At 31.3% G+C, this 42,405-nt stretch carries 52 protein-coding genes and 1 tRNA gene; 44 read left to right on the top strand and 9 right to left on the bottom strand.

The features are described 5' to 3' along the window. Positions 1-582: PEFG-CTERM domain-containing protein (locus OEM44_09840; GenBank protein MDH3517092.1), on the bottom strand; the 582-nt coding region annotated here is incomplete at its 3' end. 59 nt (positions 583-641) lie between these two features. Then, entirely contained in the window at positions 642-1,457 is an 816-nt protein-coding gene (locus OEM44_09845; GenBank protein ID MDH3517093.1) for a copper-binding protein, read from the bottom strand. A 111-nt stretch (positions 1,458-1,568) separates the two neighbouring features. Here OEM44_09845 and OEM44_09850 point away from each other — a divergent pair, with 111 nt between their 5' ends. The 9 genes from OEM44_09850 (at position 1,569) to OEM44_09890 (ending at position 10,057) form a co-directional block, all read left to right on the top strand. Then, positions 1,569-3,269, top strand: a complete 1,701-nt coding sequence (locus OEM44_09850; GenBank protein MDH3517094.1) for a peptidase — start codon at positions 1,569-1,571, stop codon at positions 3,267-3,269. Positions 3,270-3,302: 33 nt separating this feature from the next. After that, entirely contained in the window at positions 3,303-3,509 is a 207-nt protein-coding gene (locus OEM44_09855) for a hypothetical protein (protein MDH3517095.1), read from the top strand. Further along, positions 3,466-5,064, top strand: a complete 1,599-nt coding sequence (locus OEM44_09860) for a peptidase (protein ID MDH3517096.1) — start codon at positions 3,466-3,468, stop codon at positions 5,062-5,064. The genes OEM44_09855 and OEM44_09860 overlap by 44 nt, the downstream gene beginning before the upstream one ends. A gap of 62 nt (positions 5,065-5,126) precedes the next feature. Continuing rightward, on the top strand, positions 5,127-5,519 hold the full coding sequence (locus OEM44_09865) for a hypothetical protein (protein ID MDH3517097.1): 393 nt from the start codon (positions 5,127-5,129) through the stop codon (positions 5,517-5,519). After that, complete coding sequence (locus OEM44_09870) at positions 5,512-6,012, top strand: winged helix-turn-helix transcriptional regulator (protein ID MDH3517098.1); 501 nt, start codon at positions 5,512-5,514, stop codon at positions 6,010-6,012. The genes OEM44_09865 and OEM44_09870 overlap by 8 nt, the downstream gene beginning before the upstream one ends. A gap of 49 nt (positions 6,013-6,061) precedes the next feature. Continuing rightward, positions 6,062-7,228: a peptidase gene (locus tag OEM44_09875; protein ID MDH3517099.1), complete on the top strand. Its 1,167-nt coding sequence runs from the start codon at positions 6,062-6,064 to the stop codon at positions 7,226-7,228. A 274-nt stretch (positions 7,229-7,502) separates the two neighbouring features. After that, positions 7,503-8,279, top strand: coding sequence for a rhomboid family intramembrane serine protease (locus OEM44_09880; GenBank protein ID MDH3517100.1), 777 nt, complete (start codon positions 7,503-7,505; stop codon positions 8,277-8,279). Positions 8,280-8,312: 33 nt separating this feature from the next. Further along, positions 8,313-8,489 carry a tautomerase family protein gene (locus OEM44_09885; GenBank protein MDH3517101.1) on the top strand — a complete coding sequence of 59 codons (177 nt, stop codon included), beginning with the start codon at positions 8,313-8,315 and terminating at the stop codon, positions 8,487-8,489. Between the two features lie 761 nt (positions 8,490-9,250). After that, a complete protein-coding gene (locus OEM44_09890) occupies positions 9,251-10,057 on the top strand; it encodes a carbon-nitrogen hydrolase family protein (protein MDH3517102.1) in 807 nt (268 codons plus the stop codon). Here the strand turns inward: OEM44_09890 and OEM44_09895 are convergent. Then, positions 10,041-10,508 carry a DNA topoisomerase gene (locus tag OEM44_09895; protein ID MDH3517103.1) on the bottom strand — a complete coding sequence of 156 codons (468 nt, stop codon included), beginning with the start codon at positions 10,506-10,508 and terminating at the stop codon, positions 10,041-10,043. The genes OEM44_09890 and OEM44_09895 overlap by 17 nt on opposite strands. A 56-nt stretch (positions 10,509-10,564) precedes the next feature. On the opposite strand from OEM44_09895, the gene OEM44_09900 reads away from it, so the two are divergent. The 25 genes from OEM44_09900 (at position 10,565) to OEM44_10020 (ending at position 30,986) form a co-directional block, all read left to right on the top strand. Beyond that, positions 10,565-11,719 carry a thiolase domain-containing protein gene (locus OEM44_09900; protein ID MDH3517104.1) on the top strand — a complete coding sequence of 385 codons (1,155 nt, stop codon included), beginning with the start codon at positions 10,565-10,567 and terminating at the stop codon, positions 11,717-11,719. 1 nt (position 11,720) lies between these two features. Next, positions 11,721-12,086 carry an OB-fold domain-containing protein gene (locus OEM44_09905; protein MDH3517105.1) on the top strand — a complete coding sequence of 122 codons (366 nt, stop codon included), beginning with the start codon at positions 11,721-11,723 and terminating at the stop codon, positions 12,084-12,086. A gap of 70 nt (positions 12,087-12,156) precedes the next feature. After that, positions 12,157-12,318, top strand: a complete 162-nt coding sequence (locus OEM44_09910; GenBank protein MDH3517106.1) for a hypothetical protein — start codon at positions 12,157-12,159, stop codon at positions 12,316-12,318. Positions 12,319-12,431: 113 nt separating this feature from the next. Further along, a complete protein-coding gene (locus tag OEM44_09915) occupies positions 12,432-14,555 on the top strand; it encodes a helix-turn-helix domain-containing protein (GenBank protein ID MDH3517107.1) in 2,124 nt (707 codons plus the stop codon). 214 nt (positions 14,556-14,769) lie between these two features. Next, positions 14,770-17,418 (top strand): adenosylcobalamin-dependent ribonucleoside-diphosphate reductase, encoded by a 2,649-nt coding sequence (locus tag OEM44_09920; GenBank protein ID MDH3517108.1) that lies wholly within the window; start codon positions 14,770-14,772, stop codon positions 17,416-17,418. Between the two features lie 223 nt (positions 17,419-17,641). Continuing rightward, the gene (locus OEM44_09925) at positions 17,642-18,757 is read left to right on the top strand and encodes a hypothetical protein (GenBank protein MDH3517109.1); all 1,116 of its coding nucleotides are present in this window, start codon (positions 17,642-17,644) and stop codon (positions 18,755-18,757) included. 1 nt (position 18,758) lies between these two features. Further along, on the top strand, positions 18,759-19,427 hold the full coding sequence (locus OEM44_09930; protein MDH3517110.1) for a ribosome biogenesis protein: 669 nt from the start codon (positions 18,759-18,761) through the stop codon (positions 19,425-19,427). Positions 19,428-19,449: 22 nt separating this feature from the next. Continuing rightward, positions 19,450-19,523 (top strand) — tRNA-Gly (locus tag OEM44_09935). A gap of 51 nt (positions 19,524-19,574) precedes the next feature. Then, a complete protein-coding gene (locus OEM44_09940) occupies positions 19,575-19,877 on the top strand; it encodes an RNase P subunit (GenBank protein ID MDH3517111.1) in 303 nt (100 codons plus the stop codon). A 537-nt stretch (positions 19,878-20,414) separates the two neighbouring features. Then, positions 20,415-20,981, top strand: a complete 567-nt coding sequence (locus OEM44_09945; protein ID MDH3517112.1) for a hypothetical protein — start codon at positions 20,415-20,417, stop codon at positions 20,979-20,981. A gap of 120 nt (positions 20,982-21,101) precedes the next feature. Continuing rightward, entirely contained in the window at positions 21,102-21,554 is a 453-nt protein-coding gene (locus OEM44_09950) for a 30S ribosomal protein S19e (GenBank protein MDH3517113.1), read from the top strand. A gap of 7 nt (positions 21,555-21,561) precedes the next feature. Continuing rightward, a complete protein-coding gene (locus OEM44_09955) occupies positions 21,562-21,843 on the top strand; it encodes a DNA-binding protein (protein ID MDH3517114.1) in 282 nt (93 codons plus the stop codon). 41 nt (positions 21,844-21,884) lie between these two features. Next, a complete protein-coding gene (locus OEM44_09960) occupies positions 21,885-22,964 on the top strand; it encodes a zinc-binding dehydrogenase (GenBank protein MDH3517115.1) in 1,080 nt (359 codons plus the stop codon). Positions 22,965-22,973: 9 nt separating this feature from the next. Then, entirely contained in the window at positions 22,974-23,828 is an 855-nt protein-coding gene (locus tag OEM44_09965; GenBank protein MDH3517116.1) for a CoA ester lyase, read from the top strand. Between the two features lie 620 nt (positions 23,829-24,448). Then, a complete protein-coding gene (locus OEM44_09970; GenBank protein ID MDH3517117.1) occupies positions 24,449-24,592 on the top strand; it encodes a hypothetical protein in 144 nt (47 codons plus the stop codon). Positions 24,593-24,664: 72 nt separating this feature from the next. Beyond that, positions 24,665-25,369, top strand: coding sequence for a tetratricopeptide repeat protein (locus OEM44_09975; protein MDH3517118.1), 705 nt, complete (start codon positions 24,665-24,667; stop codon positions 25,367-25,369). A 49-nt stretch (positions 25,370-25,418) separates the two neighbouring features. Beyond that, entirely contained in the window at positions 25,419-26,003 is a 585-nt protein-coding gene (locus tag OEM44_09980; GenBank protein MDH3517119.1) for a riboflavin synthase, read from the top strand. A gap of 79 nt (positions 26,004-26,082) precedes the next feature. Further along, positions 26,083-26,748: a 3,4-dihydroxy-2-butanone-4-phosphate synthase gene (gene ribB / locus OEM44_09985; protein MDH3517120.1), complete on the top strand. Its 666-nt coding sequence runs from the start codon at positions 26,083-26,085 to the stop codon at positions 26,746-26,748. Positions 26,749-26,750: 2 nt separating this feature from the next. After that, a complete protein-coding gene (ribH, locus tag OEM44_09990) occupies positions 26,751-27,167 on the top strand; it encodes a 6,7-dimethyl-8-ribityllumazine synthase (GenBank protein MDH3517121.1) in 417 nt (138 codons plus the stop codon). Next, positions 27,164-27,916, top strand: a complete 753-nt coding sequence (locus OEM44_09995; protein ID MDH3517122.1) for a GTP cyclohydrolase IIa — start codon at positions 27,164-27,166, stop codon at positions 27,914-27,916. Before ribH ends, OEM44_09995 begins: the two co-directional genes overlap by 4 nt. Beyond that, positions 27,910-29,100 (top strand): amidohydrolase family protein, encoded by a 1,191-nt coding sequence (locus OEM44_10000; protein ID MDH3517123.1) that lies wholly within the window; start codon positions 27,910-27,912, stop codon positions 29,098-29,100. Before OEM44_09995 ends, OEM44_10000 begins: the two co-directional genes overlap by 7 nt. Beyond that, positions 29,087-29,743: a 2,5-diamino-6-(ribosylamino)-4(3H)-pyrimidinone 5'-phosphate reductase gene (locus OEM44_10005; GenBank protein MDH3517124.1), complete on the top strand. Its 657-nt coding sequence runs from the start codon at positions 29,087-29,089 to the stop codon at positions 29,741-29,743. The genes OEM44_10000 and OEM44_10005 overlap by 14 nt, the downstream gene beginning before the upstream one ends. 36 nt (positions 29,744-29,779) lie before the next feature. Then, complete coding sequence (locus tag OEM44_10010; GenBank protein MDH3517125.1) at positions 29,780-30,037, top strand: hypothetical protein; 258 nt, start codon at positions 29,780-29,782, stop codon at positions 30,035-30,037. A 98-nt stretch (positions 30,038-30,135) separates the two neighbouring features. Beyond that, positions 30,136-30,693 (top strand): hemerythrin domain-containing protein, encoded by a 558-nt coding sequence (locus tag OEM44_10015; protein ID MDH3517126.1) that lies wholly within the window; start codon positions 30,136-30,138, stop codon positions 30,691-30,693. Positions 30,694-30,695: 2 nt separating this feature from the next. After that, positions 30,696-30,986 carry a hypothetical protein gene (locus tag OEM44_10020; GenBank protein MDH3517127.1) on the top strand — a complete coding sequence of 97 codons (291 nt, stop codon included), beginning with the start codon at positions 30,696-30,698 and terminating at the stop codon, positions 30,984-30,986. Between the two features lie 132 nt (positions 30,987-31,118). Here the strand turns inward: OEM44_10020 and OEM44_10025 are convergent, their stop codons facing one another. From OEM44_10025 to OEM44_10045, 5 genes are all read right to left on the bottom strand, one after another. Next, positions 31,119-32,510: an NAD-dependent succinate-semialdehyde dehydrogenase gene (locus tag OEM44_10025; protein ID MDH3517128.1), complete on the bottom strand. Its 1,392-nt coding sequence runs from the start codon at positions 32,508-32,510 to the stop codon at positions 31,119-31,121. A 166-nt stretch (positions 32,511-32,676) separates the two neighbouring features. Then, positions 32,677-33,192: a transcription factor gene (locus tag OEM44_10030; GenBank protein ID MDH3517129.1), complete on the bottom strand. Its 516-nt coding sequence runs from the start codon at positions 33,190-33,192 to the stop codon at positions 32,677-32,679. Positions 33,193-33,218: 26 nt separating this feature from the next. After that, on the bottom strand, positions 33,219-33,752 hold the full coding sequence (locus OEM44_10035; GenBank protein ID MDH3517130.1) for a tRNA (cytidine(56)-2'-O)-methyltransferase: 534 nt from the start codon (positions 33,750-33,752) through the stop codon (positions 33,219-33,221). After that, positions 33,742-34,863 carry a GTPase HflX gene (gene hflX / locus OEM44_10040; protein MDH3517131.1) on the bottom strand — a complete coding sequence of 374 codons (1,122 nt, stop codon included), beginning with the start codon at positions 34,861-34,863 and terminating at the stop codon, positions 33,742-33,744. Before hflX ends, OEM44_10035 begins: the two co-directional genes overlap by 11 nt. Before the next feature lie 87 nt (positions 34,864-34,950). Then, positions 34,951-35,997, bottom strand: a complete 1,047-nt coding sequence (locus tag OEM44_10045; GenBank protein ID MDH3517132.1) for a phosphate uptake regulator PhoU — start codon at positions 35,995-35,997, stop codon at positions 34,951-34,953. 91 nt (positions 35,998-36,088) lie between these two features. Here OEM44_10045 and OEM44_10050 point away from each other — a divergent pair, with 91 nt between their 5' ends. The 9 genes from OEM44_10050 (at position 36,089) to OEM44_10090 (ending at position 41,416) form a co-directional block, all read left to right on the top strand. Continuing rightward, a complete protein-coding gene (locus OEM44_10050) occupies positions 36,089-36,562 on the top strand; it encodes a queuine tRNA-ribosyltransferase (protein MDH3517133.1) in 474 nt (157 codons plus the stop codon). Beyond that, positions 36,559-36,900, top strand: a complete 342-nt coding sequence (locus OEM44_10055) for a nascent polypeptide-associated complex protein (protein MDH3517134.1) — start codon at positions 36,559-36,561, stop codon at positions 36,898-36,900. Before OEM44_10050 ends, OEM44_10055 begins: the two co-directional genes overlap by 4 nt. An 80-nt stretch (positions 36,901-36,980) precedes the next feature. Then, entirely contained in the window at positions 36,981-37,307 is a 327-nt protein-coding gene (locus OEM44_10060; GenBank protein MDH3517135.1) for a hypothetical protein, read from the top strand. 105 nt (positions 37,308-37,412) lie between these two features. Next, the gene (locus tag OEM44_10065; protein ID MDH3517136.1) at positions 37,413-37,991 is read left to right on the top strand and encodes a hypothetical protein; all 579 of its coding nucleotides are present in this window, start codon (positions 37,413-37,415) and stop codon (positions 37,989-37,991) included. A gap of 281 nt (positions 37,992-38,272) precedes the next feature. After that, on the top strand, positions 38,273-38,716 hold the full coding sequence (locus OEM44_10070) for a hypothetical protein (GenBank protein ID MDH3517137.1): 444 nt from the start codon (positions 38,273-38,275) through the stop codon (positions 38,714-38,716). A gap of 17 nt (positions 38,717-38,733) precedes the next feature. Beyond that, on the top strand, positions 38,734-39,075 hold the full coding sequence (locus OEM44_10075) for a hypothetical protein (GenBank protein MDH3517138.1): 342 nt from the start codon (positions 38,734-38,736) through the stop codon (positions 39,073-39,075). Next, the gene (locus tag OEM44_10080) at positions 39,068-40,402 is read left to right on the top strand and encodes a UbiD family decarboxylase (GenBank protein ID MDH3517139.1); all 1,335 of its coding nucleotides are present in this window, start codon (positions 39,068-39,070) and stop codon (positions 40,400-40,402) included. The genes OEM44_10075 and OEM44_10080 overlap by 8 nt, the downstream gene beginning before the upstream one ends. 58 nt (positions 40,403-40,460) lie before the next feature. Beyond that, positions 40,461-40,949 (top strand): acyl-CoA thioesterase, encoded by a 489-nt coding sequence (locus OEM44_10085; protein MDH3517140.1) that lies wholly within the window; start codon positions 40,461-40,463, stop codon positions 40,947-40,949. Positions 40,950-41,002: 53 nt separating this feature from the next. After that, positions 41,003-41,416 carry a hypothetical protein gene (locus OEM44_10090; GenBank protein MDH3517141.1) on the top strand — a complete coding sequence of 138 codons (414 nt, stop codon included), beginning with the start codon at positions 41,003-41,005 and terminating at the stop codon, positions 41,414-41,416. A 104-nt stretch (positions 41,417-41,520) separates the two neighbouring features. Here the strand turns inward: OEM44_10090 and OEM44_10095 are convergent, their stop codons facing one another. Continuing rightward, positions 41,521-41,910 (bottom strand): hypothetical protein, encoded by a 390-nt coding sequence (locus tag OEM44_10095; protein ID MDH3517142.1) that lies wholly within the window; start codon positions 41,908-41,910, stop codon positions 41,521-41,523. Between the two features lie 83 nt (positions 41,911-41,993). Between OEM44_10095 and OEM44_10100 the strand changes: the two genes are divergently transcribed. Next, a partial coding sequence (locus tag OEM44_10100; protein ID MDH3517143.1) for a hypothetical protein occupies positions 41,994-42,405 on the top strand: 412 nt, incomplete at its 3' end.

A 42,405-nucleotide genomic window follows, 5' to 3' on the forward strand; every position in this document is an offset into this window, starting at 1 on the left:
CATTATATCGTGGTTAACATGTTCTGCATCCTCAAATTCAATAGAAATCTCCATTGCTTCTCCTGCAGTTGGCATTGAAGTCCAAACTGAAACTTTTGTGCCATCTGATAACATTCCGGTAGCAGATGCAGCACCTTCCATGTGCATCATTTCACCGTTGTCATCATGATCTTCTTTTTCAGCTTCTACTTCTTGTACTATGATCAAACCTTTCATCCAAGGATGTACCATACAGAAATAAGGAACTTCACCTACTACTGTTGGAGTCCATTCAAATGAATTGGCTGCCATCAATAAACCAGTATCGAATTCGCCACTTGGTCCACCATCTGGTGTTCCTGCTGTATACGTGTGTGCTGCAGTATCAGTATTTGACATGATTACTTTACCACCAACATCTACTGTTGCAGTACTTGGAATGTAACATCCATCTGGACTAGTTTCACAACCTGGTGCGCCAGAACCTAATGCTGGAACGATTGTGACTTCTGAGTGATCTGCAAAAGCAGCTGGTGTCATTGCGACAATACCTGCTGCAATAGCAAATAGTACGAAGAATGAGCTAATTGCTTTAGTCTTCATTAGATTGAATACTTGTTCGGATACATAAAAACCTCACTGGAATTTTCAGTTATGAAATATTAATTTTTTCTAGATTGGTACAACTTTAGAATTCCAAAAATAGGAATTCCAATATACATTCCAATGTTTAGAAGAATTATAGATATGCCGTACCCTAACATCTTTTCCTCTGAATCAATGTTAACGTGGTTCAATAATGATAATGATGATAGCATTGGAGTTAATGTCACTTTTGTAAATTCTTTGAAAATTGGATGCTCTCTTTCAAAGTCTGCAACTGTTGGTGAAAATGAATAATAAAATTGATTAAAAGATGTCATAAATGCCATACCTGAACTTGTTTTTAGAATTGTATTGTCTCTAAGTTCTCTTAATTGTTGAACTTGAGGTGCAAACTCAGAACCATATGTAGCAGTTGCAATTAGGCATCCCCCATTTTCTCCATCTACTTTGTTATTATCAATTGTTGGTTGAGCATAAACATCACCTACTAAAATATCAAAAGAGACTGTTTCTGGCGGAATTGGTTGAAACAAAATTCCCTCTATTGTAAAATCCATGGTATAAATTCCCTCACCTAAATTGAATTCAATTGGAATTTTCACAGATCCAACTGATGTATGCGTAAGTGGAATTGGTCCAAAAACAGTCTCCCCATCTTTTGAAACTGAAATCGTATAATCAATATGTTCTTGAATTTTTTTTGTTTGAGGATTGATAAAATCTATATTTATTTTAGTTTGAGTATTTGGATCAATCTTATCATACGTTAATTTGACATCAAGTGTTCCTTTCTCAGTTACCATAGTTTGCTCTTCTGCAAATGCTGGAATAATTAATAATGGAATTAACAATAACATTAGTAAAAATTTCATAGATTATCTTTTAATTTGACAAATAAAAGTTGTACTCTAATTTTCATAAAAAATTACTGCGCATAGAAATTCTATACCATCTTTAAATATGGAATAAACATAAATTCTATATTGAATAACAAGTTTGCAATATTACTAATCATCATAGGCATTTTCACCATTCCAATAATTCTTCCAAACGCATTTGCTCATGGACTTGGTGGTGATCAAGCTGAACCTATCAGCTTTGGTGGAATGGAAGTAACTGTTCGAACCCAATTAAGTCCATCTGATATTACTGTTGGTGAAATTAATTCTGCAAATATGCAAGTACGTTTCTTTGATACACTAACTGATGAAAATCTTGATAAAGTTACATATCGAATAGAAGTCTGGCAAAGTGGAGAACTTTTAGCTAGAAATTTGTTTTATGATTTAGATGGAAGATTAGATGTTAAAATTAAACCTCAACCCACATGTAATAAAACCCATCTTGAAGAATGTTCAATTTATGGTGGCTCTGAACATGTAAGTGCACCAGGTGCTCTATTTGTTCAAGGTGCAGCATGTACTGATGATAATTTAGACATTTGCGCAAGACCATCAATCACAGGCCCAATATTTGTAAAAGGTGGTTTATACAAAATTAGAGTTGATATTGAGGCTGCTACTAGTCCAAGAACTATATTAGCTAATTTGCTTAGCTATGAAACTTTTGTTAGTGTTGCACAGGAACAAAACTTTTTTCTAAAGACTGCAAATGCTGAAGAAATCCCAGTCATTATAAAAACATACTATGATGATGTTGATAACTTCAAATTTGATCAATCAGACAATTCTATCTCATTTGATATGCCATTTGATTGGAGTCCATCATATGTTGATTTAGTACAAGTTGTTCATGAAGAAGTCAGAGTTCCAAAGACTTTTACACCTTATGCAGAAGGAAAACAATTCAAAGGATATGTTAATGGAGTGGAAATTGATCAGAGGGCATTACTTAATGATCCGTATTCACATGATGATACCAATATCATTCATTTTCTAATTACCAAAAATGAATTACAAAAAATCAATGAAAAACTGGGATCAGACAACTACGACAATCCAAAAATGGATTTAAAACTAGTACCTTTATCTGAAGCTTCAAAAAGTTCAACAGAATTTTATCTTGTTGATACTGTTAATCATAAACAAATTCCAACAACTGTGAATATCTCATGGGATGGAAAGTATGGAGCTAATCAAGAAATTCCATTTGAGTTTACATTCTTTAATGAAAACAGGGAGCTAATCAAAGATATTCATTATGCATACTTTGTTTTTGATGAATCTGACAAAGAAATAGCAAGTAATGTGGGTGATGATCCCTCAATGCTTGGAATTCTTTCTACTGAAGGAATTGACATTCAAAGAATTTTTGTTCCTTCTCAAGGTCAAATTAGAGTTGATGTCAAAGTTTTAGGAACTGGATTAGACTATAATCCAAAGTATGCTGGGATTGGTTCCGCAATTATTGAGATTGGACCTGGTTTGTCAACTTCAGTACCTGAGAAAGTACCAATTCCTAGTTGGATTAAAAATAATGCTGAATGGTGGGCAGCTGATCAAATTGATGACAACTCGTTTGTTCAAGGTATTCAATATTTAATTAAAGAAAATATTTTAAAGATTCCATCAACCTCACAGGGATCTAGCTCTGGCTCAAACGAAATTCCTATGTGGATTAAAAACAACGCAGGTTGGTGGGCTGATGGATCAATTGATGATGGTTCTTTTATTCAAGGCATTCAATTTTTGATTAAAGAAGGAATAATGAAGATTCAATCATAGGTTTTTAAATAAATTAAGTAAAGTGATATTGTTATGAAAGACATCAATGACATTATGCCCAAAATCCCAAACATGAGATGGGGAGCTTTGATGAACAAAGCGCCAACCAATGATAAAGTTGAAGAAATGAACAAAATTTTCCCAGATAATGGCAAATGGCATACTGTATTTGAAGAAAAAGATCTGGTCACCATTGATGGAAAAGAAATACGCAAAAAAGATCCTAGCAAGTGGACATAGTTTGCAAAATCTATCACTAATCACAATTTTAATTATTTCTGCTGCATTTGTATTGGGATTTCATAATGCATACGGTCATGGTGTAGGAAATGAAACTTTTCCACCTGTAGAATTAGATGGAAAACTTGTTACTTTGGAAGTGTCCTCTTCAAAAAATGATCCAAATACAAAAGATGATCAACAAATATCTATTTCATTGATTAATTTTGATTCAAAAGTTACTTTACGTGATACCACTTTTCTGATAAAATCTGAACGTGGAGAGCAATTTCTCTTTGAACAAGAATTTAAGGCAGACAATGGTTTCATAGTTTTTAATTTTGTATCTGAAGACAATGATTCAATTATAGTAGAAACTGAGAACGGTGGTAATTTTTTCAGTTCTTTATTGGGACTTGAAAGTAAACTAGTGAATGTAAAAGGACCAAGACTTAGTGAAGGCGGTCTGTACAAATTTGATATTAAGGTACTTACTGCTAATGACTATTCTAAAAAATTAGAAAAACCATTGACATTCAATGCAGGAATTTCTATTGCTCAGACAATTAGATATGATTTTATTGATCCAAATTTCGGAGAACAAAATATTCATGTTGTAACATACTATGATGAAATTTCCAATTTTAATTATGATTTTATTTCAAAGAAAATCTCTTATTTCATGCCATTTGATTGGACTGAATCTAACATTAATCAAACATCTGTTGTTCATCAAGAACTTGTAATTCCAAAAAAATTTGGTGATTTACTATCTTCTGGATTTTCTATATATGTAAATGAAGTAAAACTGTCTGATGATGTTATAAATATTGATGATTTTTTTTCTGATGAACGCGTTGTCCATTTTATTATTTATCAAAGAGAATTGATGAATGTTTTTCATAGTAAGGAAAATCACAATGGAATGAATTTTGTAATCCAACCAGATCCTGATTATATTCATTTGAGTTCAGTTACTGATAATGGTCAATTTAGAATTATGACTACTTGGGAGCCTGAGATTCTAAAATCTAATTCAAATGCAAAAATAATTTTTGATGTCACAGATGTTTTCTTAAAAAATAAACCAGTTTCTACACAATATTATTTCTCAATCACTCAAAATGATCGTATTATATTTGAGCAAAGCGGAATAAGTACTGATTCTAAAGATGAGCAAAATGTTGTAGAATTTTTTATTCCCGCTGATGTTACAGGAATTGTACATCTTAATTTTAAAAATTTAAACAACAACAATCTTGCAAAGGCAACTATTCCAATTGTTATTGATAGAATTAATACTCTAGAAATTATTATTCCTGATTGGATTCGAAATAGTGCATTATGGTGGTCTGAGGATCAAATTGATGATGATACTTTCATTCAAGGAATTGAATATCTTATCAAAAATCAAATAATAGTAATCCCTTCAACACAACAGGAAACTTCAAACTCTCAAGAAATTCCTGATTGGATTAAAAATAATGCTAAATGGTGGATATCTAATCAAATTGATGACAAAACATTTGCTCAAGGGTTAGAATTTTTAATTAAAAATGGAATAATTCATGTATGATTATACTAGTTCGAAAAATGAACCAGTCCTTTTAAATCTGAAAAAATGTCAACTCTATTACTTTGTTTAAACCTGAAAGTATAGTTGAAAGAAAATCAGTCTTATTCTCAATTGTTGTAACTGGAGTTATAGCAATATTGTCTTTACCAATTATTGTTCCTCATCTATTACATGGCTATCACTTGGCGCATATTTTTTTGCATATTGGTGGACTAAGTCTTGCTGTGTTCATTTCAGTAATTGCAGGATTTGCATATTATAGGTTGAGGACAAAACGACTTTTATTTAGCACTACAGCATTTACTAACTTTATTGGTGCTGAAATTTTTTTATTAGTAGATGCAACATGGCCTACCATCTATGATTTTGATATGATGTCTATTTCTGAAATAGGACATTTATTGACGTTTATAACATTAGGGTTACTAGCGTTAGGAGTATTTAGAAATGACTGACAGAGATTCACAAATTCAACAAATCATTGAAAAAAATCCAGGAATCCAATTTCGTGAAATTATGCGTTCATCTGGATTAAAAAATGGTGTATTGAGCCATTATTTAGGAAAATTAGAAAAAAATGGAATTATTAAAGCAAAACGAGGTCCAAGGCAAATAAGATTCTACCCTCCTCGAATTACTGAAGACGAAACCATAATCATCAAAGCCCTAAGAAAACAAACTCCTCGTGATCTTATACTTGCATTAGTAAAAGAAGATGGATTAGAATTTTCACAACTAGTAAACGAGGTTAAAAAATCACCATCAACTGTTTCACTTTATCTATCCCAACTTGTTGAAGATGAACTAGTAGAAGTAAAATTAGTTCAACTCAAAAAGAGATATTATATTAAAGCAAGAGATCTGATAGATAAATTAGTTGAAGACCATAGGCCTGGATTACTTGAGAAACCAACTTCTGGATTTGAAGATATTTTCAACTCTTTTTAGATCTTCAGAATCAAAAATTCTATTTCTGTTTGTATTATTATTTTTAATCTTGGTTGTTCCTCAAGTAGCATATGCTAATGTTTATGTCCCATTACATGAATATCTAGGATATTTTGATTCGACTGGAATCTATACAGTAGTTGGAAATGTTAAAAATGAAAATCATTTTGCAATAATTCCAACAATCACTGTATCTGTAATTGATGATTATAAAACTATGTCAAAAACAATCAAGCATGTTCCTTTAGGTGCTGGTAAGGAAATACCATTTAAAATAAAGTTTCCAGAATTAATATCCAACACTCCAATTCTTATGAATCCTGAGATAATTTTTGATAAAACCATAAAAAATGAAATTCCAATTCAAGTACTTTATGATAAAACCTTAATCAAACACAGTGATGGACACATTTCAGGAAGAATTCAAAATACCGGTGAAAAAACTATCTATTATCCTAAAATTTATGCAGTAGTTCATGGTTATGAACTGGTATTAGATATTACACAAAATATTGAATTTATTGAAAAAATTGAGCCAGAAGAAATTGTTGAATTTTCAATGTATCCTGACCCATCAATTACTGCCGATGTTTTTTATTATAGCTGTTTTGCACCAGTAGACACTACCGTAATTCCAGTAACTGCGAAGAAGAATGGAGGGGAATTTGATTTTCGATATGATTCAGGTGCATGGTATTCAGCCGCTGAATTCAGTAATGATGGAACAACCCTTACTATGCGTGGATACAATAGTTATCCGCTTCAAACATACGCTAATTTTGAATTTCCACCAATTACAGGCAAAGAAAAGTTTGATGTTACAATAAATGACAAGCCTATAGAATTCATTCAGAGTGTTGATGAGATGGATCAATGGCATGTTGCATTTATTGTAGAACCACACTCACAAGGAATTCTAAAAATTACTGGCTTTGAAAAAGGATTACCTCCTGAAATTCCTCAATGGATTAAAATAAACGCTAAATGGTGGATATCTGATCAAATCTCTGATTCTGAATTCATGAAGGGAATAGATTTTTTATTCAAAAAAGGAACAATATTTGTTGCAGATAAACAGTTCATTGTAGAATCTGACTGGTATATTCCATCTTGGTTCAAGACCACTGCATTATGGTGGTCTGAAGAAAAAATTTCTGATGATGATCTTCTAAATGCAATTGAAAATCTTGTGAAACAAAAAATAATTGTAATTTAATCTGATGGATTCAACTAACAGTTAATTTTATTTTATTAAATATTGGTGGAAATTCATTTTCTAAAGGAAATTTTATTTTAGTAATACAATCTTTTAATATACTTCAAAATAATCTGTATGTATTCCTATGTGGATTAAAAACAACGCAGGTTGGTGGGCTGATGGATCAATTGATGATGGTTCTTTTATTCAAGGCATTCAATTTTTGATTAAAGAAGGAATAATTAAAATTGAATAATCTTATTATACGAATTTTAATCAAGCTAAATAACTAATGTTTCCACTAAGAGATGAGAACCCACATCCTCCAGGATTCAAACCAACTATAACTTATGCACTAATCATAATTAATGTAATTGTTTTTTTTATTGAAGTAGCATATACTGGTCAAATTTTTGAATTTACAAATCAAAATACAATTAGTTTATTTTACAATTGGGGAGCTGTTCCAAATTGTGTTACTGGTGGAAGTGTGTTAAACATAGATTTTGGTTCAGGCCCTCAAAGTATTTCTTGTCCTCAAGAACCGTATTTCTCTCTATTAAGTTCAGTTTTTTTGCATGGTGGTATAATGCATCTAGGAGGAAACATGCTGTTCTTATGGATATTTGGTGATAACATCGAACAAAAATTCGGTAAGTTGAAGTATCTTGGAATTTATCTAATATGGGGAATTCTTGCTGGATTGATCCATATTGCCGGTGATGTTAACAGTGTGATTCCTGCAGTGGGTGCATCTGGTGCAATTTCTGGAGTATTAGGAGCTTATCTAGTAATTTTCCCAACAGCAAGAATACAAACTTTTCTTATATTGGGATTTATCTGGAAAATGATGCATATCAAGGCAAAATGGTTCTTGCCTTTCTGGCTAATTTTTCAAAATTTACTTCCATATTTTATTGGAGGATTTGGTCTTGCAGGAGATGGTGTAGCATATCTTGCTCACATTGGAGGATTTGTTGTAGGTCTAGCAACAGGTTACTTGTACAAAAAAACACACAATTCTGAGTTTATGTATGGTACAAGATATGGTTACAGATCAGATTATTGAACGCATAAATCACTGAATCTATTTGTAATTCTTATGCCGTTGATTACAGTATCAATGTACCCTGGAAGAACACAGGAACAAAAAGACGAATATGCAAAAGCAATAACAAAATCTGCAGTAGAGATTCTAAAAACAAAAGAAAATCATGTAATTGTTGTTTTTGAAGACAATCCTAAAGAAAATTGGTTTTTGGCAGGAAACCAACTGTAAAAACTAGATTTATTATCATTTTTTCTTTTTTTGTAAAAAATAAAATACATCTTTTTTAATTTTCTGAATATGGTCACAAATATTGATTCTAAATAGATTCAAATTGGAAAAAAGAATTTGTTGAATTAGATCCAATCTTTTAATGGATTTCATAGTGTTTTTGATTATAATTGATCCAATTGGATTCAAAGAAATAAAATGGAATCTAATGGAAAAATTACTTAACATTGACAGTGCTGATATAATTTTTACATTTATGATATCTCATAAGGGTTAAGTTTATGTTTAATACTATGACAATTTAATTTTCTAATTTTTCAATATCTTGTTCAAGATAAGGAACATTGTTATGCTATGATTCATTTTTAGATACTTCTTTCTAAAATTTTGATGAGTTTATAGATCTAACTACAAATATTGTTATTCCTATATGCTGAATATTGTATCAGACCTTAAGACCAAAAACGTTAGATTTTGGTGACAGTTCTAATACCTTTATGATTTAACAAATTTGGTATTTAGATTCTACTAAGAATTCATTCTCTTGTTTTATAGACCTAGAATTTGATTTTATTAATTCTTGCTGGATTACTATCTAGCTGGAAGAAACTTGTAGACTAGAAAATCCCCCTAGTCAAGGTTTGATATATACACTATGATCGGTTTAATTTCTATTTACAAAATATACATAATAATAAATAGTTCATTTTATGATGTATCAAGAGTTTATCCTTTTATTGTAATTTAATTAATCATATTATATGAAAACTGCAATTGTTCAATTCAAAGCATCAACTAGGAAAGAAGATAATCTTAAAAAAATTCTTTCATACATTTCAAAGGCAGCATCAAAGAATGCAACATTATGTGCATTTCCAGAATTTATGATGTTTTACACAAATTCCACTCAAACTCCCAAACAACTTGCAAATTTAGCTGAAACAATTAACGGGGATTTTATTACAACAATTGCAAATGCTGCAAAAGAAAAACAAATTCAAATTATAGGTTCATTTTATGAAAAAAGCAGAAAAAAAGATCGTGTATATGATACATCATTTATTATTGATGTATCAGGTAAAGTAATCTCCACCTACAGAAAAATTCATCTCTACGATGCATTAGGATTCAAAGAGTCAGATAAAATGACTTCAGGTTCTAAAATTGTAAAGCCAGTTGATACATCTATTGGTAAAATTGGAATGATGATATGCTATGACTTGAGATTTCCAGAAATGTCAAGATCACTTGCTGTTGCTGGTGCTGAAGTTTTAGTTGCACCATCTGCTTGGGTTAAAGGCAAAATGAAGGAAGAACACTGGATTACGATTAACAAGACAAGAGCAATTGAAAATGGATGCTACATGATTGCACCTGATCAAGTTGGAAATATCTATTGCGGCAGAAGTTTGGTAGTTGATCCATATGGAAAAATTCTACTTGATATGAAAAAGAAACAAGGAATAAGTTTTGTAAATATTGATTTGAATAATGTAAAACAAACACGTAAAGTTTTACCATTGCTCAAAAATAGGAGAACAGATATCTATCCTATTTTGAAGGCTTAGTCTCTCTACTTTCACAATTAAAGTTAGAACACTGTTTTATCCATTTTTGTTTTCGTGAATAACGAAAAATTATTGTTGGCCATTTACATACATTACATGGTATTTTGGTTGCTCTCAATCGTGCTTTTTGTAATAATGGTGACGATGCTTTACACCCCCCATAGAAATTTGAACATCCCATGAAACGTTTTCGAGTAGTGCGTGATCTAATTACCATCATTTCACCTAATTTACATTCAGGACATTGCACTAACCCCTTTTTAGGAGAATTCGTTCCAAGAATGATGTATTTTTTTTCTTTTGATGACCAAGATAGAAACCCATTATTGTCAAAATATTGAATTATCTCTTTTTTGAAGATGTTAGTTCTTGACTTTGTAGTTTTTACTACATGTCTAATGATGGGTTTTTTGATTTGAATTGTTCTTGACGTCGTTCTCTTTGATGGCATTTTATATGATAAATTTATTATAACAATTTTTATAGGGAAATGGGTCAGCAACATTTATGGAAAAGGTTTGTGTTCTTGGCGCTGGAAGCACAAAATATGGAAAATTAGCTGACAGCATAGCCGATATTACTACTCAGGCATCTATTTCAGCCATAGAAAGTGCAGGAATAGATCCTAAAGAAATCAAAGCAGGGTACATCTCAAACGTATTTGGGGTTGCAGATAAACAAGTCCATCTTGGTCCTGTCTTAATGAGTAATTTAGGAATTTCAGATAAACCATCATTATCAATTGAATCTGCATGTGGAAGTGGTTCTGTAGCTTTTAGAGAAGCATTTGCAAATGTTGCAGCTGGCTTTTATGATTGTCTTGTTGTAACAGGTGTTGAAAAAGTAACTCATACAGGAACTGAGTGGACAACAACTTATTTTGCATATTGCTCAGACTTTTTCTATGAAGGTCAGGCAGGTGCATCATTTCCAGGGTTGTTTGCATCTATGGCAAGAGCATATTTGACAGAATTTAATACAACTGAAGAAGATTTTGCAAGAGTTGCAGTAAAGAATCATAATAATGGTTTACTTAATCCAAAAGCTCACTTACAAAAGAAAATTACAATTGATGATGTAATGAATTCTGCAGTAGTTGCTAGTCCACTAAAACTTTATGATTGTTGCCCATTTTCTGATGGTGCAAGTTCTGTAGTTCTTTGTTCTGAAAAATTTGCAAAAGAACATGGTAATGACTACATTGAAGTTATAGGTTCTGGAAGAGGTGGTTCACCTGCTGCATTACAAGGACGTGAACATATGACAACAATTCCAAGTACAAAGATTGCATCTGAAGCTGCATACAAAATGGCAGGTATTACTGCAAAAGATGTAAATTTTGCAGAAGTACATGATTGCTTTACAATTGCAGAAATAGTTGATACTGAAGATTTGGGATTCTTTGAAAAAGGAAAGGGTGTTCAAGCTGTACGTGAGGGTAGAACAAATCTGAATTCTGACATTTCTATAAATCCATCAGGCGGTCTTAAATCAAAAGGACATCCAATTGGGGCTACTGGTATTGGACAAGTAGTAGAAGTATTTGATCAATTAACTGGAAAAGCTGGTGCACGAACTGTTAAAGATGCAAAAATTGGTTTAACTCATAATTTTGGCGCAACTGGTGCAAGTTGTGCTGTTCACGTATTTCAAAGTGTATAAAATGACAATAAAAGAGCAACTTATTGAAAACGCAAAACAAGGCAAAGTTTTAGCTCATAAATGCACTAGTTGTGGCCTTCTTCATCTTTCAACCGTATATTTTTGCCAAAAATGTGGAAGTAAAGGATTTGAGGATGCCATTTTGGATGGTACAGGCTCGGTTGCTACATATACAATAATAACTGTAGCTCCTGCAGGCTTTGAAAAATACACTCCATATGCCTTTGTTGTACTTCAATTAGATAACACAGATTTACGAATCTCTGGATTTATGGCAGGAATTGCTACTCCGGCAGATTTACCTGTTGGAACTAGAGCTAAAATTACTGGTTTTGATGAACGCGGAATAATTATTGAAAAGCAGTAAATTAATTTGCTTGAATTATTAAAAAAAATCAAAATCGATTCTTAATTATTTTGTATATGTGATTATTTTCATGTCAGTAGAAATCATATGTGGTAAATGTGGAGAAAAGATCACAAATATGAAAATGTTGAAATCTCTAAAAGATGTCATGAATCCCACCAACGGCAAATGTCCATCATGTGGACAAAAACTTTCCACATCAGAATTTTCACTTGATGTTCAAGAAAACTGATCTAAAAAGATCTTCGAATTATATTATTTTTAGTTTTCTAAAAAACTGATCTAAAAACTGGAATAGATTTTTCAGTCATAAGTCTTATTTACTCCTTAATTTTACGAAGATTGATGAAACTTAATGATGAAGAATTAGAATTAGACTTGGACTCAGATTCTGACTCAGATCCAAAAAGAGGTGGCATCTTACAATCTACATCAAAACGTGTTAGAATGATCTTTTCTGTTATGGCAAGTCCCAACAGAATTGATATCCTTAGAATTTTAAATTCTAAAGGGCCTTTGACTTATTCTGAATTAAAATCTTTGGCTGGATTTAAATCAAAAAAAGAAAGTGGCAAATTTGCATATCATTTGAGAAAATTACTTAGGCAATCACTTGTCGCATTAAATAAATCTGAAAGACGCTATACAATCACAAATCTTGGAAAACTTGTTTTAAGCTTAGCAAGACAGATTGAAGAAAGATCAATTATTGAAAGTGGTAAAATGTATGTTAGAACATCACATGAATCCATTGAGGAGTTTAATTCTCATAAAATTATTCAATCGCTAGTTCGTGAAGGAAGCCTTCCACTAGAACTGGCACAAAAAATCACCGAAGAAGTTGAAAACAGAATTTACAAATATCAGACTACCTACCTAACAGGGGCATTAATACGAGAAATGGTAAACTCTGTTCTTTTAGAACATGGTCATGAGGAATATCGCAATAAACTTGCACGCCTAGGCCTATCTGTTTTTGATGTTCAAGAGATGCTTTCCAATCTAGATAATATTGATAACGGCGCTGAAGGCTTATTGTTTAATACTGGCCAAAGAGTATTTGCTGAACACTTACTTACAAACATTTTACCAAAAGATGTTGCAGACTCTCATCTTTCTGGTGATCTACACATTACTCATCCTGGTGTTTGGTCCATGATTCCTGATACAATATTTGTGAATATTAAAGAGTTGATTGAAAATGGAATTGATCTTGGTGGAAAATATCTTGATGTATCAAGAATACCTGCATCAAAACAACTTGATGATGTTACAAGTTCTTTATCTATTGTAATTGCTCTTCTTTCAAAAGAGGCTTCAAAAGAAATTGTACTTGATGGATTAGTTTCTTTATTTACAAAATATTCAAAATCTCTTCCAGATCTTGAACAAAAACTGACAGATGCATTTGCAACAGCATCTACAACTTCAAAATATAATAAAACAAGTACCAATATTTCAATTAGGTTACAATTAGGAACTGATGCAAAAATAATTAACTCAATTATTAATGCGTACAAGAATTATACAAAGATAACACCAATTCCAAAAATTGGTTTGATCATAGATGTAGATAAAGGAAAGATAACAGATGTATCAGAATTAGTATCTGAAATACTTCTACTTGGTGGAAAAATAATGTTTGCTAAAGGACAAACATCTAGTTATGGTGTTACAAACGGATCTACAAAGACTACCGGTCCACTATCAATCACTTTAGAATCTGTTTCTATTAATCTTCCAAGACTTGCATTTGAATCAAATAAAGATGAGACTTACTTTAGAGCAAGACTTGCATTACTTATGAAACCTGCATTAGCTTCAATGGCATTAAGAAAGAAAGAGATCTCAGATCTTACTAGAAGAGGACTAAATCCAATTCTTGCAAAGAACACCCAATACATGCAAAGGAGTTCTGTATCTCTAGTTGTAAATTTGGTTGGACTAAAAGAATCAGTGTTTAACATACTTGGCTTCAAAGACAACAAAGAAGGGCGTGACATTCTTCACAAAGTAATTGAAACTGCAGTTGATGTTGGTACAAAAAAAGGCAAAGAATTAGGTGATATCGTAGCCATTTCTATGACTGAAACTGAAGCCTCTACTCGCTTTGCAAACTTGGATGGCGAAAAATACGGTAAGAATTCTACCCTTAATTCAATGGACGACGACTATTATTCACAAGGAATAGTAATCAAAACATCTGAAATTTCTACTTATAACAACAAAAGTGAGCCTATTCTTGAATGTAACAAACTTTCAAAATTACTAAATGGTGGTTTACTTGTAACATTGGAAATTGGTAAAGATGCAAAAATTGATGAAATTAAAGAAGCAATTGAAAAGGCATCAGAACTTACGCCTTCTTTTAAGCCTGTTAGGAATACTCCAATATGCGGTGAATGTGGTTTTAAGGATGAACCATTTGAAGATAAATGTCCAAAATGTAAGTCTCCGTACATTGTCTGAAATTCGTAAGTGAAAAACTAGTTACGATCATTTTTGCAAACTTTTTGATCAGTTTCAGATATCACGATCATTACAATTATGATGGAAGTTATGCTAGTATGAACTTCATAGTAGCGGTGTTAAAAATATTGACACATTAACGTGTCAAGATCAAAACTTTTGGAGCACATAAGTTATATCCACATTATTCTTTATCGTGTACGAGGAGATTATAATGGATAATTCACAAATAGAAAATACTATCACTGAGATCCGTAAGCGCAGTGGCGCAATCACGGCTTTCAATAAAGATAAAATTTCAAATGCCATATACAGGGCATTGGCTGCCACCTCTAAAGCCGACCGTGGTGTAGCCGATCAATTAGCAACAAATGTAGTTAACAAACTAGTGGAGCAAGGATTTACAATCACTAGGACACCTACAGTTGAAGATATTCAAGATATTGTAGAATCAACATTAATTGACAGTGGTAATAGCGATATTGCAAAAGCATATATCGTTTACAGACATGAGAGAAGAAAATTAAGAGATCAAAAAATGAATGTCCTGAATCTAAAAGTATTAGATCCAGTCTCCAAAAAATTTGATTTGAATTGTCTAAGGGTTTTAGCCTCAAGATATCTTTTCAGAAATTCAAAAAATGAGATCATTGAATCTCCAACTCAAATGTTTGAGAGAGTTGCAATTCTAGTAGGAATTGGCGATATTCTGTATGATACTCAAGTATTTGACAAATCAGGAAGTACTAAACAAAATATAGATGAAGCAGAATCTTATCTTGAAAAACTAGATGCATTTGATTATAAGTTCAAAGTAGGAAATTATTTTTTCAACAAATGGCATTTTAGATCTTTGATCAATCATTATGTGACATTAGCAAACAAAGGTCAAATGAAGGTAAGCTTCAAAGATCTTCTGACTTTGTTAGCAGCAAAGAAACTTGATAGTTATGCAGACAAAATTACTGAATATTTTGAAATGATGACCACACAAGACTTTCTGCCAAATTCACCAACAATGATGAATGCAGGTGGAAGATTGGGGCAGCTATCAGCATGCTTTGTGCTTGGAATGGAGGACGGAATGGAGCAAATCATGAAATCCACTTCGGATGCAGCATTAATTTTCAAGTCTGGAGGAGGTGTTGGAATCAACTATTCTGATCTTCGTGAGGAAGGTGATATTGTGGCATCCACTTCTGGTGTTGCCTCTGGTCCAGTATCATTCATGAATATTATCAATACCGTAACAGAAGTTGTAAAACAAGGTGGGAAAAGACGTGGAGCAAACATGGGGATCATTGAAGCATGGCATCCTGATGTTGAGAAATTCATTACAAACAAGACAGAACCAGGAGTTTTGGAAAACTTTAACGTAAGTGTTGGTATCTGGGAAGACTTTTGGAATGCACTAGTTAACACTGAAGATGGTAACTATGTTTTACGTAGCCCACGCAACAAAAAACCAGTTAAAGAAATTAATGCACATCAACTAATTGATCTAATTGCATTATCTGCATGGAAGAGCGCAGAACCTGGGTTGATCTTCTTTGATCAAATTAATAAATACAATGTATTTGCCAAAGCCAGACAAGCACCACTAAGAGCAACAAACCCATGTGGTGAACAAAGTCTCTATCCATACGAATCATGTAATCTAGGATCCATCAACTTGGTAAATCTTGTTAAAAGACAAGCAGATGGCACTTATGAATTTGATTGGCAAAGATATGAAGAAACAATTAGAAAGACAACAAGATTTTTAGATAATATTATTGATGTAAACACCTATCCTGTTCCAGAAATCAATATAGCATCTAAAGAGTCTAGAAGAATTGGACTTGGAGTAATGGGAGTAGCTGATCTCTTATACAGACTAAGAATCCCATACAATTCCAAAGAAGGATATGAATTACAATCCAAACTCTCTGAAGCTTTAACATATTATTCAACGGAAGAAAGTGTTGCTCTTGCCAAATCACGTGGTGAGTTCCCACTTTGTTCAAAGACAGAATATCCTGAAGGAAAGATTCCAATAGCCGGATATTATGAGAAACAAAAAGAATCTCATTCATATGAATGGGATCCACTAATTGAGAAAATCCAAAAACATGGTATTAGAAATGTCTTAACTACTACAGTAGCACCAACTGGAACACTCTCTATGATTGCAGATTGTTCAAACGGAATGGAACCTGCATTTGCTCTTGTATTTGAGAAAAGAGTTACTGTTGGTAGATTCTTCTACTCCAATAAGATCTTTGAAGAAGCCCTCAAAGAAAATGGTCTTTATACAGATGAAATTCTTGCAAAAATCGCAGATAACTATGGTTCATTGAAAGGAATTGAAGAAATTCCACAATGGATGCAAGATGTCTTTGTCACAGCAATGGATATTCACTGGGCTGATCACCTTATGGCTCAAGCTGTATGGCAAGATTGGATTGGAAATGCAATTGCAAAAACAATCAATATGCCTTATGATGTAACAGCAGAAGATGTAAAATCTGCCTATTTACTTGCACATGAATTAGGACTAAAAGGAATGACCGTTTATCGTGATGGTTCTAGACACAAACAAGTTCTTCACATGACTAGTGAAAACGCCAAAAAGATCTTTGATGTATCTCCAAGTGAATACGTGACTACGTTTGTTCTTTCCAAAATAACAAACCCATACATCAAATCCCAAGTAAATGCATCACTTGCATTAAAAGTTCATGACGCAGAAATCACTACGGAAACTCAACATCAAGAAGTTTCTGAAGATCGTCTATGCCCAACATGCAAAAACAATCTAGTCTTTGTAGAAGGCTGTAGTATCTGCATAGAGTGTGGATATAGTGGATGCACATCGGGATAGAAATAGCATAAGGAAACATTTCAGTTATCGGAATATTACGATGATCGATGAGGGTCAAGGTCAACATGTTAAAGGCTTCAGAAGCCTGTTGTGGATTAATCAACTAAAGAACCACTTATTGTTATCTTAAGTTACAAACTAAATTGTAACATAGTAAAAGTTCCCACGATCCAAGATGATCTTTTTGTAAACTTTTTTACTCTCATTTTATGATGCCTATCTTATGAACAAGAAAATCCTAGGAATGGTCATAGGAATAACAATAATTATTGCAATTACTGCCACAGCTATAATTTTACAAAATTTAGGAGTCTTTACTCAAAAAACTAATGAAAAAATTGGCCTTGTAATTAATTCACCAAATCAAACTACTACTTTACAGGATTTAGATAAAATTTATTCTCAAGCATCAGATGTTGGAATTGGAAGAAGTAATGTCTATCTTTTTTGGAATTTAATTGAACCCATACATGGAGAATATGATTGGAAACAATCAGACACATTGATGAGTTTTAACAAAAAAAATAATCTCAAAGTTACACTTTACTTTTCTATTATTAATGGAGAATCACTAGGGCCGTTCCCCAATTGGATTGGAAAACCATCTCTTAATGCTATAGGGGAAGATAGAATAATCAGTGTACTTGATGCAATATTATCACGATATGACATTGTAGATACAGTAATTCTTGCTGGTCAAACCGAATCTCAATTTAGATTCTATGAACAAAACATTCCTGTGTATAAAGAATTATTCAATGGAATCTATGACAAAATCAAAGAAAAGCATCCTGATGTCAAACTTGGAAATGCATTTACACTAGATCAAGTTTTGAATAAAAACTTGCAAAATATCGTAACCGATTTGGCTATTGGTGATTTTGTTGCCTTTTCTTATTCACCAGTTGACAGTCTAAATGATATTATAAAAACTCCACAACAAGCAGTAGAAGACCTAGAAGAAATATTTGACTTAGCAGGAGATAAAAAAGTTGGAATCTTTGAAATTAGTTGGAGTACCTCTAATTTTATTGGAGGAAGTGATTCCACTCAAGCAGAATTTTTGGAAAAAACCTTTGAATTTTATACTAAAAATGAATCTAAAATAGAATTTTTTACTTGGTATAGGCAGTATGATAAACCCGAAGGGACATGTGTATTTGAAGAACAAGAAGTTGGTAATAATACATTGATTGTAGGTGGATCTGGTTTTGGGAGCAGTGAGCATGTAATTGAAAGATTGAATCAGTATGTTTGTAATGCTGGATTGATAAATAATGATGGTGTTGCAAAACCAAGTTGGAATGAATTTAAGAAGCAAGTTCAAATGATAAACTGAAATGATTTCTGTGATTTTATCTGAATCTGCATTGGAACTCGTACCATATGATCTAGAAGATCATCCATCAGTAATATCACATGCAAGAAAGCTTGGAAAACATTCGTCAGAAATTTTATTGGATAATTCATGGCATTTTGCAGCTATGAAAGGAATCAAAAATGAATTGAAAAGAGGACGGCCAGATTTGGTACATTTTTTAATACTTGAGGCCACTACCATTCCATTATATCTTAAAAATAAAATGAAACTTTATGTTCACACAATAGATGATAAAGTAATTTCCTTTGGTACAAATGTTCACATTCCGAAATCATATCATAGATTTGAAGGTGTTATTGAAAAATTATATAAAGAAAAAAAAATTAAAGTAAATGATAAGCTGTTACTAGAGATTCATGATGAAACTTTTTCAGAACTCTTAGTTGAAATCAATCCATCCAAAGTAATTGGATTTTCTACAAAAGGTACTTTGAATTCATATGAAAAAATTGCTGCACAAATTTCAGAAAATACCTGTATTGTACTCGGAGGATTTCAAAAAGGACATTTTTCTGATTCAATTCAAAACAAAATAACTGATCTGTATTCTGTTGGAGATGAATCCTTTGAAGGTCATGTTGTTGTTTCAAGAATTCTCTATGAATATGAAAAAACCATTTTTATGTAGGAAATGAAGTTTGCATTTTATTGCAGTCATAGTATAGCCTGGTTAGTATTCGGGGTTTCCAACCCTGTGACGCGGGTTCGAATCCCGCTGACTGCATTATTTCATTATAATAAGAATCAATTTTTAGGTGTAGTTTAAGAGATTATTGTGAAACCTGCAATCAGAAAAATTGCACTAGAGAGAATGCAGATTCTCATTGATAATGCAGTTTCTAATGCAAGGACTAATCCAGAGCTTTCTCAGCAACAAGCATTACTTGCTCGTAGAATAAGTACTAGATATAAAATTAAAATGTCTTTTAATCTTCGAATGGTTTTTTGCAAAAAATGTAAATCCTTTATTGCACCTGGAATTAATTCAAGAATTAGATTGGGTAGGACATCTGTCAAATCGATCAGAATTTCTTGTAACTTGTGTGGTCATACTTACCGGAAAATTATATCTCATTGATTTTTTTAATACATGCTAATGCTATCAATTATCTTTTTCTCATATTACATGCAATAAATAATTTCTATTATAACAAATTCTTTGGATTTTGAAAATATCCAATTAAGTTTTATTTCTTTAGGTTTGTTATTAGAAGATAATGACGGAGGAAAAATTACTAAATAAATATACAATTCTAATAACATAGTAGTCTACAAATCTAATGATATTTACTATGACAGTTTTGTTATAGTATGAAAGCACTTACTGTCTAGATCTTGTAGTTGGTTTATGCTATTCTTATTAATACATAGAATTTACCAAAAATAACCTAATTTGTAATTGTGAGCAAAAATACATTTTATTCAAATCTAAAACTTTTATGATCTATATGAACACCATTATTTTTGATAAATGATCAAGATGAATAAAATCCATTGAGTTAAAAAAGTTAATTGATACTAAAGTAGTAATCAATAATATTATGACGTTTTTAATACTTAGTTATTCTTTCACTTGTCTGTTTCAATTTAAATGTCGATACATCAAATTTTAATCATGACGCATTCAATAGTACAAATTAGACGTGCTTTTGGATTTTTTTTCATAAATATTGCTATTTTAGTTTCGAGTGGTTCAGTTGTAAGTGAAATAGCGTTTCAAAATGATGTACCTTTGTATTATTATGTGATGATATGGATAATTATTTCTAGTTTAATTGTTGGTTTACAATTCAGAAAATTCAAACTGGTTTTTTCCTCAATACGCCAAAGAATGAGAAATAGTACAAAATGGTCATTACAAATCAAAGTAATAAACGGTCTTTGTTGGGCATTACCTTTTGCATTAATTATATTTTTTCCAGAACTCTCACAATATTTACTGCTATTAGGAATAGGATTGGGCAATATCTCAACTTTTGTTTTTATGAATAAATTCAACGGATTAAATAATAAAGAGCAACTGGTAGTTGGAATTACATCTCTTGTTTTAATTTTACCTGCTTTTAAGATTTATTCTTCATTTTTTCTAGAAAATCAAGACATTGCAGTTTTACTGTCCAGACTTTTTATTGCATTGTCATATGCAATTGGGGGTATATATGCTCTTTATCAAAAAGATTGATACAAAAATGTTTTTAACAAAACTATAATCACGATCTGAGAATTTTACGCTGAAATATATTTAACAAACTAGCCACGATACCTCAATGATTTATAAGACGATTATCAATTTTTTTACTTCATGGCAAAGGTATACGATGTACCAGCAGATGTATTGATAGGTAGATTAGCAAATGTTCTAAAGAACGAAAATATTCCTACACCTTCTTGGATTCCATTTGTTAAAACTGGAGCTCATGCAGATAAACCACCACAAGATAGGGAATGGTGGCATACTAGATGTGCATCAATTATGAGAAAAATTTACTTTAATGGCCCAATTGGAATTAATGCATTAAGAAACGATTATGGTGGTGGTAAACCATCTGGATATGGAGCAGCTCATCATAAAGATGCTGGAGGTGCGATTATACGTAATGCTATTCAAGGATTAGAAAAACTTGGTTATCTAGAAAAGGTTGAGAAGAAAGGTCGTATAGTATCTAAACATGGCATGCAGAAATTAGATAGATTAGCAACAGATATTCTAAAAGAACTAATTGTTGAAAATCCACAATTGAAAATATACCGATAGATTTGAAATGAGTTCTCCAGAATCTAACGAACACTCTCAACATAACTCTGATCACGAACTTGCAGCACAGAAGGAACAAATTCTAAAACAAATTCTTACACCTGAAGCAAGATTGAGACTAAACAATATCAAAATGGTAAAACCTGAACTATCTGAACTTGTCGAGCAATATCTGATCGGAATGGCAACTAAAGGAAAAATACCAGGTCAGATCAACGATAATCAATTAAAGCAAATATTACTCTCTACTCAACAACCTAAACGTGATTTTAAGATAAATCGAATATAATCCAAAAAAAACTTAATTATGGGAAAAATGACAATAAATGCATGAAAGCAGTTGTATACAATGAATATGCACCAGACGATAATTATGCTAAAATCCTCAAAGTCCAGGATATAGATGAACCAAAACCAAAGCCAGATGAGGTAATTTTTACTAATAAAGCATCTGCCTTAAATTATAACGATATTTGGGGAATGAGAGGAGTTCCAGTAGCAGTCCCACTTCCACATGTTTCTGGTTCTGACGTAGCAGGCGATGTAATCGCAGTAGGTGATGATGTACAAAATTTCAAAGTAGGTGATAGAGTTGTTTCTCATTCTAACTTGTCATGCAGAGTTTGTAAAGCATGTACCGATGGAAGAGAATTTGACTGTACCCGAAGACAAGTTTGGGGTTTTCAAACTGGACCGCTATGGGGTGCATACTCTGAACAAATTCATTTACCAGAAGTCAATGTTTCAAAAATTCCAGAGGGTGTATCTTATGATGATGCAGCAGCAGCATCAATGACTCTTCTTACTTCATGGCACATGTTAGTAGGTAGAGCAAAGATTACTCCAGGACAAACCGTATTGATTATGGGTGGAGGTTCAGGAGTAGGAAGCTTTGGAATTCAAATTGCTAAACTATACAATTGTGATGTTATTGCAACTGCAAGTCCAGACAAATTAGATAAATGTCTAGAACTTGGTGCAGATTATGCAGTTGATCATAGAAAAGATGATTGGAGTAAAGAAGTCTTCAAGATATCAAAGGAACTTGCAAAGAAAAAAGGCGAAGCTCCAGGGATTGACATTGCCTTTGATCACATAGGTGAAACACATTTCAACAAACAATTAACACTACTCAAGTATGGTGCATCTCTGGTCTCATGTGGTGCTACAACAGGGTATGATGCAAACATAGATCTTAGACACATATTCTTCAAAGGAATTAATGTCTTAGGTTCAACACAAGGAACTAAAGCAGAACTTGATCAAGGACTGTATTGGATGGGTCAAGGCAAAATTAAAGCCGCTATAGACTCAACTTATACTTTTGAGCAAGCAGCAGAGGCACACACAAAGATGGTAACCGGAAAAGGTCTCTTTGGCAAAATCTTGATGAAGCCAGAGGGTGCTTAACCCTTTTTAATGACGCAGCTTTATCGAAGTCTCATTTTTGTTCCTGGAAATAACCCCAGATTTATTGAAAAAGCAAAAAATCTACAAGCTGACATTGTTTGTTTTGATCTAGAAGATTCTGTTCCAGATGTTGAAAAACCAAATGCCAGAAAATTAATTAAATCTGCATTAAAATCACGTGTTTTATACAAATCTTCAATTTTTGTTCGCACTAATTCTCCGACATCTGGAAAAATCCCTGCTGATCTTAAAGAAATAGTTCAAAAAGGAATTGATGGAATTGTAATTCCTAAAGTAAATAATATAAAAGAGTTAAAACAATTTGAAAAAATTTTATCTAGATTAGAAAAGACGAGAAAACTAAAAACAATTCAAATAATTCCTTCCATTGAATCTGCCGAAGGTGTAGTTAACACATTTAGTATTGCATCATTTGGAAAAAGAATCTCTGCAGTCGTCTTTGGTGTTTTTGATCTACTTAATGATTTAGGAGTTGAATATACAAAAGACTCTGAAGGGGCAAAGTATTCAAGAAGAAAAATTCCAGTTGATGCGCGTGCAGCTGGTGTCGCAGTGATTGATGCTATTTGGCAGGATCTTAAAGATCTTGAGGGGTTAGAACAAGATTGTAAAATTGGAAAATGTTTAGGATATTCCGGTAAAAGTATTATACATCCAGATCAAATTCCAACTGTTCATAGATTATTTCATCCTAACAAAAATGAAATTATATGGGCTGAGAAAGTATGTAAAATATATCTCGAATCTATTAAGAAAGGTACAGGTGCTACCACCGTTGATGGAAAAATGATAGATGAAGTACATTTCAAACAAGCAAAAGCACTTCTTGAACTTGTAAAGTAATAATTTTTATGTATTTAATATAAAACATATCATTAACTAATTTCATGCTAATATTTTCTTAATTATCTATTTTTTAGGATATCTTTTAGCTAATATTTTCTTTTTCGATATCTAATTTAATTTCCTAAAAAACTAAAATTTAGAAATCTCTTTTTCTTCATTAAGCACTATCCAAGATTTGATAATTAATTTATTAATATCCTATTTTTAATATTTCTGTATCTAAATATTTTAGGAACTTTAAACTTTTCAAAGATTTTTGAAATGATATATTTTCCAAAATCTTCAAAATTATCAGTTACACATTTCATTAATTTTATTGATGTTTCGCTATCAAAAATAATTCTTGTTTAACTATGTTGTTCTAGTTGATCTTAATATTTCAAATAATAGTATATTTTATACAACTAAAAAATAGAGATAAATTCTAAAATAAAGATCTTGTGGTTAGTGTAGCTAAAACCTAACTAATTTAGAAAAATTGAAAAACTAAATACCATTTAGTTAAAAAACCATTCACAATGAATAAGTCAACGTCTATTGTTGACTTTTAATTAATTATTGTTTTGAGAATTAGTATAATTATTATATTCCTATCTTCATATTGAATAGTGATTAAATTGAGTAAACGTGTAACAATCATGATTGATGATGATCTTGATAAAAAACTTCGACTTCGTCAAGCAAAACTAATTCAAATCAAGCAATCTTCATATAGTTATTCGAAAGTTTTAAATGATACTCTTCGTAAATCTCTGAAATAATTATAGATAATCAGTTTTTCTATCTTTTAGAATAGGTTATAGTTAATGAATTTTCATTAGATTATAGTAAAAATGGTAAATCTACTAGATCCTTCAAATGTTATTACTCGAATGTTTCGTGCTGGAAAATATGATGAAATGTATAACTATTGTAAAGATTTACTAGATAAAATCCCTAATGATATGGTTGCACTTCAGAATATTTCACTGTCACTGATTCATATGAAAAAATATTCAGAGGCTATTGTTTATTGTGATAAAGTTTTAGAAATAAAACCTTCAGATATCTATGCATTAAAAAATAAAATTTATGCACTTGAAAGTATGAAACAATATAAACAAGTTTTAGAATTATGTGAAAAATTACTTTTAACTAACTCAAAGGATTTATGGACTTTAAACAGTATGGGGTTGTCTTTAAATGAATTAAATCGTCATGAGGATGCTATTGAATATTATGATATTGTTCTTGCAATTGATCCAAATGATGTTACTGCATTGATGAATAAAGCTATATCACTTAGTCATTTAGGAAATTATCAAGATGCACTAATCTACTATGATAGAGCTCAAATAATAGATCCAAATTTAAAAGAAATACCTATTGCTAAATCACATATATTTGAAAAATTGAATTTAAAAGATGATGCATTCTTAGCTGCTCAAGGAGTACTTAACAAAGATATGGAAAATATAAAAATTGATGCTAAAAAAAATAAATGTTCTGTTTTTCATCAATTTTGTAATGAAGAATTTGAAAATCTCAATTCTAAATAATTAATATTAATCTAAATCATTTTATAGAAAAGAATTTGTAATTAATTTAATGTTTACCGGGATTGTTGAAGGTGTTGGAACCGTAGAAAAAATTTCTAAAAATACTAAAAACAGAAGTGCAGTCCAAATGACTATAAATCTTGGTAAGCATTCAAAGGGATTAAAAATTGGTCAAAGTGTTGCTCTTAACGGTGTATGTCTTACGGCAATTAAACTTTCTAAATCTAATTGTGTTTTTGAGATGATTGAGGAAACCACAAAGAAAACAGATCTTGGAAATTTAAAAGTTGGTGGAGTTGTAAATATTGAACGAAGCTTAAAAGTTGGTGAACGACTTGAAGGGCATTTTGTTTTAGGTCATGTTGATGATGTTGCAATTATTAAAAAGATTATAAAAAAACCTAAAGAAATTCAAATCTGGTTTGAAATCCCTAAAAAATTATCGAAATATGTAGTTAAAAAAGGCTCTATTGCATTAGACGGAATCAGTTTAACTGTTGTTGATATTAAAAATAATCTTGTTTTGGTTTCATTAATTCCTCATACGATTGATGTTACAAATTTTCATACTAAAAAAATAGGCGACAAACTTAATATTGAAACTGATATTCTTGGAAAATATATTCTAAAATAACATCGATTATTTACCATTATAGTGGTAATTACCAATTTTTTAGTAAACTTTATAATTAGATTATCCTAATTTTTTTAATATGTCTCTTGAATCTGCATTACAATCTCTAAAACGTGGAGAATTTGTCTTATTGTTTGATTCAGCTGGACGTGAAAATGAAATTGATATGGTTGTAGCAGCAGAATTTATTACGCCTGAACATGTTGCTAGAATGCGTCAACATGCAGGTGGTTTACTCTGTATTGCAATTGATAATAATTTTGCAACATCTCTTAATTTGAGATACATGCATGAAATACTAGCTGATTCTGCTATTTCAAATAAAGATATGATTATGGGGTTGGCCCCTTATGGTGATCACCCAACTTTTTCATTATCTGTGAACCATTATCAGACCTATACTGGAATTACTGACAAAGATAGAGCATTAACAATTAGTGAAATGGCAAAAATCTTCAATGTTGATAATAGACAGAAAAAATTTACTTCATCATTTAAGACCCCTGGCCATGTTCCATTACTTATTGCATCCAAAGGATTGTTAGCAGCACGTCAGGGGCATACCGAAATGTCTGTTTATTTAGCACAAATTGCAGGTTTGACTCCTGTAACAGCAATTTGTGAAATGATGGATGCTGAAACATATGTTGCGCTATCAGTTGATAAGGCAAAAAAATATGCAAAACAAAATGGTGTTCCATTAATTGATGGAAAAGAACTTTTAGAATTTGCCAAGGTGAATTAGTATTGAACATTGCAATAGTAGTTTCGGAATTTAATGAAGAAATTACATCTAGGATGCTTGCTGTGGCTAAAGAAAAAGCAGCTTTAATGCAATTAAAAATTTCTTATACATGTATGGTTCCAGGATCTTACGATATGCCTATAATTATAGATGCATTATTAGAAAAAAAAGAAATTGATGCTGTAGTAACTCTTGGTGCTATTATCAAAGGGCAAACAAAACATGATGAAGTAATTTCTCACTCTACAGCTAAATCCATCACTGATTTATCATTAAAACACCAAAAACCCGTCTCTTTGGGAATCTCTGGCCCTGGAATGCGTGAAAAACATGCCTTTGCTAGAATAAGACCTGTTGCTGAACGAGCTGTAGAGGCTGTTATAAGAATATCTGATGAACTGAAAAGGATTAAAAAATGATTCAACTTAGTATCTTAAAAATTACTGAATATGGTCCTTGGACGTTAACCTTAGGTAGTGATAGAGAACATGAATTACAAATACTTCAAGCATCACTTTACAAAGAAGTTCAAAAATTATTTTCTGAGAAAAACTGTATAGTTTTTCTAAATCGTGCAGATGAATTTTTTGTGGTTTCAAATGGTCTTGAATTAGAAGATCATATTCAAATCCAAAAAACTCTTGAAAAATTATTTGATCTTCGGCTAACCATTTCAATTGGTTATGGAGAATCTCCATTTGAAGCAAATTTGAAGGCGTATGAAGGAAAAAAAAATAAAATTGTATTAAATGCGAAGTACAATATTTTTGGTTTTGTCAATGGGAAGTCTAATTCGAAAGTTTCCATTATGCATTTGGATGTTGATGATCTTACTTCAAAACGACAAACTAGCTCTCCATATGAAATATCGTCAATAATTTTTGAGTTGTATTACAAAATGATAAAATTTTTCCTAGAGCAAAATTCACTGACATTTTTCATGGGTGGTGATAATTTTATGGTTGTCGCAAATGATGCTGGAAAAAATTCTGTGCAGAATTTTATTGATATGATAAAAAATACTGATAAAATTTATTTGAATTGTGGAATAGGTAATGGTAATTCTGGTAGAGAAGCGGTAAAATTAGCTACAAAATCTCTTGACACTATACGAAAAATTCGGGATTCCGGGAAAGAAAAACCTGAAGTTTATGAATTATCATGTTGATAAAAAATATTAGTGTATTATCAGGTTCAGAATTAGATTTTATTCCAAATACAAATATCAGAATTCAGAATCAAAAATTCAAAAAAATTCAACCAAAAATTGAATCTGATAATAAAGAAGAATCTATTGATTGTGAAGGTCTTTTACTAATTCCTGGATTTATCAACGCTCATACTCACATTGGAGACTCGATTGGAAAAGATGTTACACTTAACAGTAGCGTTGATAAAAAAATACATCCTGTATTTGGTATTAAATCAAAAATTCTAAAAAATACTTCTGAAGAAAATTTAGCTAATTTTATGAAAAATACGTGTTATTCTATGATTAGAAAAGGAATAACCACTTTTGTTGATTTTAGAGAGGGTGGATTAGATGGTGTTCTCTTACTTCAAAAAGTGTTATCTGATATGCCTTTACGTTCAATTATTTTAGGTAGAATGGAGTTTTATCAGGGATCTTCAGAAATTAAAAAAAACCGTCCATTTCCCAAATCAAAAAATCTGGAATTTTCTGCACTACTCAAAAAATGTGATGGTATAGGTATTAGCGGTGCAAATGAAAACAGCACTTCTGTATTGACTCGTTATTCAAAAATTACAAAAATTCGAGCCATTCATTCATCTGAAACTAAACAAAGTACTACTAAATCCAAAAAAATTACTGGAAAATCTGAAACAACCAGAGCTTTGTTTCTAAAACCTAATTTTCTAGTTCATATGACTTATGCCACAAAAAATGATCTTATTGCTACTGCAAAAGCAACTAGAGGAATTGTAATTTGTCCCAGAGCTAACTCATCACTAGCTGAGGGGATTCCAAACATCGAATTAATGCAAAAGGCAGGATGTACAATTGCATTAGGTACAGATAATGTTATGATAAATTCCCCTGATATGTTTAGAGAAATGGATTTTATTTGGAAAGTGACGATGGGAATTAACAAAAAAAGAATAGATCCAAAGGAAATTCTCAAAATGGCTACTGTAAATGGTGGAAAGATTTTAAAAAAAAATATTGGAATAATTCAAAGTGGGAAGATTGCTGATTGTATTTTTCTTGATAAACATGCATTGGATTTAGAACCTATGCATAACCCCCATGCGTCTATTGTTCATAGAGCATCTGAATCTGCAATTAAAGCAGTAATGATTGGAGGAGAAATTGTTTATGGGAAAATCTAAACCATACGTGATCCTTAGTGCAGCAATATCTATTGATGGAAAGATTGCCACTAAAACTGGTTTTTCTCATCTATCCTCAAAACAAGATAGTATTAGACTTCATAAATTACGATCTAAAGTTGATGCAATTCTTATAGGAAAGAATACTGTCTTACGTGATAACCCCATACTAACTGTACGTCATATAAAAGGAAAAAACCCAATTAGAATAATTCTGGATTCTAAGGGTAGTCTTTCTAAAAACTCTAAAATTTTACAAACAAGTAACAAAATTCCAACAATAATAGCTGTATCAAAAATAATTCCTAAATCCAATCTTGAAAAACTTCAACAGTTTCCTGTAGAAGTAATCATTACCGGTAAAAAATCAGTTGATATTAAATCATTGTTAAGAAAACTTTCAGATAAAAAAATTAAAATAATCTTGGTTGAAGGTGGAGGAACTGTAAACTGGGAGTTTATAAAAAATAACCTTTTTGATGAGTTGATTGTTACAGTTTCTCCCTTTTTAATAGGAGGAAATAGTGCAATATCCTTTGTTGAAGGAAAAGGGTTTGAAGAAATATCAAAATCTCCCAAATTACAACTCAAATCTACAAAAAGGCTCAAAAATCATCTTGTTTTGAATTACGAAAAAGTGTAAGTTATTATACTTTCTTTAAAATAAAATTACAAGAAATTGGCAATAAAAAAGAAAACTACAATAAAAAAGAAGGCTGCACCAAAAAAGAAGGCTGCACCAAAAAAGAAGGCTGCACCAAAAAAGAAGGCTACTAAATCAAAAGGTAAAAAACCAGCATTTGGTGGATATGCAATTAGTTTTGCAGGTCGTAAAGAAACTGTAGAACAAGTATTTGGAAAAAAACCAATTGCACCAAGTGAAATGACCAAAAAGATTTGGGCATTTGTTAAATCAAAAAGCCTCTCTAATCGTTAAATCCACGTGTTAACGATTATTCGTTAACTTATTTCTATCTTTTAATTATTTTTTTAAAATGAATAAGATATAGATATTGGATTTATGATGAAACTATTATGTCAACTGTATCACTAAGACGCGATCATGAATTAATAGAAAAAGTAATCAAAGCAATGGAGTCTACTGTACAATTATTGATAGATGGTAAACAAATTCCAGAATCGATTTTAATGCCAGTGATTGATTTTACAAAAAATTTTACTGATGTTTGTCATCATAGTAAAGAAGAGAAATCTCTTTTTCCTGCATTAGAACAAGCTGGTATGCCTAGTAATATGGGACCTATTGCTATGATGTTAATTGATCATCAACGTTCAAGAGAAATTGGCACCGAGATGGAAGAATCAGCCAAAAAATATCTTGGATCTGGAGATTCCTCAAAATTAATTTCTGATATGCAACAATATGTTGAACATATTACAGAACACCTTTGGAAAGAAAATAATCGGTTATTTATGATGGCTGAAGCCAGATTACAATACGTTTCAGAAAAAGTAGACAAAGAATTAAATGAAATTGAAAAATCTAAACTTGATACTTTGGGAAAGACTAGAGAACATTATGAACAATTAGCTGAGAATCTTACAAAAGATGTTTCTCAACAAAAGAATTAGATTTGTCTTATAGCTTGTTTGGTCAAGTGTTGGGAGTTAGAAAATTTGCTAACGGTGACATTGAAGTAGATTTCTATCATGACGACGAAGTTACTCAATATAGATACTCTTCTGATTCAAATAGATTAAGCAATTTTCCAAAGGAATTAATTGAATCTTTAGTCTCAACATTGGCTACTGATATTTGTATTGATATTTTTTTTGGAGATGATGGCAATCCAACTCATATTGAGTTAGAAGAATGTGGTGATGATGATGAAGTTGATGATACTGTTATTATAGAGGAATTATAAATTTTTGAAATATTTCAAGGTTTTCTCAATATCTTGTTGATCTTTACTTAACAAACTAAATGTTATCAAGCATACTCATGATAATATATACAAAAACTGCACTTGATGAGATTCTAATTTCTGCCTATGAGTTTATTCTACATAATGATGATTTGTTAGATTATCATAGAACCTAACTGATTTCAAATTTACAAATTCTAACATTCCATATCTTGATAATTCTCTCCCAAATCCGCTATGCTTTATTCCGCCAAATGGAATTCTAGGATCTGAAATTACTACATTATTGACACTTACAATTCCTGATTCAATTTGCCTAGACATGTTATCTGCTTTTGCAAGATCTTTAGTCCAAATACTTGCACCTAACCCAAACTCACTCTCATTGGCCAATTTAATTGCCTCACTTTCATTTTCAACTATTGTAATAGGAGCTACCGGACCAAATGTTTCCTCTTTTGCAATTCGCATATCTGGCTTAACATTTGTTAGGATTGTTGGTTTATAAAAAAATCCTCTACCTTCCATTTCAGAACCTCCTAAAAGAATTTCAGCACCTTTTTTCTTTGCATCTTCCACAATTCCAGAAATTGTATCTAAACCATCCTTACTTGAAATTGGTCCGATATCTGTTTCTATAGACATAGGATCCCCTACATTGAGTTGGGATGTTTTTTTGATAAATAATTCAATAAATTCATCTGCAATATTTTTGCCAAGAAAAAATCTTTTTGACGCCACACAACTTTGACCACAATTGATGAATCTTCCTTTAACTGCACCTTCAGCTGCTTTTTCAATAATTGCATCATCTAATACTATGAATGGATCACTTCCGCCCAATTCCAAAACACATTTCTTCAAATTGCTTGCAGCTCTTTCTCCTACTTTAGCACCAGCAATTGTACTTCCGGTAAAAGTTACGGCATTAACATCAGAGTCAATAAGATGATTTGCAGACTCTACACTTCCTACTACTGTTTGAAAAATTCCATCTGGTATTCCTGACTCCGTAAATGCTTTTTCAATTTCAATTCCTGATTGCATAGTAATTCTTGCTGGTTTCATTACAATTACATTTCCTGCCATTAAACATGGAGCTGCAAATCTTAATGCTTGCCAATAAGGAAAATTCCAGGGCATGATAGAACCAATTACACCTAATGGTTCAAAAGTCAAGAAACTTTTTCTTGCATCTGTGTTTAGTACTTCGTCAGCAAGGAAGCTATCACCATGATCAGCATAGAATTCTAAGGCCCAAGCACATTTTTCAACTTCACCAATTGACTCCTTTAGTGCTTTACCCATTTCAGATGTTGCAATTTTTGCAAGACTTGTTTTATTTTTCTTCAAATATTCAACCAAATTGTAAATGTAACTTCTTCTTTTCTCATAATCTTTTTTCCATTCTGGAAATGCTTTTTTTGCTTTTTTAACTAAATCAAATACTTGATTCTTATCCATTGCTGAATATGTTTTGATATTTTCACCGGTAGCAGGATTTATCGTGGTTATTTGATTCAAGTATATTTACAATTAATTTGCCCTATTTATTTAATTACTTATTTTTCAAATCTGTTAATAACATTAGAAGATTATTGTGAATCTAAATAATATAATGCATAACCTAATCCAATATTACGTCAAAAATTATCATTTAATCTTCAAATTAATACCGTTTTCAATTTGGTTAAAACACTTGTTGCATATCTTTCTTAATTTCATCTACTTTCTTTGAATATGCTTTTCTTGATTTGTCATTCTTTTTTAGATTTAAAACATTTTGACATGATGGACATTTGAACATACCATCAAGTGCGTTTTCAAATGTCACTCTTGGACAATCTTCGTTACCGCAATGATAAAAATCTGAAGCATTTTCATAATCTAGTCTCTGTTGTAATCTTTCAGTAATTTTCTTTTTTTGGTTTTCAATAAAATGTTCAACCTCTTCTCTCCTTGTTCTCCATCTATAGACAAACCACCCTTTTCTTTCATCTTTTACTCTAATTCCAGTAATGAGTGATTTTCCAAATAGATCATACAATACTTTTCTTACCATGTTGATTCTAAGGCCTGTTGAGCTTGCAATTTCTTCATCAGTTGCATCTTCCGCTTTTAAGAGAGATCTTGCAATTTTGAGGTATTCATCTCCTCCAATCATTGAAGCAATTCTAACAAATGGATCTTCGTATTTGTCTACCAACTCTAATGACTTCTGATTTTCTATTATTAATCCCTTGTTTCTTTTACCTGTACATTTTTACCATTTTTTGTGGGTATTATCCTTCTTTTGGCATTTAGAAACTCTTTCTCAAATTGAACACCTTTTTGTATTCGATCCAAAAGTATTGCTAATGCACTAATTTCCGAATGTGGTTGACTCCCGATCCCCACATTATAATCTGCTAATTCATAAATTTCTCTTGGAACTTTTTCTGCACCAACTACAACCAGTAATTTTTCTTCTTTTCGGAGTTTCTCCTGTACTTCATTAATGCTTTCACCATACATTGAAAGATGTATTATTTTGAAATTTTCCTCTTTTTTCTTTTTTACAATAGTTTTCCATTTATCAATAAACTCTACCACAAAATCTCCTCCCCAAGTTTTATTGATCTTCTCTAAGGTATCTTTAATTTCTGGATTAATTTCAGTCATAAAAATTTTCTCTGCTCCAAATGCTCTTGACACTAGTGCTACATGCGTTGTTACTCTGTCATCCCTTACAAGACGTTGTCCGATTCTAACAATTTCAATTACCAAATGTTTTTTCAACCTCTTTTAAAGAATTTTTATTGAATTTATGAGAATTTTTACTATCTATAATATTCTTAATTAATTCCTTTAACTGTTTGACATTTTCACCTGTTTTAGCAGAAACTGAAATTACTTTTTGATTATCACCCAAGTTAAGCAAATCAATTTTTTGTTTTATCTCCTCTTTCTTTAGTAGATCTGATTTGTTTAATGCATATACTATCTTGTCTTTTTCTACTTCTAATTCACTTAATGTTTTCATACAACTTGTAAATTTCTTTTTTAATTCTAAAACCGGATCACTAATGTCGATTACTAAAATAATAATATCTGTATATCTTAATTCTTCTAAAGTTGATCTGAATGCATCTATCATATATGCAGGCAATTTACTGATAAATCCTACTGTATCTGAGATTAAGAATTGTTCTTGATTGATTGATACTCTTCGTGTAGTTGTAGTTAAGGTTGTAAACAATTCCTTACTCTGAGTTTTTACTTCTCCTGTTGTTTTATTAAACAATGTGGTTTTTCCTGCTGATGTATATCCTGCCAGAGAAATTATTTTGAATCCCATTCTTTTTCTTCCTTGCCTATGAAGCTCTCTTTGTTTTCCAGCTTTTTCCAGTTTAGCTCTTATTGTTTGCATTCGGTGTTTTATATCGTTATAGTAAACATCCACCTCGAATTTTCCTATTCCCATAAATCCTGGTTGTTCTCCCATATTTGAAAGGCGAACTTTTTCTTTGGCTCTAACCATTTCATATCGTAATTGAGCTAATTTTACTTGTAACTTTGATTCTGCACTTGATGCTCTATTTTCAAAAATCTCAAGAATTAATCCCTCTCTATCCAAAACTTCTCTATGCAAAACTGATGCAAGATTGTAATTTTGATGTGGTTTTAAAATTTCATCAAATACTATTACATCCGGTCTAAGTTTATCTGATATCTCCTCTAATCTTTCCAATGTGCCACCACTAATTCCATATTTTGGTTTTTTTAGATAATCCTGAGTAATTGTGTGAACTACATCATATCCTGCAGTATAACATAATCCTTTAGCCTCGTTAATAGAATCTTCTTGGTCATATGTTATTAAAATTGTAGATTTCATTTCAATTCATCATTTTTTCCAAGTTAAAAATTCTAGACAATCATATTGTATCCATTATCTCATTTTAATCGTATCTAATTTGCCAAATTATTCTGTTTTCTTCAATGTTTTTTCTATATTCATATTCAAAACTATTTCAGCTATGTCACTAGCATATTCTGAAATTCTTCTAATGTTTTCAGTCATTCTCCTTACTCTGTAAATTTCTTCATCATCTTTTAATAACTTTGAAGCGTCTCTGACTTTTTTCTCAAATTTTACGATTTCATCTATTTTTTTAATGGTATCTTCTGCCTGAGAATAATCTTCTTTAAATAATGCCAGACATGAATCATCTAAAACTGATAAACAAAATTCATTCATATCTTGCAATTTTGCTAAAATTTCTTTCTTGACAGGTTTTTTAAATTCTAAAAGGTCTTTTGCGATAAATGATGCATGATCACCTGTTCTTTCTATGTTTTTTACAATAAGCCTATATCCTAAACAATCTCTAGCGTTTCTAAAACCCATTTCTTTCAGTATGTGTTCATTTTGAATTGCTATCTTTAATTGACGAATTATGTAAAATCCAAATCTATCTACCTCATCATCTGTATTAATTACTTCTTGAGCCAATTCTAAATTATTCTCTTTTACTGCTAAAATTGCATCACTTGACATTGACTTAGCCAAATGAATCATTCGTTTGAATGCACCATCTACTGATAGTTCCAGTAAATTGACAAGAACTTGAACTGTTATGCCACCGCTTGAGTCAGAAATAATCTCGGAACCCATTAACATTCGTTTAACAGCTTCTTTTACTGTGTTTCTTTGATGTGCACTTAATCTGCCATTTTTTGGTTTTACGTTAATTGTTTTATAACCTAAAAAGTATAATGAAATTAATTTTCTTACAATTGAAGATGTTTCTTCTTCACCTTCAATTTCTATTACTGCATCATCCTTTTTTTGAATACGTGATTCATATTTAGGCGGATAAATTTCTAACGTTGATGATCCTTTTCTGGTCATTCTAATTTGATCTCCTTGTTTTAAACCTAATTCTGTAATCCATTGTTTTGGTAATGAAACTATGTATGATGACTTTCCAGTGAACTGAATTTTTCTAGTTTCTTCTCTTTCCTCCATAATCTAAAGAGAAAAAACCATTCTATATAGTTTGATAGGCATAATATGGTTTAACATTGAACTAATATTTAGATAAGATCGTACTATGTGTATGGATGCTATTTTGAAACTTCAGTATTCAATTGATGCATTGTTTGGAAATGGTGTATCAAAGTATCTACCAAAAAATGTTGAAATTATTTTTTCACGAAAGACTGGAAGAATCAGAACTGTTTCAGATGGAGGAAAATTACTTTGTACTTTAAGAATTGATGGTGGCTTAGCAATAAGCCCTTATTTTGCACAAATTTTACTAAAAAGTAAAATATTCAAAGAAAACTGTGTTGAAATAAACAAAGACGCTGCTCCTTTTGTAAGCGAAGGGAAATCTGTATTTTGTAAGCATGTAATATGGTGCGGAAAAAATGTACGTATTTCTGCAGACACCCCAATACTATTCAATAATAAAGTCATTGCAGTTGGTAAAGCTGTTTTATCTTCAGAAATGATTTCTGATTTTAATAGGGGTGTGGCCATTAAAGTTAGAGATAGTTTAAAAAGTCCTGAAGGAGAAATAAAATCATGATGCGCGGAGGTAATCGCGAAATGCGAAGAATGATGGATAAAATGGGTCTAGATATGAATGAGATTTCAAATGTTCAAGAAGTTATTATTAAAACTGATAAAAAAGAGATTATTATCACAAAGCCTTCTGTTACTGAAATGAAAGCAAAAGATAACTCTATTTTTACCGTGACTGCAGATAGTTACGAAGAAAGAGAACTAGAGGTTCCGATTTTCTCAGAAGAGGACATACAATTAGTAAGTCAACAGGCTGGGGTAGATGAAGAAAAGGCAAAAAATGCTTTAGAAGAATCTAAAGGCGATCTTGCAAGGGCGATCTTACTTTTAACTACCGGATAATACTCTATATCTTGGTAATCTGCGCCTAAAAATGAATGATTTAAGTAATGGAATTATTAAATCTGAGTACAATGAGTAATATGGCTGAATCTAAAGTTACTGGAATCATCAAATCTTTGAATACCTTAGAGGATGATCTTGATTCACTAAATAGCAAAGTAGGAGGCATGAAAAAACAACTATTAATAAAAACACAATCCGAAATAGATAATTTACTAGAAAAAACTCGAGAAATGGCTACCAAAGAGGCTGAAGTGATTATTAATATATCCAAAGAAAAAGCGATAGCCGAGTCTGCAAAGATTGTTCAAGAAGGAGATACAAAATTATCTGAATTAAAATCAAAAATTGATGCTAATTTTGATGAGGCAGTAAAGTATGTGGTGTCAACAGTTTTGAAGGTATAAACCTAAATTGTACATTTAATTTTATCAGATATAGATCCCTTACAGAATACTCGTATAGGAATTGCTACTACTAATGGTAGGTCATACTATAAATTTTCAACTTGTTTGAAGAATCTTAACTTATCTTTTGATCCTATTCTTCCTGAAGAAATTTTAGAATACTCTGGTCATATTGTTTTTACTACTAGAAAAGAGTCTCCAAAAAAATGTGAAAAGATTTTGTTACATGAGGATATTTTTGAGCATCATCATACTGTAATTAGAGGAATGATGATACAAAAACTAAATCAAAAATTTAAAGATGAAAATCTTATCTTAGGAATAGATCCAGGTCAAAGAATTGGCTTATCAATATTTTACTATGGGCAAGAAATTGAAAGATCATTTTACTCTTCAGTAGAAAAATTAACTTTTCACCTTATTCAGATTTTAGGCGGTCTTAGAGCAAAAAGAAAAATTCTAAAAATCGGAGATGGGAATATGAAAATTTCTAAACAAATCGTGACAATGCTTAATCTAAAATTTTGCTCATCTTTTGAATTAGAATTTGTAGATGAACGAAAAACTAGTCTAAAAATCAAAAATTTCAATCAAAGGGGAAAACGAGATATGTTGTCTGCAAAATATATTTCACAGCGAGATGGTTATAGATATATGATTTTGCCGTTATCTATGACAGGATAATTTCATTTTCTAAAGTCTATTTTTAGAAAATATTATTTTTTTAATTTTTTATAATAGAATTTAATTTTTTTGTGAAAAGAGTATATTTACACATGTAATTTTTTCAAAAAATATTGCTCAAAATCAAACATACATATTTATTGATGATTTTTTGCTTTTAATTGAAAATAATAATTTCAATTAACATGTTTTATGAAATAATTTAAATATTTTACCATTTTTTATCAATATTTTATCGATCCATCCTTATATAGATATGAATTCTACATAATATTACTAAGATGACATGTAAAGGAATTTGTGTAAGATACAAGGCTCAAAAACCAGTTGGTACTGGAAGATACGCTTCAGGACAACGTCGATGCCAAATTTGCGAAATATTCATCAAATGGGAAGGACTTTGGTGTCCATGTTGTGGCTATAGATTGAGAACTAAACCACGTAATTTAAAATACAAAGCAAAATTACGTGCTAGAGTTGAAGCTGATTCTATTGAAGCTAAAGCAGCTACTGATTTTGAATCAGATGTTGAAATAGTAGTTAAACCAAAAGCTAAAACAGTAAAAGCTAAAACAGCAGCAACAAAGACTAAGGAAAAAACTTCATGCAGATATTGTGAAAAATTGTTTGTTTTTACAGACAAACATGAAAAGAACTGCAAAAAGAATCCAAATTCCAAAATAGAAGTCTCTCAAACAAATGAATCAATAGCAATAAAAGCATAAGATTTGTTCATACGATATTGCATTCTCCAAATGGGTTTTACCAAAAAATGGTACATTTGGAGAATCGGAATTTTTCTTTAAATATACAAAAATTTGAAAATGGATATTTTATTTCTGTTACAGAGGGATCTAATAAAATAGGTTCTATGGTTGCTTCTTTAGCAACTGGACCAACTCCTATAACAACCACAATTATACCATCAAGAACTGAATCTCTTTTTCTAAAGTTAGTTGCTGAACGCATTAGTGTACGAGTAAGAGGAATTGCTATTGTATCCGCCTTTATTCAAAAGGAGTTAGAACCAAATATTGCAAAAGCCTTAATGTTTGAAATTATGGAGGCAATAGAGAATGAGTGATTTAAGAAATTTTATTTCTCAAATTAAAAAAACCAAAGATCTTAAAATTATAAAAACTAAGGTTTCCACAAAATTTGAAATTGCAGGAATCACTGCTAAAGTAGATGGCTCCTATGCTGTATTGTTTGAAAATATCAAAGAGAGTAATTTCAGTTTAGTTTCTAATTTAGTTGGAACAAGAAAAAGATTTGCTCTTGCAGTTGGAGGTTCAGAAACCAATATCCATGAAAAAGTTATTTCAGCAATCAAAAACGCTAAAAAACCAAAAATAATCTCTTCAGGAAAATTTCTGGAAAACAAATCAAAAAATTTATTTTCTATGCCCATCGTCACTCATTTTGAGAAGGAATCTGGTCCATTTATTACATCATCAATAGCATATGTCAAAAATCCTGAAACTGGAAAACAAAATTCATCATTTCACAGATTAATGCCAATAGATAATACTCACTTTTCAATTAGAATGGTTGAAGATCGTCATCTACACAGATGTTTTGTTGACGCAAAAAAACATCATGAGGATCTAAAAATTGCAATTACAGTAGGAGTTCATCCAGCAATTTCTATTGCTGGAGCATATCAAGCTGAATGGGGTAAAGATGAAATTGATATCGCAAATTCTTTATTGGGTGAAAAATTAACATTGACGAAACTTCCTTTTACAGGACTAAATGTACCATCAGGTTCCGAAATTGTTATGGAGGGAAAAATTCTTCAAGATAAAACTTATCCTGAATGGATGGTTGAAATGCTACAAACATATGATCATAAAAGAACTCAACCTATTTTTGAACTTGAAAATCTTTATTACAGAAACAACCCTATTTTTCATGATGTTTTGTCTGGCTACTCTGAGCATAGATTGCTTATGGGAATGCCTATTGAATCTAAATTAAATGGAGAATTAAAGAAATCTTTTCCTCACCACATACTGCAAGTTTCAATGACTAATGGTGGTTGTAATTGGTTACATGCTGTAGTACAAATTAAAAAGAGAAGTGAATCTGATCCTAAAAAAATAATTACAAAAACATTTGAGTCACATCGTTCACTAAAACAAGTAACTATAGTTGATGAAGATATTGATCCTAATAATGCTGAATCTGTAGAATATGCAATGGCTACAAGATTTCAAGCAGATAAGGATCTAATTATTCTAAAAAATGTTCGTGGTTCTAGTCTTGATCCTTCTAGTGATCAAAAAAAATTACAAACTGCAAAAATGGGTATTGATGCAACACGTTCCTTATCTAAACGTCCAGAGGGATTTGAATTAGCAAAAATTCCAAAAATTGATAAAATTAAACTAGAAAAGTATTTAAAATAATCAAAATAAACTGTTTAAATTAAATTGGATGAATTTAACGTTATCACATAGATTAAAAATGTCTTCAGAAAATTCTCACATTCGTGAAAAAAGTCCTTTTGAATCACGTGCAGAAGTAATTGTTCGAATGTTTCCCTCAGATGCAAATCCTGCAGGAAATGTATTTGGTGGAGAAATTTTAAAACATATTGATATGGTTGCTGGAATTGTAGCTCAGCGACATTCACAATCAAATGCAGTTACTGTTTCTATGGATAGTGTAAATTTTTTAAAACCTGTTTTTGTGGGAAACGTACTTACACTAAATGCTAGAATTAATTATGTACACAACTCATCAATGGAAATTGAAGTTAAAGCTGAAGCTGAAGATATAGTGACTGGAATAAGAACAGTTACTGGAACTGCTTTTGTCACTTTTGTAGCTCTTAATAAAAATGGAAAACCCATGCTTGTTCCTAAATTATCTCTAAAAACAGATGATGATAGAATCAAATTTGAAGAAGGTAAAAAAAGAATGGAAAAACGATTACAAAATCGTCAGAAATAGTATATTTGATTTTCATAGATCCATTTAAGAATCACAAAAATTATCTTTAGTTAATGTCAGAACAAAACAAAAACAATGAGTGGGATTCATTATGGCAAGAGTATACCAAGTCTCTTGAAAACTGGAAATCACTTTTTGAACAAATTCAAAAGGCAAGTAGTGACATGCAAGCCAAATTCAATGAAGTATGGGAAAAAGCCACTGCTGAATCTAGTGCTGAAACCATGAAATTATTTGGAGAAAATTGGCAAAAAGCAATGAATGAAATGGGAGCAAAATCTTTCAAAGCATTTGGAGAAAATTGGCAAAAATCTCTTAATGATACCAATACTTCTAATTTCAAAGCATTTGGAGAAAATTGGCAAAAAACCCTTAGTTCATCTGGATTAGAACAAATGAATGCCTACGGTGAAATGATGAAAAAATTTGCTGAGACATGGAGTTCCATGTGGCCTAAATCTCAATAATTTGTTGAATTGTGATGACAACTTTTCTTTTTTTATTCCTACATCACAATAAAAATATTATTTTAAATGTGTCTGATTAATTCTTTAATTTTTTTCTATTTCCTTTAATATTTATTATTTTTACTAGATTCAATATTTACATATTTTGACTGTGCTTTCAAGCTACTTGCTAACTCTTTAAAGATCTCATTCACGCTTACATCAACTAAATTTATGGTTGCATTTTCTTTCACAATTTGATTCTCAAATTTATCTTTGATAGCAAAGGATACTGAGGACCAATGCAAAATCCCTTTCAATTGTTCCTCAACTGTTGTATTAGTTGTTGGAAAATTTGCTGGCGAGAAGACAATTCCATTGGTCCATTGCATAGTTGGAATCCCCCCACCTGATGATCTTGTACTAAATGCGATCTGTTTTACCCAATCCTCAAATTTGTATTCAATAACCTCATGAATGATCAATTTTTTCCATGGTTCTATAGAAATCTCCATTTGATGTTATTACTAATAGACCAATTATAATCTTATTTTTTTAATATCGCTTATTTACTAGACACTAGCCATTGTTTTCTATTATGGATAAATGGGCTGACTACTTAATTTCAAAAGTTAGTTATACTTCTGATCACTTAATATCTATTGCAATTAGACATAAAGATACTGATCAAGGAATTACAAAAGGTAAACCAGTAGATCGTCTTACAATTGCATCTGATATAAAAAATGGATTACTTTACATTACAATTTACAACCAAAAAAGTTCCTGGAAAAAAGGACATCGAATTCGAACTTTTTCAATTGATGGTACACCGTATTTACGAATTGATCAAAATAAAGCTCAATTAGATTTTCTTGGCGATCTTCCCCAGGAACTAGATCTTACACCTGAACCAGAGTATGAAGAAGAAGAAGCCACAGCTGAACAACTATTGAGATTAGAACAATTAGAAAAACAAATTCAAGAATTAGAAACAAAATCATCACAAG

Origin of the sequence: Nitrosopumilus sp. (assembly GCA_029862745.1) — an archaeon.
Taxonomy (GTDB): domain Archaea; phylum Thermoproteota; class Nitrososphaeria; order Nitrososphaerales; family Nitrosopumilaceae; genus Nitrosopumilus.

Bases quoted from the DNA above. Each gene is read 5' to 3' on its own strand.
- OEM44_09845 (MDH3517093.1), bottom strand. From the start codon at position 1,457: ATGAAATTTTTACTAATGTTATTGTTAATTCCATTATTAATTATTCCA.
- OEM44_09855 (MDH3517095.1), top strand. From the start codon at position 3,303: ATGAAAGACATCAATGACATTATGCCCAAAATCCCAAACATGAGATGG.
- OEM44_09860 (MDH3517096.1), top strand. From the start codon at position 3,466: ATGGAAAAGAAATACGCAAAAAAGATCCTAGCAAGTGGACATAGTTTG.
- OEM44_09870 (MDH3517098.1), top strand. From the start codon at position 5,512: ATGACTGACAGAGATTCACAAATTCAACAAATCATTGAAAAAAATCCA.
- OEM44_09880 (MDH3517100.1), top strand. From the start codon at position 7,503: ATGTTTCCACTAAGAGATGAGAACCCACATCCTCCAGGATTCAAACCA.
- OEM44_09885 (MDH3517101.1), top strand. From the start codon at position 8,313: ATGCCGTTGATTACAGTATCAATGTACCCTGGAAGAACACAGGAACAA.
- OEM44_09890 (MDH3517102.1), top strand. From the start codon at position 9,251: ATGAAAACTGCAATTGTTCAATTCAAAGCATCAACTAGGAAAGAAGAT.
- OEM44_09895 (MDH3517103.1), bottom strand. From the start codon at position 10,508: ATGCCATCAAAGAGAACGACGTCAAGAACAATTCAAATCAAAAAACCC.
- OEM44_09900 (MDH3517104.1), top strand. From the start codon at position 10,565: ATGGAAAAGGTTTGTGTTCTTGGCGCTGGAAGCACAAAATATGGAAAA.
- OEM44_09905 (MDH3517105.1), top strand. From the start codon at position 11,721: ATGACAATAAAAGAGCAACTTATTGAAAACGCAAAACAAGGCAAAGTT.
- OEM44_09910 (MDH3517106.1), top strand. From the start codon at position 12,157: ATGTCAGTAGAAATCATATGTGGTAAATGTGGAGAAAAGATCACAAAT.
- OEM44_09915 (MDH3517107.1), top strand. From the start codon at position 12,432: ATGAAACTTAATGATGAAGAATTAGAATTAGACTTGGACTCAGATTCT.
- OEM44_09920 (MDH3517108.1), top strand. From the start codon at position 14,770: ATGGATAATTCACAAATAGAAAATACTATCACTGAGATCCGTAAGCGC.
- OEM44_09925 (MDH3517109.1), top strand. From the start codon at position 17,642: ATGAACAAGAAAATCCTAGGAATGGTCATAGGAATAACAATAATTATT.
- OEM44_09930 (MDH3517110.1), top strand. From the start codon at position 18,759: ATGATTTCTGTGATTTTATCTGAATCTGCATTGGAACTCGTACCATAT.
- OEM44_09945 (MDH3517112.1), top strand. From the start codon at position 20,415: ATGACGCATTCAATAGTACAAATTAGACGTGCTTTTGGATTTTTTTTC.
- OEM44_09950 (MDH3517113.1), top strand. From the start codon at position 21,102: ATGGCAAAGGTATACGATGTACCAGCAGATGTATTGATAGGTAGATTA.
- OEM44_09955 (MDH3517114.1), top strand. From the start codon at position 21,562: ATGAGTTCTCCAGAATCTAACGAACACTCTCAACATAACTCTGATCAC.
- OEM44_09960 (MDH3517115.1), top strand. From the start codon at position 21,885: ATGAAAGCAGTTGTATACAATGAATATGCACCAGACGATAATTATGCT.
- OEM44_09965 (MDH3517116.1), top strand. From the start codon at position 22,974: ATGACGCAGCTTTATCGAAGTCTCATTTTTGTTCCTGGAAATAACCCC.
- OEM44_09975 (MDH3517118.1), top strand. From the start codon at position 24,665: ATGGTAAATCTACTAGATCCTTCAAATGTTATTACTCGAATGTTTCGT.
- OEM44_09980 (MDH3517119.1), top strand. From the start codon at position 25,419: ATGTTTACCGGGATTGTTGAAGGTGTTGGAACCGTAGAAAAAATTTCT.
- ribB (MDH3517120.1), top strand. From the start codon at position 26,083: ATGTCTCTTGAATCTGCATTACAATCTCTAAAACGTGGAGAATTTGTC.
- OEM44_09995 (MDH3517122.1), top strand. From the start codon at position 27,164: ATGATTCAACTTAGTATCTTAAAAATTACTGAATATGGTCCTTGGACG.
- OEM44_10000 (MDH3517123.1), top strand. From the start codon at position 27,910: ATGTTGATAAAAAATATTAGTGTATTATCAGGTTCAGAATTAGATTTT.
- OEM44_10005 (MDH3517124.1), top strand. From the start codon at position 29,087: ATGGGAAAATCTAAACCATACGTGATCCTTAGTGCAGCAATATCTATT.
- OEM44_10015 (MDH3517126.1), top strand. From the start codon at position 30,136: ATGTCAACTGTATCACTAAGACGCGATCATGAATTAATAGAAAAAGTA.
- hflX (MDH3517131.1), bottom strand. From the start codon at position 34,863: ATGAAATCTACAATTTTAATAACATATGACCAAGAAGATTCTATTAAC.
- OEM44_10045 (MDH3517132.1), bottom strand. From the start codon at position 35,997: ATGGAGGAAAGAGAAGAAACTAGAAAAATTCAGTTCACTGGAAAGTCA.
- OEM44_10050 (MDH3517133.1), top strand. From the start codon at position 36,089: ATGGATGCTATTTTGAAACTTCAGTATTCAATTGATGCATTGTTTGGA.
- OEM44_10055 (MDH3517134.1), top strand. From the start codon at position 36,559: ATGATGCGCGGAGGTAATCGCGAAATGCGAAGAATGATGGATAAAATG.
- OEM44_10060 (MDH3517135.1), top strand. From the start codon at position 36,981: ATGGCTGAATCTAAAGTTACTGGAATCATCAAATCTTTGAATACCTTA.
- OEM44_10070 (MDH3517137.1), top strand. From the start codon at position 38,273: ATGACATGTAAAGGAATTTGTGTAAGATACAAGGCTCAAAAACCAGTT.
- OEM44_10080 (MDH3517139.1), top strand. From the start codon at position 39,068: ATGAGTGATTTAAGAAATTTTATTTCTCAAATTAAAAAAACCAAAGAT.
- OEM44_10085 (MDH3517140.1), top strand. From the start codon at position 40,461: ATGTCTTCAGAAAATTCTCACATTCGTGAAAAAAGTCCTTTTGAATCA.
- OEM44_10090 (MDH3517141.1), top strand. From the start codon at position 41,003: ATGTCAGAACAAAACAAAAACAATGAGTGGGATTCATTATGGCAAGAG.
- OEM44_10095 (MDH3517142.1), bottom strand. From the start codon at position 41,910: ATGGAGATTTCTATAGAACCATGGAAAAAATTGATCATTCATGAGGTT.